At 46.7% G+C, this 57,671-nt stretch carries 53 protein-coding genes and 6 tRNA genes (2 of these 59 running past the window's edge); 42 read left to right on the plus strand and 17 right to left on the minus strand.

All coding sequences use genetic code 11. From position 1 onward, the window contains the following. The 14 genes from rpoE to mazG form a co-directional block, all read left to right on the plus strand. Positions 1–526 carry the 3' portion of an RNA polymerase sigma factor RpoE gene (rpoE, locus tag BGP75_RS07215; RefSeq protein WP_076717094.1) on the plus strand. The gene continues 65 nt to the left of window position 1, outside the view, so the window shows 526 of its 591 coding nt (coding positions 66–591); the start codon falls outside the window, past its left edge; the stop codon is at positions 524–526. A 162-nt stretch (positions 527–688) separates the two neighbouring features. Next, on the plus strand, positions 689–1,555 hold the full coding sequence (locus tag BGP75_RS07220) for a MucB/RseB C-terminal domain-containing protein (RefSeq protein ID WP_076717096.1): 867 nt from the start codon (positions 689–691) through the stop codon (positions 1,553–1,555). Between the two features lie 19 nt (positions 1,556–1,574). Next, on the plus strand, positions 1,575–2,036 hold the full coding sequence (locus BGP75_RS07225) for a SoxR reducing system RseC family protein (RefSeq protein ID WP_076717099.1): 462 nt from the start codon (positions 1,575–1,577) through the stop codon (positions 2,034–2,036). A 63-nt stretch (positions 2,037–2,099) separates the two neighbouring features. Further along, a complete protein-coding gene (locus BGP75_RS07230; RefSeq protein ID WP_076717101.1) occupies positions 2,100–3,527 on the plus strand; it encodes a DegQ family serine endoprotease in 1,428 nt (475 codons plus the stop codon). A 236-nt stretch (positions 3,528–3,763) separates the two neighbouring features. After that, positions 3,764–5,563 (plus strand): translation elongation factor 4, encoded by a 1,800-nt coding sequence (lepA, locus tag BGP75_RS07235; protein ID WP_076717104.1) that lies wholly within the window; start codon positions 3,764–3,766, stop codon positions 5,561–5,563. A gap of 5 nt (positions 5,564–5,568) precedes the next feature. Next, complete coding sequence (gene lepB / locus BGP75_RS07240; RefSeq protein ID WP_076717106.1) at positions 5,569–6,381, plus strand: signal peptidase I; 813 nt, start codon at positions 5,569–5,571, stop codon at positions 6,379–6,381. 10 nt (positions 6,382–6,391) lie between these two features. After that, positions 6,392–6,814 (plus strand): DUF4845 domain-containing protein, encoded by a 423-nt coding sequence (locus BGP75_RS07245; protein ID WP_083704675.1) that lies wholly within the window; start codon positions 6,392–6,394, stop codon positions 6,812–6,814. Next, positions 6,807–7,544: a ribonuclease III gene (gene rnc, locus BGP75_RS07250; protein ID WP_076717109.1), complete on the plus strand. Its 738-nt coding sequence runs from the start codon at positions 6,807–6,809 to the stop codon at positions 7,542–7,544. The genes BGP75_RS07245 and rnc overlap by 8 nt, the downstream gene beginning before the upstream one ends. 6 nt (positions 7,545–7,550) lie before the next feature. Continuing rightward, positions 7,551–8,483, plus strand: coding sequence for a GTPase Era (gene era, locus BGP75_RS07255; RefSeq protein ID WP_076717111.1), 933 nt, complete (start codon positions 7,551–7,553; stop codon positions 8,481–8,483). Positions 8,484–8,485: 2 nt separating this feature from the next. Beyond that, on the plus strand, positions 8,486–9,217 hold the full coding sequence (gene recO / locus BGP75_RS07260) for a DNA repair protein RecO (protein WP_076717113.1): 732 nt from the start codon (positions 8,486–8,488) through the stop codon (positions 9,215–9,217). An 87-nt stretch (positions 9,218–9,304) separates the two neighbouring features. Next, positions 9,305–9,682 (plus strand): holo-ACP synthase, encoded by a 378-nt coding sequence (gene acpS, locus BGP75_RS07265; protein ID WP_076717115.1) that lies wholly within the window; start codon positions 9,305–9,307, stop codon positions 9,680–9,682. A gap of 126 nt (positions 9,683–9,808) precedes the next feature. After that, on the plus strand, positions 9,809–10,744 hold the full coding sequence (gene cysM, locus BGP75_RS07270; protein WP_076717117.1) for a cysteine synthase CysM: 936 nt from the start codon (positions 9,809–9,811) through the stop codon (positions 10,742–10,744). 143 nt (positions 10,745–10,887) lie between these two features. Next, positions 10,888–13,152, plus strand: a complete 2,265-nt coding sequence (gene relA, locus BGP75_RS07275; RefSeq protein WP_076717119.1) for a GTP diphosphokinase — start codon at positions 10,888–10,890, stop codon at positions 13,150–13,152. Next, on the plus strand, positions 13,149–14,039 hold the full coding sequence (gene mazG / locus BGP75_RS07280; protein WP_076717121.1) for a nucleoside triphosphate pyrophosphohydrolase: 891 nt from the start codon (positions 13,149–13,151) through the stop codon (positions 14,037–14,039). Before relA ends, mazG begins: the two co-directional genes overlap by 4 nt. Before the next feature lie 8 nt (positions 14,040–14,047). On the opposite strand, the gene BGP75_RS07285 is transcribed toward mazG, so the two are convergent. After that, positions 14,048–14,749, minus strand: a complete 702-nt coding sequence (locus BGP75_RS07285) for an NUDIX hydrolase (RefSeq protein WP_083704676.1) — start codon at positions 14,747–14,749, stop codon at positions 14,048–14,050. Positions 14,750–14,867: 118 nt separating this feature from the next. Here BGP75_RS07285 and BGP75_RS07290 point away from each other — a divergent pair, with 118 nt between their 5' ends. Beyond that, positions 14,868–15,236 (plus strand): c-type cytochrome domain-containing protein, encoded by a 369-nt coding sequence (locus BGP75_RS07290; protein WP_076717123.1) that lies wholly within the window; start codon positions 14,868–14,870, stop codon positions 15,234–15,236. 42 nt (positions 15,237–15,278) lie between these two features. On the opposite strand, the gene BGP75_RS07295 is transcribed toward BGP75_RS07290, so the two are convergent. Together BGP75_RS07295 and BGP75_RS07300 are read right to left on the minus strand one after the other, a co-directional pair. Next, on the minus strand, positions 15,279–15,665 hold the full coding sequence (locus BGP75_RS07295) for a histidine triad nucleotide-binding protein (protein WP_076717126.1): 387 nt from the start codon (positions 15,663–15,665) through the stop codon (positions 15,279–15,281). Between the two features lie 167 nt (positions 15,666–15,832). Further along, entirely contained in the window at positions 15,833–17,248 is a 1,416-nt protein-coding gene (locus BGP75_RS07300; protein WP_076717128.1) for a malonyl-CoA decarboxylase, read from the minus strand. Positions 17,249–17,435: 187 nt separating this feature from the next. Here BGP75_RS07300 and BGP75_RS07305 point away from each other — a divergent pair, with 187 nt between their 5' ends. The 4 genes from BGP75_RS07305 (at position 17,436) to BGP75_RS07320 (ending at position 23,044) form a co-directional block, all read left to right on the plus strand. Beyond that, entirely contained in the window at positions 17,436–17,690 is a 255-nt protein-coding gene (locus BGP75_RS07305; RefSeq protein ID WP_076717130.1) for a zinc ribbon domain-containing protein, read from the plus strand. Positions 17,691–17,816: 126 nt separating this feature from the next. Beyond that, positions 17,817–20,558, plus strand: coding sequence for a preprotein translocase subunit SecA (gene secA, locus BGP75_RS07310; RefSeq protein ID WP_076717133.1), 2,742 nt, complete (start codon positions 17,817–17,819; stop codon positions 20,556–20,558). Between the two features lie 152 nt (positions 20,559–20,710). Further along, positions 20,711–21,952, plus strand: a complete 1,242-nt coding sequence (gene argJ, locus BGP75_RS07315; RefSeq protein WP_076717135.1) for a bifunctional glutamate N-acetyltransferase/amino-acid acetyltransferase ArgJ — start codon at positions 20,711–20,713, stop codon at positions 21,950–21,952. Between the two features lie 78 nt (positions 21,953–22,030). Then, positions 22,031–23,044: a Nudix family hydrolase gene (locus BGP75_RS07320; protein WP_158070071.1), complete on the plus strand. Its 1,014-nt coding sequence runs from the start codon at positions 22,031–22,033 to the stop codon at positions 23,042–23,044. Here the strand turns inward: BGP75_RS07320 and BGP75_RS07325 are convergent. From BGP75_RS07325 to pilB, 5 genes are all read right to left on the minus strand, one after another. Then, a complete protein-coding gene (locus tag BGP75_RS07325; RefSeq protein WP_369832105.1) occupies positions 23,031–23,270 on the minus strand; it encodes a DNA gyrase inhibitor YacG in 240 nt (79 codons plus the stop codon). The genes BGP75_RS07320 and BGP75_RS07325 overlap by 14 nt on opposite strands. Positions 23,271–23,354: 84 nt before the next feature. Beyond that, positions 23,355–23,957 (minus strand): dephospho-CoA kinase, encoded by a 603-nt coding sequence (gene coaE, locus BGP75_RS07330; RefSeq protein WP_076717142.1) that lies wholly within the window; start codon positions 23,955–23,957, stop codon positions 23,355–23,357. Positions 23,958–23,972: 15 nt separating this feature from the next. Continuing rightward, positions 23,973–24,857, minus strand: a complete 885-nt coding sequence (locus BGP75_RS07335) for an A24 family peptidase (RefSeq protein WP_076717145.1) — start codon at positions 24,855–24,857, stop codon at positions 23,973–23,975. 69 nt (positions 24,858–24,926) lie between these two features. Then, the gene (locus BGP75_RS07340; RefSeq protein ID WP_076717148.1) at positions 24,927–26,147 is read right to left on the minus strand and encodes a type II secretion system F family protein; all 1,221 of its coding nucleotides are present in this window, start codon (positions 26,145–26,147) and stop codon (positions 24,927–24,929) included. A gap of 97 nt (positions 26,148–26,244) precedes the next feature. Then, positions 26,245–27,963, minus strand: coding sequence for a type IV-A pilus assembly ATPase PilB (gene pilB, locus BGP75_RS07345; RefSeq protein WP_076717150.1), 1,719 nt, complete (start codon positions 27,961–27,963; stop codon positions 26,245–26,247). A gap of 280 nt (positions 27,964–28,243) precedes the next feature. Here pilB and BGP75_RS27630 point away from each other — a divergent pair, with 280 nt between their 5' ends. Together BGP75_RS27630 and BGP75_RS07355 are read left to right on the plus strand one after the other, a co-directional pair. After that, on the plus strand, positions 28,244–28,684 hold the full coding sequence (locus BGP75_RS27630) for a prepilin-type N-terminal cleavage/methylation domain-containing protein (protein ID WP_076717651.1): 441 nt from the start codon (positions 28,244–28,246) through the stop codon (positions 28,682–28,684). A 273-nt stretch (positions 28,685–28,957) separates the two neighbouring features. Beyond that, positions 28,958–29,302, plus strand: coding sequence for a hypothetical protein (locus BGP75_RS07355; RefSeq protein ID WP_076717153.1), 345 nt, complete (start codon positions 28,958–28,960; stop codon positions 29,300–29,302). Positions 29,303–29,380: 78 nt separating this feature from the next. On the opposite strand, the gene nadC is transcribed toward BGP75_RS07355, so the two are convergent. After that, positions 29,381–30,256: a carboxylating nicotinate-nucleotide diphosphorylase gene (nadC, locus tag BGP75_RS07360; RefSeq protein WP_076717156.1), complete on the minus strand. Its 876-nt coding sequence runs from the start codon at positions 30,254–30,256 to the stop codon at positions 29,381–29,383. A gap of 197 nt (positions 30,257–30,453) precedes the next feature. Between nadC and ampD the strand changes: the two genes are divergently transcribed. Together ampD and BGP75_RS07370 are read left to right on the plus strand one after the other, a co-directional pair. Continuing rightward, positions 30,454–31,032 (plus strand): 1,6-anhydro-N-acetylmuramyl-L-alanine amidase AmpD, encoded by a 579-nt coding sequence (ampD, locus tag BGP75_RS07365; protein WP_083704678.1) that lies wholly within the window; start codon positions 30,454–30,456, stop codon positions 31,030–31,032. A 221-nt stretch (positions 31,033–31,253) separates the two neighbouring features. After that, positions 31,254–32,297, plus strand: coding sequence for an ABC transporter ATP-binding protein (locus BGP75_RS07370; RefSeq protein ID WP_076717159.1), 1,044 nt, complete (start codon positions 31,254–31,256; stop codon positions 32,295–32,297). Positions 32,298–32,494: 197 nt separating this feature from the next. Here BGP75_RS07370 and BGP75_RS07375 read toward each other — a convergent pair whose 3' ends face one another. The 3 genes from BGP75_RS07375 to BGP75_RS07385 all read right to left on the minus strand — a co-directional run bounded on the left by BGP75_RS07375 (position 32,495) and on the right by BGP75_RS07385 (position 36,265). Then, positions 32,495–34,207: an iron ABC transporter permease gene (locus tag BGP75_RS07375; RefSeq protein ID WP_083704679.1), complete on the minus strand. Its 1,713-nt coding sequence runs from the start codon at positions 34,205–34,207 to the stop codon at positions 32,495–32,497. Positions 34,208–34,310: 103 nt separating this feature from the next. Then, positions 34,311–35,372, minus strand: a complete 1,062-nt coding sequence (locus tag BGP75_RS07380) for a Fe(3+) ABC transporter substrate-binding protein (RefSeq protein WP_076717162.1) — start codon at positions 35,370–35,372, stop codon at positions 34,311–34,313. A gap of 170 nt (positions 35,373–35,542) precedes the next feature. Continuing rightward, the gene (locus BGP75_RS07385; RefSeq protein WP_076717165.1) at positions 35,543–36,265 is read right to left on the minus strand and encodes a 16S rRNA (uracil(1498)-N(3))-methyltransferase; all 723 of its coding nucleotides are present in this window, start codon (positions 36,263–36,265) and stop codon (positions 35,543–35,545) included. 359 nt (positions 36,266–36,624) lie between these two features. On the opposite strand from BGP75_RS07385, the gene BGP75_RS07390 reads away from it, so the two are divergent. From BGP75_RS07390 to BGP75_RS07400, 3 genes are all read left to right on the plus strand, one after another. Then, positions 36,625–37,719 (plus strand): TRAP transporter substrate-binding protein, encoded by a 1,095-nt coding sequence (locus BGP75_RS07390; RefSeq protein ID WP_076717168.1) that lies wholly within the window; start codon positions 36,625–36,627, stop codon positions 37,717–37,719. Positions 37,720–37,888: 169 nt separating this feature from the next. After that, the gene (locus BGP75_RS07395) at positions 37,889–38,977 is read left to right on the plus strand and encodes a TRAP transporter small permease subunit (RefSeq protein WP_076717170.1); all 1,089 of its coding nucleotides are present in this window, start codon (positions 37,889–37,891) and stop codon (positions 38,975–38,977) included. Between the two features lie 29 nt (positions 38,978–39,006). Then, entirely contained in the window at positions 39,007–41,679 is a 2,673-nt protein-coding gene (locus BGP75_RS07400) for a TRAP transporter large permease subunit (RefSeq protein WP_076717172.1), read from the plus strand. Between the two features lie 79 nt (positions 41,680–41,758). Here the strand turns inward: BGP75_RS07400 and BGP75_RS07405 are convergent, their stop codons facing one another. From BGP75_RS07405 to BGP75_RS07420, 4 genes are all read right to left on the minus strand, one after another. After that, a complete protein-coding gene (locus BGP75_RS07405; RefSeq protein WP_076717174.1) occupies positions 41,759–42,910 on the minus strand; it encodes an alpha-hydroxy acid oxidase in 1,152 nt (383 codons plus the stop codon). 63 nt (positions 42,911–42,973) lie between these two features. Beyond that, a complete protein-coding gene (locus BGP75_RS07410) occupies positions 42,974–43,642 on the minus strand; it encodes an LUD domain-containing protein (RefSeq protein ID WP_076717177.1) in 669 nt (222 codons plus the stop codon). A gap of 1 nt (position 43,643) precedes the next feature. After that, positions 43,644–45,089: a LutB/LldF family L-lactate oxidation iron-sulfur protein gene (locus tag BGP75_RS07415; RefSeq protein ID WP_076717179.1), complete on the minus strand. Its 1,446-nt coding sequence runs from the start codon at positions 45,087–45,089 to the stop codon at positions 43,644–43,646. A gap of 15 nt (positions 45,090–45,104) precedes the next feature. Further along, positions 45,105–45,893, minus strand: coding sequence for a (Fe-S)-binding protein (locus tag BGP75_RS07420; RefSeq protein ID WP_076717181.1), 789 nt, complete (start codon positions 45,891–45,893; stop codon positions 45,105–45,107). A gap of 298 nt (positions 45,894–46,191) precedes the next feature. Here BGP75_RS07420 and BGP75_RS07425 point away from each other — a divergent pair, with 298 nt between their 5' ends. From BGP75_RS07425 to BGP75_RS07475, 11 genes are all read left to right on the plus strand, one after another. Continuing rightward, positions 46,192–46,944 (plus strand): FadR/GntR family transcriptional regulator, encoded by a 753-nt coding sequence (locus BGP75_RS07425; protein WP_076717184.1) that lies wholly within the window; start codon positions 46,192–46,194, stop codon positions 46,942–46,944. A 312-nt stretch (positions 46,945–47,256) separates the two neighbouring features. Next, a complete protein-coding gene (gene thrS / locus BGP75_RS07430; protein WP_076717186.1) occupies positions 47,257–49,182 on the plus strand; it encodes a threonine--tRNA ligase in 1,926 nt (641 codons plus the stop codon). A 2-nt stretch (positions 49,183–49,184) separates the two neighbouring features. Then, positions 49,185–49,724 carry a translation initiation factor IF-3 gene (gene infC, locus BGP75_RS07435; protein WP_076717189.1) on the plus strand — a complete coding sequence of 180 codons (540 nt, stop codon included), beginning with the start codon at positions 49,185–49,187 and terminating at the stop codon, positions 49,722–49,724. A 120-nt stretch (positions 49,725–49,844) separates the two neighbouring features. Beyond that, positions 49,845–50,039, plus strand: coding sequence for a 50S ribosomal protein L35 (gene rpmI / locus BGP75_RS07440; RefSeq protein WP_076717192.1), 195 nt, complete (start codon positions 49,845–49,847; stop codon positions 50,037–50,039). 45 nt (positions 50,040–50,084) lie between these two features. Continuing rightward, positions 50,085–50,441, plus strand: coding sequence for a 50S ribosomal protein L20 (gene rplT / locus BGP75_RS07445; protein WP_076717194.1), 357 nt, complete (start codon positions 50,085–50,087; stop codon positions 50,439–50,441). Between the two features lie 232 nt (positions 50,442–50,673). Then, complete coding sequence (pheS, locus tag BGP75_RS07450; protein ID WP_076717197.1) at positions 50,674–51,690, plus strand: phenylalanine--tRNA ligase subunit alpha; 1,017 nt, start codon at positions 50,674–50,676, stop codon at positions 51,688–51,690. 204 nt (positions 51,691–51,894) lie between these two features. Further along, entirely contained in the window at positions 51,895–54,273 is a 2,379-nt protein-coding gene (gene pheT, locus BGP75_RS07455; protein WP_076717200.1) for a phenylalanine--tRNA ligase subunit beta, read from the plus strand. 90 nt (positions 54,274–54,363) lie between these two features. Further along, positions 54,364–54,669 (plus strand): integration host factor subunit alpha, encoded by a 306-nt coding sequence (ihfA, locus tag BGP75_RS07460; protein ID WP_076717201.1) that lies wholly within the window; start codon positions 54,364–54,366, stop codon positions 54,667–54,669. Beyond that, on the plus strand, positions 54,647–55,006 hold the full coding sequence (locus BGP75_RS07465; RefSeq protein WP_076717202.1) for a MerR family transcriptional regulator: 360 nt from the start codon (positions 54,647–54,649) through the stop codon (positions 55,004–55,006). The genes ihfA and BGP75_RS07465 overlap by 23 nt, the downstream gene beginning before the upstream one ends. Before the next feature lie 102 nt (positions 55,007–55,108). Continuing rightward, positions 55,109–55,185 (plus strand) — tRNA-Pro (locus tag BGP75_RS07470). Between the two features lie 46 nt (positions 55,186–55,231). Then, positions 55,232–55,308, plus strand: a tRNA-Pro gene (locus BGP75_RS07475). A gap of 135 nt (positions 55,309–55,443) precedes the next feature. Here BGP75_RS07475 and BGP75_RS07480 read toward each other — a convergent pair. Next, positions 55,444–56,232: a hypothetical protein gene (locus BGP75_RS07480; protein ID WP_076717203.1), complete on the minus strand. Its 789-nt coding sequence runs from the start codon at positions 56,230–56,232 to the stop codon at positions 55,444–55,446. 282 nt (positions 56,233–56,514) lie between these two features. On the opposite strand from BGP75_RS07480, the gene BGP75_RS07485 reads away from it, so the two are divergent. The 5 genes from BGP75_RS07485 to BGP75_RS07505 form a co-directional block, all read left to right on the plus strand. Next, positions 56,515–56,590, plus strand: a tRNA-Glu gene (locus BGP75_RS07485). A 50-nt stretch (positions 56,591–56,640) separates the two neighbouring features. Then, positions 56,641–56,716: transfer RNA gene (locus tag BGP75_RS07490), tRNA-Gly, on the plus strand. A 45-nt stretch (positions 56,717–56,761) separates the two neighbouring features. Then, positions 56,762–56,837 (plus strand) — tRNA-Glu (locus BGP75_RS07495). 44 nt (positions 56,838–56,881) lie between these two features. Beyond that, a tRNA-Gly gene (locus BGP75_RS07500) sits at positions 56,882–56,957 on the plus strand. A gap of 225 nt (positions 56,958–57,182) precedes the next feature. Then, a protein-coding gene (locus BGP75_RS07505; protein ID WP_076717204.1) for a LamG domain-containing protein crosses the window boundary here: on the plus strand, positions 57,183–57,671 show its start. It continues 4,119 nt past the right edge of the window; only the first 489 of its 4,608 coding nucleotides appear in the window; the start codon lies at positions 57,183–57,185; the stop codon falls past the right edge of the window.

Genomic DNA, 57,671 nt, shown 5'->3' on the forward strand with positions numbered 1-57,671 from the left:
GCGTGCTTTTGATTTGTTGGTGAAGAAGTATCAGCACAAAATTATAGGTTTGGTAGGGCGTTATGTATACGACCACCATGAAGCAATGGATGTTTCTCAGGAAGCTTTCATCAAGGCCTATAGGGCACTTCCTAAATTTCGAGGCGATAGTGCGTTTTATACATGGCTATACCGCATTGCGATTAATACTGCCAAAAACCACTTGGTTGCGAAGGGACGAAGGCCACCTGATGTGGATGTGGATGTGGACGATGCCCAGCATCATACCAGTAATCACAGCCTGAAAGAGATAGAGAATCCTGAGAACCAGCTGTACAAAATGGAGTTAGAAAAGGCGGTATATCGAGTGTTGGATCAATTGCCGGAAGATTTAAGAATGGCGCTGACTCTTCGAGAATTTGAAGGGATGAGCTACGAAGATATTTCTATGGTAATGGGGTGTCCCGTCGGGACTGTCCGGTCCAGAATCTTTAGAGCACGTGAGGCGGTAGATAAGGTAATCAAGCCCATGATGAATGATTTCTAAATAAAGTTGGATCTTTCAAACCAGGAAGGGAAGAAGCGTCATTCAAATCCAGCTACTGAATGTTGAGTTTTAGCGGAGAGAGTTCGGTTATTCTGTGCTGACTGTCAGAGTAATAGCCTGGAAGCTGGTACCCATAGATCCACGGTCGTTAAGAGGTGACCAATGAGTGAAAATCTAAGGCAGTCGTTATCTGCACTTATGGACAATGAAGCTGATGAGCTGGAGGCCCGGCGTGCTCTTAAAGAGCTCGGTAGTGAAGAGTCCGCTGTCTGGTCGAGATACCATTTGGTGAGTGCTTTGCTTAATGGAGAAAAACCAAATGCTGACGTTGACCTTAGTTCCAGAGTTATGAGTGCACTGGATGCTGAGCCTGCATATAAGGTTACGGAAGATGAAAGTCCAGCATCGGATAAAAACGGTTTGTTCTGGAAGCCCCTGGCAAGTGTCGCTATCGCAGCATCGGTAACAGCGATGATTATTTTTGGTGCACAGACTTTCCAAGGTGGAGCTGTGAACTCAGGGGGAGAAAGTCTGGCGAATAATAATGCTGAAGGGAATGATGCGTTCAGTCGGGGGAGTGTTGTCCTTCCGGGGCCTTCTCCAGCTACTGATGGCTTGCTTCCTGCGCAGTATGGGCGTGGAGGGAAGTTATCTCTTTCCACAGGTAGTTCCGAACCGGATGTGATTAGACTTTCCTACGGAATGGAGCATTATATTAATCAGCATAACTCACTGCTGCGATCAAAGGAAAAGGTCTGGGCTGCGGAATGGTTGCCGGATGGCTTTTCACCATTACGGCATGAGGTTATGCCCGACTCAGAAGTTATGATTTATTCTGATGGCCGGACTTCTATTTCCGTTTGTGTGGAAGCTTATGGCACTCAGAAATCTGTGCCTGGTGCTGTGCAATCTGGTGATACCGTTGCTCTCGGTAAGCGGGTCGGAGGGCAGTTCGTTACCGTTGTTGGTGACATTCCTCTAATGATTGCGGACCGGATAGCCGGCTCAGTGAACCGCAGCAGCAACTGAAGTTTGGGCGTAAATCTGCATGATTGAAGAACCGGGGTTAGTGCTTTCAGTCGCCGAAGATGGTGTTCTGGTGGAAACTATTCGAAAAAGCTCCTGTGGTCAGTGTTCTGCAGCTAAGGGGTGTGGGCAGAAGATGCTTGCATCAATTGGGCAAGGGCAGCGTTTTGAAGTGATTGCAACAAACCCGCGCCGGTTGATCCTGCAAAAGGGAGACCAGGTAGTACTGGGGCTTGCTGAGTCTGCTCTGCTTAAAGCGTCATTTATGGCCTATCTATTGCCTTTGGTTTTGATGATTGTTACTGCAACCTTTGCTGAGCTGGCAGGTTTTTCGGAAGGAGTGGTAGCCGTTTCCGGGATAGGCGGGTTGTTTATGGGGTTGGGGGTGACGCGCTGGTTGACAGGATCAGACCGTAAAACAAGATGCCAGCAGTATCCTGAAATATTACGAACGTCAGGGTCCTGTACATCCACTGTATCTTAAGCCCTTCCTGTCTGAAATGACTTATAGAGTTACCTATCGTTAAACACTAATGAGGACAAATATATGAACAGAGGCTATCTTTGGAGGTCTTTAGGGGTCTTTGTTGCCCTGCTCTTATTGGCGCGTGCTGTACAGGCGTCACAACTGCCCGATTTTACTGAACTTGTGGAAGAGGCATCGCCCGCTATTGTCAACATCAGTACTGTGCAGAATGGTAGTAAAAAAGGGGGGAGTGGCAGGCTTCCTGAAGGTTATGATCCAGAGCAGCTACCGGAAATTTTCAAGCATTTTTTTGGTGAGCGTTTTGGTGATCAGTACAGAAATCCTGGTCCAAACTCCAAACGAAACGCTCCAAAGTCATTAGGATCCGGTTTTATTATTTCCGATGATGGCTACATATTGACCAATAATCATGTGGTAAAGGATGCCGATGAAATTCTGGTTCGCCTCAGTGATCGCAGTGAAATGGAGGCGGAACTGATTGGCGCAGATCCGCGCTCTGACCTGGCATTGCTGAAGGTAGATGCAGAGGGGTTGCCAACCGTAAAACTGGGGAATTCTGACAAGCTGAAGTCCGGTGAATGGGTGCTTGCCATTGGGTCCCCTTTTGGATTTGACCACACGGTGACGGCCGGGATTGTCAGTGCAACCGGACGAAGTCTGGCTAATGAAAACTATGTGCCGTTTATTCAGACGGATGTAGCTATCAATCCGGGTAATTCCGGTGGACCGCTGTTCAATCTTGATGGAGAAGTGGTTGGTATTAATTCGCAAATCTATACCCGTTCTGGCGGTTTTATGGGGTTGTCTTTTGCTATCCCGATTACGATGGCAATGGAAGTCGTTGACCAGTTGAAGGATAAAGGGCATGTAGCCAGGGGGTGGCTTGGGGTTTACATTCAGGAAGTCAGCAAAAATCTGGCAGAATCTTTTGGATTGGATAAGCCTTCCGGAGCTTTGGTGACTCGGGTGACTGAGAATAGTCCGGCTGAAGATGCCGGTCTTAAGGAGGGGGACATCATTCTTCGTTTTAATGATCAATCGGTCGGCTTCTCGTCTGAATTGCCTCATCTTGTTGGTCGAGTCGCACCGGGTACCGAAGTGAAACTGAACATTCTCCGTGACGGTCACGAAGAATCTGTTGATCTCTTGGTGGGGGAGCTGCCTGCGCAGTCAGAACTCGCTTCTCGAAATAAGCGGCAGGGCAGTCGTGAAAACAGCCTGGCCGTTGAAGTAATGCCGCTTGAGGATGAGCGTAAAGCCAAGTGGAACATAACCGGTGGAGTCGTCGTGAGAAAAGTGTTGCCAGGACCTGGAGCCGATGCTGGCTTGCTTATTGGCGATGTTATCACCAGCCTGAATGGTCAGGATATTGAATCCGTAGATAGCTTTGAGAGAGTGGTCAAGGAATTGCCTAAAGGTAAATTTATTCGTATGCGAATCGTCAGAAGAGGAAGTTCTCAGTATTTACCTATTAAAATTGAGTCGTAGTTGCTAACACCCGCAATAGATTTCAGACTCTTATTGGTAGCTGGGGGAGGACCATGTTTGGTTGCTTCCCCCTGCCTGCATGGACTTTTTGTTAAATAAACATGTCTTTCTTCGATCCCAGAAAGTGCTATCCGGCGTTTTGGGAAAAGGCAAACGTGGTTCTGTCTGGCGAAATAGGCTAAACTTCCGCGTTTGTTCCCGCAGGGGGTTCCCGCATTCCTACTGGTAGTCGTATTTTGAGTGATCTGAATCATATCCGTAATTTTTCCATTATTGCCCATATTGACCATGGCAAGTCGACTCTTGCTGACCGTTTTATTCAGGTCTGTGGTGGCTTAAGCGAACGTGAAATGGCCGAGCAGGTGCTCGATTCCATGGATATAGAGCGCGAGCGTGGTATCACCATTAAGGCACAGAGTGTAACGCTTGATTATAAAGCGAAAGATGGGGTTACCTATCAGCTGAATTTTATTGATACTCCGGGGCATGTGGATTTCTCTTACGAAGTTTCCCGCTCCCTTGCTGCTTGTGAAGGGGCTTTACTTGTTGTTGATGCTGCGCAGGGGGTTGAAGCTCAGTCTGTTGCCAACTGTTATACGGCGATCGAACAGGGTCTTGAAGTTGTTCCAGTCCTTAACAAAATGGATCTTCCTCAGGCAGAACCAGACAAAGTAAAACTGGAAATTGAAGAAGTTATTGGAATTGATGCTCAGGATGCTGTTCCCGCCAGTGCTAAGAGCGGACTTGGCGTTGAGGATGTTCTGGAACAACTGATCGAACTGATTCCTCCCCCCAAAGGCGATGTTAATGCGCCTTTACAAGCACTGATTATTGATTCCTGGTTTGATAATTATCTGGGTGTTGTGTCCCTGGTGCGTGTTATGCAGGGAACACTACGAAAAAAAGATAAAATTTTGGTGAAGTCAACCGGTCGTAACTACTTGGCAGAAGGTGTCGGGGTCTTCACACCAAAGCGTAAAGAAACGGATATTTTGAGAGCCGGTGAAGTGGGTTATGTGGTTGCTGGAATTAAAGATATTCATGGCGCACCGGTGGGGGATACTCTGACGCTGGTGAAAACCGCAACGGTAGATTCTTTGCCTGGTTTTAAGCGGGTAAAGCCTCAGGTCTATGCTGGTATGTTTCCGGTAAGCTCTGATGATTATGAAGATTTTCGCGATGCTCTTTCAAAGCTGACGTTGAATGACGCTTCTTTGTTTTTTGAGCCGGAATCCTCCGATGCGCTTGGTTTTGGCTTTCGCTGTGGGTTCCTGGGCATGCTCCATATGGAGATTATTCAGGAGCGGCTGGAACGTGAATATGATCTGGATCTGATCACCACTGCTCCCACTGTGGTTTACGAGGTTGAACTCAACACGGGGGAAGTAATTTTTGTTGATAGCCCCTCAAAATTGCCCGACTTTGGTTCCATTCGTGAAATGCGTGAGCCTATCGTACAGGCAAATATTCTCGTCCCTCAGGAATACCTGGGCCCGGTCATTACTCTGTGTGTACAGAAGCGTGGGGTCCAGAAAGATATGCAATACCTTGCCAGTCAAGTATCAATCACTTACGAGCTACCCATGAGTGAGGTGGTTATGGACTTCTTTGATCGCCTTAAGTCTGTGAGTCGAGGATATGCTTCGCTGGACTACAGTTTTGTGCGTTTTGAAGCGGCAAACCTGTTACGACTGGATATTCTTATTAATGGCGAACGAGTTGATGCTCTTGCCGTGATTATGCATCGAGACAATGCTCAATACAAAGGGCGTGCTCTTTGTGAAAAAATGAAAGAACTGATTCCCCGACAGATGTTTGACGTGGCGATACAAGCGGCAATAGGTGGGAAGATTATCGCTCGTACTACGGTTAAAGCGTTGCGGAAGAATGTAACGGCTAAATGTTACGGTGGTGATGTGAGCCGTAAAAAGAAACTGCTGCAGAAGCAGAAAGAAGGTAAAAAACGAATGAAGCAGGTGGGGCGTGTTGAAGTGCCTCAGGATGCTTTCCTTGCCGTGTTGAAGATGGACAGCTAGCCGTTATGGATATAGATTTCGCCTTAGTATTGGTTATTCTTGTTGCAGTGACCGGGTTGGTTTGGGTGTTCGACTCATTTTCACTCGCTCCTAAGCGTCGCTTAGCGTTGCAGGCTGCTGAAGCACAAAGCGGTGGTGATCTGAGTGAAAATGTCAAAACTGAATTAACCCGTGAGCCCGTAGTCGTTGAGTATTCAAAGTCTTTTTTTCCAGTACTGTTTTTAGTGCTGGCGTTGCGGTCTTTTTTAGTCGAGCCCTTTCAAATTCCATCAGGGTCCATGTTGCCTACTTTGCAGATAGGCGATTTTATTCTGGTGAATAAGTACCACTATGGCATTCGATTACCAGTGATAGGTACAAAGATTGTTTCCATTAATGATCCTCAACGAGGAGACGTTATGGTATTCAAATACCCAAAGGACCCTAGCGTCAACTATATTAAACGTGTTGTCGGTCTGCCAGGAGATCACATCAGGTATACCGATAAAATGCTCTATATTAATGGTGAGCCTATGGGACAGGAGTTTATGGCGAAACTGCCTGCCAATCGTCCCAGGGTTGAGCTGGCATTCGAACAGCTGGGCAATGCCAAGCACCAGATCTACAAAAACCTTACTCCTGCACGTATCTGGGATGAATGGGTGGTTCCGGAAGGTCATTACTTCATGATGGGAGATAATCGGGATAACAGCAACGATAGTCGTTTCTGGGGCATGGTTCCTGACAGTTTGGTCGTCGGTAAAGCATTTGCTATCTGGATGCACTGGGAGTCTAAGCTGAGTTTGCCGAGCTTTCGAAACAATGGCGTAATTGAATAGGAGAGTGGCTATGGGGTACCCCCAAAAGCAGAGTGTTCCTAAACAACGTTTTCTCAGGAAAGCATTGCCTGTACGGCAGGGTGGTTGGACATTCTTAGGTGTCCTGATGGTGCTGATTGTTGCCGGGATCTTCGTTACTGTTGGGTTTAAATTGGCTCCCGCATATGCTGACCATGAAACCCTGAAATCTATGATGAGTGAGGTTGTGCAGGATCGTGCTCTTTTATCAAAGCGAAACCGAGAGATTGAAATTAATATTGGCAGGCGTATGCGCATTAACAATACTGTTTTGCCTAAAGAGTTTCTAAAGATCGTCAGGGATAAGGGGACTGTTCGCCTTATTATTGACTACGAAGTGCGTATCCCCATCTTTGCCAATGTTGATGCCGTTGTTTACTTCGATGAAACTTACGAAGGTCAGGAGCTTGAATAAGCAATTAAATAAACTCAGTAAATCTTTGGGTTATCAGTTCAAAGACAGTCAGCTTATGGAGTTGGCGCTGACTCATCGAAGCTGTGGTAACAATAACAATGAGCGTTTGGAATTCTTAGGTGATTCGATTCTCAATTTCGTTATCGCTGATGCATTGTTTCAACAGTTTCCCAAGGCGAAAGAGGGTCAGATGAGTCGCCTGCGGGCCCGTTTGGTGAAAGGGGTTACTTTAGCTGAACTGGCTCGAGAAATGGATCTGGGAGAATATCTACGACTCGGTAGTGGTGAGTTAAAGAGTGGTGGATTCAGGCGGGAGTCGATACTGGCTGATGCAGTTGAAGCGCTGATCGGGGCAATATACCTGGACTCCGGCTTGGAACAGTGTAGAAATAGAATCTTAAGCTGGTATCAATCCCGGCTGCAGAGCTTATCCCTGGATGATACCCAGAAAGATCCAAAGACTAGATTGCAGGAATTTCTTCAATCACGCCGTGCTGAGCTGCCCAAGTATCACCTGATTAAGGTAGAGGGTGAGGCTCATGCCCAGACATTTTATATCGAGTGCGAAATTGCTTTTCTGGGACAATCTACTCACGGACAAGGTAGTAGTCGCCGAATAGCGGAACAGGTTTCTGCGGAGGCCGGGCTTGTCGCGTTGGGAGTGGAGGGCGTCAAATTGAAGAAGAAGGGCTCTGGGCAGCCAGGTATTGATCAGTCAGGTGTGGAGTAGTTTCTGATGTCTAAAAAAGATTCTTTGATATCAGGATCTCAATCGGATAACAGCCGGTGTGGTTATGTTGCGATAGTGGGACGGCCTAATGTTGGAAAGTCTACCCTGTTGAATCATATTCTAGGGCAGAAGCTCAGTATCACTTCGCGAAAACCACAGACGACTCGCCACCAGATCCTGGGTATCAAAACAGAAGAGGGTGATCAGGTCATATACGTAGATACACCTGGTTTACATAAGGACAGCGGCAAAGCAATTAATCGATATATGAACCGGGCGGCCAGCTCCGCTTTGCGTGATGTGGATGTGGTGATTTTCATTGTGGATCGAACTCAATGGACAGACGAAGATCAAGTCGTTTTGGAAAAACTTCAACACAGCCGTATTCCTGTCATTCTAGCGGTTAATAAAATTGATCGAATAAATGATAAGTCCACTTTATTGCCTCATTTGAAATCCTTGGGGGAAAAAATGGATTTTGCGGAAATTATCCCTATTTCTGCTGAGAACGGTCAGAATTTGTTATTGCTGGAGGAGCAGGTTCTTTGCAGACTCCCACATGGAATACATTATTTTCCCGAAGATCAGTTAACAGATCGTAGTTCTCGTTTTCTCGCCGCTGAAATGGTCAGGGAAAAAATAATGCGCCAATTGGGAGATGAACTCCCGTACCAGGTCACCGTTGAGATCGAAGAGTTTGGTCATGATGGCAGGATTTTGCATATTAGTGCTCTGATATTGGTAGAACGAGACGGTCAAAAAAACATTGTGATTGGAAACAAGGGCGAACGGATAAAGCTTATTGGCCAGGAAGCCCGCAGGGATATGGAGCGTATGTTTGACAGCAAAGTCATGCTGAACTTATGGGTTAAAGTCAAAAGCGGCTGGTCCGATGATGAACGGGCGTTGCGAACTCTTGGTTATGACGACATCCAGTGACTATGTTGTCCAGTGATTATGTTGAAGGGCAGTCTGCTTTTGTCATCCATAGTCGCCCCTATAAAGAGAGTAGTTTCCTTGTTGATTATCTGACACCCGATTTTGGTCGAATACGAGGGGTTGTAAAGGGGGCTCGTCGATCGTCTTCAAAATTACGTTCTAGTGTTCAACCGTTTGTTCCTCTGGAGCTTAGCTGGCGAGGACGGGGGGATCTAAAAAGTATCAGTCGCGGCGACCCGGCAGAGGCGGGGGTGTTCCTTCAGGGGCAAAGTTTATGGTGTGGGCTCTACCTGAATGAACTTGTAATGCGATTGTTGCCTATGTGGGATGCCTGTCCCCGATTGTTTGCATATTACCGTTTTGCAGTTAGTAGTCTGGATCAGCCGGAAACACTGGAAATGGTCCTGCGGGTATTTGAAAGGCGCTTACTTGAGGAGCTGGGAGTGGCTGTTTCTTTCCAGTACTCGGCGACAGGTAACGAACGTATATGCGCAAATAAACAGTATTGGTTGGATCCTGCCCAAGGGTTTGTTCCTACTTGCGAAAGCGTATTCCCGTCTCCTGATTTGAGGTTGTATTCTGGAGAAGTTCTATTGGCGATAGCTGCTGATGACTACTCAGAACAACAGGTTCAACGAGATGCCAAGTACATTATGCGTGAATCCCTTAAGCCTCTTCTGGGTAATAAGGCACTTCAAAGCCGAGAATTTTTCAAACGGTCAATAATGGGCTGATTTAGAATCAATTTTGAATAAATAAGAGGTACGCTGGACTGTAGCGAGTCCATAACCGCGTTAAAAAGTCTTATTGGAACAAGGAATATGATACTGGGAATAGGAACAGATATCGTTGAAGTGGTGCGTATGGCTGAGGCCTTGGAAGAATTTGGAACCCGCTTTGCGCGTAGGATACTCTCTGCCGATGAGATGCTGGAATTTGAGCAGCATAAAACCCCTGAAGTATTTCTGGCCAAAAGGTTTGCTGTCAAGGAAGCAGCGGCTAAAGCTTTGGGGACTGGCTTTTCTCAGGGGGTTTCCTGGCAGCACATTGAAGTGACACATAATGAGTTGGGAGCACCGGGGCTGAAATTCAGTGGTAGGGCCAGGGAACTTCAGGAACAAAAGGAAGCTGTTAATCTTCATGTCAGTCTAGCGGACGAAAAGGCGTATGTAGTGGCTTATGTTGTACTTGAAAGTTAACACGGGTAAACAGAGTGCTAATTGCGCACTTGAAAACTGAACGAATAGTTGGCTAAAACCCAGCCGGTTATGAGTCAGGTAATTCGGCTTTTGACAGAAAGATTTGCGTTTAATCAGGTTGTGTAGATGAGTAATAAATTTTCAAAACAGAATAGCCCCGCTGATAGTTTTCCAACTATTGAGGCCTATGTGGGGAATACTCCTCTTGTTAGATTGCAGCGTTTAGCAGGTGAAACCAGTAATACTATTTTGCTTAAGTTGGAAGGTAATAATCCTGCCGGATCTGTTAAAGATCGCCCCGCGCTAAGCATGATCAGTTTAGCGGAGGAACGTGGAGATATTGTTTCCGGTGACACCCTTATTGAGGCAACAAGCGGTAATACGGGAATTGCTCTGGCAATGGCAGCGGCAATTAAAGGGTATCGAATGATACTTATTATGCCCGACAATAGTAGCCAGGAACGGAAAGCTGCAATGACGGCTTATGGCGCTGAACTGATTCTGGTCAGTAAGGAAGAAGGTATGGAGGGCGCAAGGGATTTAGCTTTGCAGATGCAATCTGAAGGAAAGGGTAAAGTACTGGATCAGTTCTCTAACCTGGACAATCCCATTGCTCATTATACGGGTACCGGGCCGGAAATATGGCGGCAAACAGCGGGTAAGATTACTCATTTTGTGAGCGCTATGGGAACTACCGGCACAATTATGGGGGTTTCACGTTTTTTAAAAGAACAAAACCCTGATATCGAAATTGTTGGTCTGCAACCCGATGACGATTCAAGTATTCCCGGTATTCGGCGCTGGCCAAAAGAATATTTGCCGTCGATATTTGAAGAGACTCGTGTTGATCGGACAATCGATATGAATCAGCAACTGGCGGAACAAACCATGCGGGATCTTGCCATGGTAGAAGGCATTTTTTGTGGAGTATCTTCTGGTGGAGCTGTTGCTGGTGCCCTTCGGCTCTCTCAACAGCTTGAAAATGCAGTGATCGTCTGCATTATCTGTGACCGAGGCGATCGTTACTTATCAACGGGTGTTTTTGATTCAACGCCTGGTTAGTTTTTATTCGTTGGCAGGGCGGAATTAAGCAAGGCTTTTTCACACTAAAGGTTGTAATCCTCGCTACTACTCTATAATTCAGTAGCGTGCCTCGATGAAGAATGTCTCCATATGAGTGCCAATTAATGGAGTGTTGACTTGGCATGGTTAAAGTAAGAGAAGATCATCCGATTTTAGAGGATGGTACAGTGAACCTGGATCTTTGGTTAGAACGGATTCAGGAAGACGTCAATATTCAGAACACTGATCAGGTTATTCAGGCCTGTGAGTGGGCCCGGCAAGCTCAGGATAAAGTCGAAGCTCATGAAGATATGTGGGCAGACAACCACCCCGGTAGTTATCGTACAGGGTTGGAAATGGCTGAAATACTTGCCGAACTGTCCTTGGATCAGGAAGTCCTTGTGGCGGCTATTCTCTATCGAAGTGTGCGTGAAGATAAGCTTTCACTGGATTTTATTCGAACGGAATTTGGTGTCGGCGTAGCCAAGCTCATAGAAGGGGTTCTGCAAATGGCTGCGATTGGCACTATCTTGCACCCGACCCCCAATACTGTGCTGGGTCAGACTGAAGGGCAGCTCGACAACGTCCGCAAAATGTTAGTCACTATGATTGACGATGTACGAGTAGCCTTAATCAAGCTGGCAGAACGCACCTGTGCCATTCGGGCAGTTAAAAATGGTAACCGCAAGAAGCGCTACCGAGTTGCTCGAGAAGTTTTTGATATTTATGCCCCCTTAGCCCATCGTCTCGGTATCGGCCATATTAAATGGGAACTGGAAGATCTTAGCTTTCGCTATCTTCAGCCCAATGCCTACAAGCAGATAGCATCTTTATTGGATGAAAAGCGCCTTGACCGACAGACATTTATCGATGATGTGCTTTATACCCTGAGAAATGCGCTGGATCGTGTAGGTATTGAAGGTGAGTTGATGGGGCGCGCTAAGCACATCTACAGTATCTGGCGGAAGATGCAGCGCAAGAATATCGACTTTCATCAAGTATATGATGTTCGTGCTGTACGTATGCTGGTTCCTGAAGTTCGTGATTGCTATGCGGCTTTAGGGATTGTTCACGGACTCTGGAAGAATATTCCACATGAATTTGATGATTACATCGCTTCTCCAAAAGAGAATGGTTACGCCTCGCTGCATACCGCTGTTATTGGTCCAGAAGGGAAGGTATTGGAAATTCAGATTCGCACTCATCAAATGCATGAGGAGGCGGAATTGGGTGTTTGCGCTCACTGGCTCTACAAAGGAACAGATACAGCCGGTAAGAGTGATAGTTATGAAGACAAAATCAATTGGTTACGCCAGGTCTTGGAATGGCATGAGGATGTCGGTAATGCCAATGAGCTTCTTGACCAGATTCGCACGGGGATAGAGGAAGATCGCATTTACGCGTTTACCCCTGATGGACACGTAGTGGATCTTGCAGCAGGAGCAACGCCACTGGACTTTGCTTATCGGGTACACACTGAGGTTGGCCATCGTTGCCGTGGAGTTAAAATCAATGGGAAAATAGTGCCGCTCAATACGCGACTGGCTACCGGTGATCAGGTAGAAGTATTGACTGCGAAAGAAGGAGGCCCCAGCCGGGATTGGCTTAATCATAATCTTGGGTATGTTAATTCCACCCGAGCAAGGGCGAAAATTCGTCACTGGTTTAAAGAGCAGGCTCGGGACCAAAATCTGGCCGGCGGGCGTCAGATGGCTGAGCGAGAGATGAAGCGCTTGGCTTTAAGTAATGTTGATTATCGAAATCTGGCTACCAAACTTAACTATCAACATGAAGATGATATGTTTGCTTCTCTTGGGGCTGGAGACCTGAGAATAAGTCAGGTTATTGGTGCAGCCCAGCGACAACTGGAAAGTGAGCATCATGATGAACAACTGGATCTGGCTTTAGCGCCTGTACGCGAGCGTAGCAAAGCCAGCAGTCGTGGTGGTGATGTGATGATTGGCGGGGTTGGCAATTTGCTGAGTAATATTGCGAGTTGCTGCAAACCTGTGCCGGGAGACGCTATTGTAGGTTTTATTACACAAGGACGCGGGGTGTCTATTCATCGAAGTGACTGTTCTAATGCGCTGCAATTGGAAGAGACTGATCATGAGCGCATGATTGAGGTTAGTTGGGAAGAAGAAGCAACAGATACTTATACCGTGGATATTCTAATAGAGGCCTATGATCGATCGGGATTATTACGGGATATTATGAATGTCATGGCTAATGAGAATGTTAGCGTTGCAGCAGTAAATACCCGGTCAGATAAAAAGCAGAATATTGCGCGAATAGTGCTGACTATGGAAATCAGAAAGCTGGAAGAACTGGGGCGCATCATGGATAAGATAGGGCAGCTCCCTAATATTACTGATGTTCACCGACAGCTTGCGGGGGGAGTTGCATGAGTCCCAGGTCTGAAGCCTGTATAAAGCAGTCGACCTCTGCAAAGCAGTATGATCTTAGTGATTTACTGCACCTCATGAGGTGTCTAAGGGATATACAGCACGGTTGTCCATGGGACCAGAAACAGACGCTGGCGTCGATTGTTCCTCATACACTTGATGAAGTCTATGAGGTTATTGATACGATTGAGCGATTGGATTATGAGCATTTACAGGATGAGTTGGGCGACCTGTTGTTTCAGGTTGTTTTTTATTCTCAAATCTGCAGTGAAGAGTCTCGTTTTGAGTTCTCTGATATTATTCAGGGACTTGTGGAGAAGCTGTTACGACGTCACCCTCATGTATTTCCTTCCGGTGATTTGGATAGTTTTGGTCGAGGGTCGAACCTGAGCGAGACGGAAATCAAGAAAAACTGGGAGCATATAAAGTCCCTGGAGCGTTCTGAGAAAAAGATCGACTCTCAAGGTCAGGAGAAATCGAGTCAGAGTTCTGCGCTCGATGATATTTCTTTCGGATTGCCTGCACTGATGAGAGCCCATAAAATCCAGAAGAGAGCTGCTTCGGTAGGATTCGATTGGCACGCATTGGCGCCGGTGCTGGATAATATTGATGGTGAATTGCAAGAGCTTCGGGAAGCTATTAATTCAGGGAGTGACATTGAAATTAAAGATGAATTGGGAGATTTACTTTTCTCCTGTGTGAATTTGGCCAGGCATCTCAAGCAGGATTCTGAGCAGGTATTGCGACAGGCTAATAGCAAGTTTGAGCGTCGTTTTCGACGGGTAGAGGTGTTAGCTACAGATACTGGTATAGATATGGAGCTTGCAAGTGAAGCTGATTTGGATCGGCTATGGCAGCGTGCGAAACAGGATTTAAAGTCGACTAAGTAAAATCCGATTCAGTCTGAATTAATATCGTATTTAGCTCGGAGGATTGCTAATTTCAGCAATCCGGCGACACTGAGTCCGTCTGTGATGTTTCCATTCATAGCCCAGCTTATCGCCTGGTCTACGGGAACACGACGGATGGCAAGATCTTCGGTCTCGTCAAAATCCGTTTTACCGCGAGTTAACTGGGTTGCAACGTAGACAATACCTTTCTCGTCGGTGACTGAATTGGATATGTCGACCTGAATAATTTCCTCTAGCTGTTTTGCTCTCAGGCCGGTTTCTTCCGCCAGCTCTCGTATCGCACCTGCTTGAGGATCCGCCCCAATGGGATGTCCTCCCATCGGTATTTCCCAGCTGTAACGGTTTAAAGGGTAGCGATACTGCCCCACTAGCCAGGTATGGTCTTCCTCATCAATGGGAATAATGCCGATTGCTTGATTGGAAAACTTAATCACACCGTATATTCCTTCCCCGCCGTTAGGGTTGATTACCCTGTCCTCTCGTACACGCAGCCAGGGGTTTTCATAGATCAGCTTTGACGCCAGCGTGGTCCAAGGGTTGTCAGCAGCATTAGTGTTGATTGTGCTAGTGCCGGTTGTATTAGTTGATGACAGGTTATTAGCCGAAGACCCGTTGGAAACAGCTTGGGGTGAACTCTGATAATATTGGCTGGAAGCTACGTTTTTATCCCCGTTGTCCTGATTTCCCATAAGTATGTAGGTCCCTGTTGCGAAAAGAAGGTAACTCCCCGATTATAGATGAGCTGATGCTGTTTAGGTATTTGCTTTATTCGCTATCAGAATTATGTTTCATTTTACGGGGGCTTTAATGCGACTCTGGTTATCCAAATTATATTGTTTGTTAATCGGCTCAACGCTGCAATTTTTCTTCAGTCAATTTTCAGTGGCAGAGGTGAGCTATGATAAGCAAATCAAGCCGATTCTGGATGAATACTGTGTGGAGTGTCATTCAGGGTGGTTTCCTGATGGTGGTTTACGATTGGATACTCGTGAAAATATCCTTGAAGGAGGAAAGCAGGGGGCTGCGGTAATTCCCGGGAAGCCAGGCAAAGGCTGGTTGATTAATTTGATTAAAACCGAGCCTGGTCGCTACAGTAAGATGCCCCCCGGCAAAGAACAGTTGGATACTGAACAGATCAATATGATAAAGAACTGGATTGCCGAAGGAGCGCGCTGAGTCAATTGCGTTATTAGACCTCTGGGGGTAATTTAGTCAAACTCACTCGCTGACCGGTGTTTTTAAAGTTTCCTGGTAGGGAGGCCATCCCATCGCTTTACCGCCGAGCACATGAAGATGAATGTGGTAAACGGTTTGTCCGCCATGCTGGTTACAATTCATTACTGTGCGAAACCCCGATTGTGAAAAACTCATCTGGTCGGCTAATCTGGCGGCAACTAACTGTAGATAACCAACTGTCTGACAATCTTCTGCCTCTATATCGTTTATGGTAGCGATATGTTGTTTGGGAATGACCAGAAAGTGAGTTGGTGCTTGAGGGTTTATGTCCTTAAATGCAAGCGCCTGCTCATCCTCAAAAATAATTTCAGCGGGAATTTCTTTGGCGATGATTTTGCAAAAAAGACAGTCACAGTGTTCTTCGCTCATAATGTGGTACCTTCACTCTGTATGGTTGTAAGGGCTTAAATAGTTGATTCTAATTGTTCAAATATAAGCACAGTTAGAATCGATATTGAAGTTTGAAACCTGTTGATTAAGAACTATTTATCTTAACGCTGAGATGAGTTCAGCAAGTAATAATAAAACTAATGTATTCAGTGTCTGGCTATTATGGTAGTGACGCTGTCTGCTGTGGAAATGGACCCTTCTGCACTATAGCCTTCGCTGTTGCTTTCAATCTGATCGAGGTCATAGAGGTAGTTCACCATCAGCCCCGCTGAACGTTTTAGTCCTTTTTCTGAACGATCAGCAAGCCAGTTGAGCTGCTCAATTCTGGCTCCGTTACTGAGATGAAAATGAGCGACAGGGTCCAAAGCCTGGTGCCCTCTGCGTTTTTCCCTGAGCAGGTAATGAGTACATAGCCGCTCAAGTAATGGCTGAAGGATGTGACAGTACGAATGATTCAGATGCCAGCCTTTTTGAGCTAAAAGGTAAACAAGGGGGGCTTCTTTATCTGAGGGTGCTAGATCAGAAATCACTCCCCATTCATCGCGGCTGATTAAACCAAAACTGTTACTTTTTATTGTGCTGGCGAGCCAGCGTTGAAAACCTGGAATTGGGGATAGCGTAGAAAATTGTTTCAGGTTGGGGTGCTCCCGTTTCAGTTTTGATACCACTCTTTTGATTAAAAAGTTGCCAAAGCTGATCCCTTGCAAGCCCCTTTGGGCATTACTGATGGAATAGAAAATAGCCGTATCCGCCTGTTCGGAATCCAGCGGAGTCTGTGTTTCATCCAATACAGTCTGGATATCTGTGGCCAGTCCTTTAACCAACGCTACCTGGATAAAAATTAAGGGTTCATCCGCCATGTTGGGATGAAAGAAAGCAAACAGTTTTCGATCTAATGTTAATCGGTGTTTTAGATCCTCCCAGTTTCGTATTTCATGAACCGCTTCATACTCGATTAATTTTTCCAGTAAACTGGCAGGGCTATCCCAGGTAATTTGTTGTAACTTTAAGAAACCGACATCAAACCAGGCGGTTAAAAGCTCTTTAAGGTCGTGTTTCAGATCACTTAGAAGCGGTGTCTCAGGACTGCCCAGGCGATGCATATCGGCACGCATATCTACTAGGAATTTAACTCCTTGAGGCAGGGCATTGAATTGTGTCAAAAGGCGGCACCTTGGAGGCTCTAAGGCTTCACGTAGCTGCTGGCGTATTTTATGGCGTTGCGATGGATCTGCTTGCTGATAACGGCTTAATATTGCATCAATAGTTTCAGTGCTGACATCGAAATTGGCAGCCAGAAGTAGCAGAAACTGACGCTTACCCGTATCGTTTAGTCCCATGTAAGCATTCCCTAACCTGGCTGCACCCGCGCGAGCGGCTACTTCTCCCCCGCGAGCTTCAAGGCATGCGTTCATTTGTTCCAACAGGCAAAGATGATCTGTTTCAGGTAAGTCTTCATGGAGTCGAAGGTTTGTGGGGCAAGCTGAACTTTGCCCTAAATCCCTCCAGGCTGAACGTAAGTGAGCTAAAGTCCGGTCGAGAAAACCGGGTTTGGAAACCATAATAAATCCTCCCGTTCAAAAGTATAGCCAAGCGACCGGTTAATAATGATCTCATTTTAAACCGTACTGTGGCGACTTGCTGTTTGCTGAAGGGGGCTCAATCCGGTGAATATGTCGCTTTGCCCTTCACCCTTGTTTTAATTTCCGTACAATATGGGCGATTAATATTACGGAGAGCTGAGGATCGATGCCGACCTATGACTATCGCTGTACAGCGACCGGTGAATGCTATGAAGTTCATCATTCTATAAAAGAAAAATTATCAACTTGGGGGGAGCTTTGCCAAATCACTGGCCGTGATGCCGGTGATATCGCTTTAGATTCCCCCGTAGAGCGTTTGGCAACTGGAGGCCAGGTGGTAAGCCGCAGTGCGCTTAATAATCCGGACCTACCGCCTTGTACCTCTGGTAATGGCTGTCCAAGGGGTGGATGTGGGGTTTGAACACACCTTTATTGCTTAGCTTGGCAATTTATCTTCATTCCACCATTGAATTGAGGGTAGAATGCCTCCATTTGAATATAACACTCTGGCCCAACCCGGACCGGCATTGACCAGTAAACCAAAATTATGATTGCGCCCCTGATAAGAAAGATCTTTGGAAGTAAGAACGACCGTGAGCTTAAGCGGATGGGTAAGCTTGTCAAAGCAGTTAACGCCCTTGAAGACGAGATTAGCCAATTAAGCTTAGAGCAGTTGAAAGCTAAAACAGTAGAGTTTCGGGAGCGCTTTCAAGCGGGAGAAACGCTTGATCAGTTACTGCCAGAGGCATTTGCTGTATGTCGAGAAACTTCGAAGCGTATACTGGGTATGCGTCATTTCGATGTACAACTTATCGGTGGTATTACCCTCCATGAGGGGCGAGTTGCAGAAATGCGTACCGGTGAAGGTAAGACTCTGGTAGCAACCCTTGCTGCTTATCTGAACGCCATCCCTGGTGAGGGCATGCATGTAATCACTGTCAACGACTATCTGGCTAAACGAGATTCCGGTTGGATGGGGCGTCTTTATGAGGCACTTGGTCTGAGCTATGGCGTCATCTACTCCGGCCAGGACCATGAGGAAAAGAAGGCTGCTTATTCTGCTGATATCACTTACGGAACCAACAATGAGTTCGGTTTTGATTATCTGCGTGACAATATGGCCTTTGCTGTGGAAGACAAAGTTCAGCGGCCTCTAAGTTTTGCCATTGTCGATGAAGTCGATTCCATTCTGATTGACGAAGCGCGAACACCACTGATTATTTCAGGGCCGGCGGAGGATAGTTCAGAGTTGTATCAGCGAATTAACCAGCTGATTCCGAAACTAGAACGACAACCGGATCTTAAAGAAGGTGAAGAAGAGCCCAGTGAAGTTGGTCACTTCATAGTTGATGAGAAACAAAAGTCGGTAGAGTTGACTGAGTTCGGACACGAATATGTTGAACAGTTGTTAATGGAAATGGGGCTTCTTGAAGAAAATGAAAGCCTGTACGCCCCCAAGAATCTTAATATGCTTCATCACGTTCACGCTGGTTTGAGAGCGCATGTCCTCTACACTCGCGATGTGGACTATATCGTTCAGGATGATCAAATTATTATTGTCGATGAACATACCGGGCGCACCATGGCTGGTCGTCGTTGGTCCGAGGGGCTTCATCAGTCAGTGGAAGCTAAGGAAGGTGTTAGCATCCAGAACGAGAGTCAGACTCTGGCGTCAACTACGTTCCAGAATTACTTTCGTATCTATAACAAGCTCTCCGGAATGACCGGTACGGCAGATACAGAGGCGTTCGAGCTGCGACAAATCTACGGTTTGGACGTTGTCGTTATTCCTACCAATAAACCAGTCCAGAGACAGGATTACAACGATCTTGTTTATCTGACGATGGAAGAGAAGTTTAATGCCATTGTTGAGGAAGTTAAGGGCTGCATTGAGCGTCAACAGCCTGTGTTGGTGGGTACTGCATCCATTGAAATGTCAGAGGTGGTTTCCAATTTATTGAACCAGGCAAAAATAAAGCACAATGTTCTGAATGCCAAACACCATGAAAGTGAGGCACAGGTTATCGCCGATGCGGGTTGCCCGGGTGCGGTTACGATAGCAACCAACATGGCAGGTCGAGGTACCGATATTGTTTTGGGTGGAAACTGGGAGGCGGAGCTTGCCAAGCTCGATAACCCTAGCGATGAGCAGGTCGAAGAGATAAAGAGCCGCTGGAAGACGCGTCATCAACAGGTACTTGATGCAGGGGGGTTACACATAGTAGCCACTGAGCGGCATGAATCCCGTCGTATAGATAATCAGCTTCGCGGTCGTGCCGGTCGACAGGGGGATCCTGGTTCTTCAAGATTCTTCCTATCGCTCGATGACAGTCTGATGCGTATATTTGCTTCTGATCGGGTAAAGAACTTCATGCAGGCGCTGGGAATGGAAAATGGAGAGGCTATCGAACATAAGATGGTTTCCAATGCGATAGAAAAAGCCCAGCGAAAAGTTGAAGGTCGTAACTTTGATATTCGTAAGCAGCTGCTTGAATATGATGATGTTGCTAACGATCAGCGAAAAGCGATTTATGATCAACGAAATGAGCTGATGGCTTCAGATGATATATCAGAAACGATTAACGCTATTCGCGAAGAAGTTATTGACGCGGTGATTAATGACTTCATTCCTCCGCAGAGCCTGGAAGAACAGTGGGATATTGCAGGACTTGAGAAGCAACTGGTTACTGATCTCAATCTGCAACTGCCACTGCAGGAGTGGTTGGATACCGATGATAACCTTCACGAAGAGACGCTTAGAAGCAGGATTTTGCAGTCAGCGCTGGATGCCTATAAACAAAAGGAAGAAATTGTTGGCGCCGAATCCATCCGGCTTTTTGAAAAACAAGTGATGTTGCAAGTGCTGGATACGATGTGGAAGGAGCATCTGGCTACCATGGATCACCTTCGTCAGGGTATCCATCTGCGTGGATATGCACAGAAAAATCCTAAGCAAGAATACAAGCGTGAGTCTTTTGAGCTGTTCCAGGACTTATTGACGAATATTAAGCAAGATGTCGTGCGCATAATTTGTCATGTTCAAGTTCGCCAACCTGAAGAAATTGAAGAGTTGGAACGGCAACGCAGGGAGGCCCTGGAGCAACAGCAAATGCAATATCAGCATGAGCAAGCTAATGCGATGACTGCAGAGTCTGCTGGAGAGGAGGTGGCTATTGGTCAGGAAGAACATACTCCTTATGTCAGGGATGAGAGAAAAGTTGGCCGAAATGAGCCCTGTCCCTGTGGCTCTGGTAAAAAATTCAAACAGTGCCACGGCCGCATAAATTGATTTTGTTGCCCTGGTACCAGTGTTGAATACCGTAGAGTGTTGAATAACTTAGGTAGAACAATGACTTAGTTAGAACTACCTAGAGTGTGTTGTTTCACCAAAACCGCTTTATCCAAAGACAGTTTATTCGTTGAAACCAGGAGTTTTATAGCGTGGCAGTAGGACCTGATAGATTACCGAATTTTCAAACCATTAATGGTGTTCGTTTGGGTACTGCATGCGCCGGTATTAAAAAACCGGATCATCGGGATTTGGTCGTGATGGAGCTTGCTGCAGGCTCTTCAATTGCAGGAGTGTTTACCCAAAATGCTTTTTGCGCCGCACCGGTTCTGGTTGCTAAAGAGCACCTGGCTAAGCAGCGTCTCGAAAAACAACAGTCTAGCGGATCCTCTCCAAGTTATTTACTGGTGAATACTGGTAATGCTAATGCGGGTACGGGGGCGCAGGGCATGTCTGACGCTTTTGTCAGCTGTCAGTCGCTGGCGGAGCATGTCAGTGTCAAACCAGAAGCCGTCTTGCCATTTTCAACCGGGGTTATTGGCGAAAAGCTTCCGATAGAAAAAATTCAGCAGAGTATTCCTGAAGCGGTTTCAGCGCTGGATGAGCAAGGCTGGGAAGATGCCGCCTGGGGGATCATGACAACTGATACCCGACCGAAGGGGAGTAGTCGATTAATCGAATATCAGGACCAGACCATTAGAATCAGTGGTATATCCAAGGGTTCTGGAATGATCTGTCCCAATATGGCTACCATGCTGGCTTATGTCGCAACCGATGCAAAAGTTGAAGAAGAAGCTCTCCAGAGATTATTGTCCGAGACGGCAGAACGAACGTTCAATCGAGTGACTGTCGACGGAGATACTTCCACAAACGATTCTTGTATTTTGATAGCCACGGGGACTGGAGTAGATATTGCGCCTGGCACAGAGCTGTGGCAATTATTCGCGGAAGCGATCGAATCAGTGTTACTTGAACTGGCCCAGGCAATTGTCCGAGATGGGGAAGGGGCGACTAAGTTCGTAACAGTCGCAGTTGAAGGGGCAAATAGTCAATCAGAAGCGCTTCAAACTGCTTACACAGTTGCGCATTCGCCTTTGGTGAAAACGGCTTTGTTTGCCTGTGATCCCAACTGGGGACGTATCCTGGCAGCAGTAGGCAGGGCGGGAATCGTTGATTTGGACGTTGCTGATCTGAAAATTTATCTAAACGACGTTTGTATCGTTGAAAGTGGCGGTCGAGCCAATAGCTATACAGAGGAGCTGGGGCAGGCGGTTATGGATGGCGAAGAAATTTTGATTCGCATTCTGTTAAATCGTGGTGCTGTTTCAGATCAGGTCTGGACTAATGACCTTTCTCATGATTACGTCAGTATTAATGCCGATTATCGATCCTGATTATTATTTGAACATAGATACTGACAAATTTACTAAGGCAATTTCTCCAAAGACGGATCAGGATTAATAGGCTCTATTTTGAATAAAGTTGTTCATGTGGCAGCCGCTGCAATCTTTGGTGCGGATGGCCGGCTGTTAATTTCCAAGCGTCCTGCACATGTGCATCAGGGAGGGCTTTGGGAGTTTCCCGGTGGTAAGGTAGAGCCGGGTGAGACGGTTAGCGAAGCTCTTTGCCGAGAGTTACAGGAGGAGCTGGGTATTGTTACTGAGCAGTATTCTCCTTTGATACGGATTCCTTACAGTTATCCCGATAAAACAGTTCTGTTGGATGTGTGGCGAGTTATTCGATTCAGTGGAAAGCCCGTTGGCTGTGAGGGGCAAGCTCTGAAGTGGCTGGATACGCAGGAGCTGGATGCAGCCGCTTTTCCCGCTGCAAATCGACCGATCATCGATGCCCTGTTGTTGCCGGATCGTTATATGATCACGGGACCTTCTATTGATGACGCTGATTACTTGAACCGATTTGAGAGGGCATTAAAAGCCGGGATTCAAATGGTGCAATTTCGGGCCAATCATTCCTTTCAGTCAGCACTGTTGGAAAAATCCATAGAGCTGTGTCGTCGTTATCGGGCCTTGCTTATCCTCAATGATTCCCTGGAGCTTGCCAGCGAATTTGATGTTGACGGTATTCATTTGACTTCCAAACAGCTTGTGTCCATAGAGGCTGATACACTGAGGGCTTGGCGTGAAACTAAAGAAAAGAAGCGGAATAAGGTATGGATCGGCGCTTCTTGCCATAATGAAGCAGAGCTTAAGCGTGCCACTGAGCTGGGTGCAAACTATGCCTCATTGTCACCAATACAAAAAACAGGCTCTCATCCTGATACAGCTGCCCTAGGTATGGATAGGTTTAGATATCTGGTGGATAAAGCCTCAATACCTGTTTTTGCTCTGGGAGGGATGAGTATGAATTCCACTGAACAGGTTATACAGTACGGGGGGCAGGGGATTGCTGCCATCAGTGCATTTTGGGAGCCGCATGAGTTGGAGAAACTATCTGATGCGGCTTGCGAAGACTCTAGTGTAGGTTAGGTAAATCCCAGTCTGATTTTTCATCACTGCCCACATCAAGATCCCCAAGTTGCTCTGATTGAGATTGGCCGTCTACCTGATATTCTTCACTGGCCCATGCTCCAAGGTCAATAAGGCGACAGCGTTCGGAGCAGAATGGTCTGAACGCTGTTTTTTCAGATAAATTGACGGGCTTACGGCATTGCGGACAAGGTATCGTTGTTTTCATTGATGTATTTGAGGCCATTGTTAATCTATTTAAACGTTATTAGGCTAAGTGCAATGAAGTTAAGCTTAGTTGCTATTTATTAGCTACTATCTATTAGTTTGCTCATTCATTGTTGTGGGCCATATTCCGAAATTTGTTATCCAGGCTAAGTACCGTCTTTGAGAGTTGCTCAGCCGGGCCTGTGTTATTGATGATGCTATCAGCTTTCGATAATCGATCATCCCTGCTGCATTGGGCGTTAAGTATTGCTCTGACCTGATCTTCGCTATTATTATCCCGTGCCAGAGTACGTTCTATCTGAATCGCTTCCGGGACGTCAACTACCAGAATATGATCTGTGAGTTGGTGCTGGTCAGTTTCCAATAACAAGGGCGAAACGAGTATGACGTAGTCCGATTCAGCAGACTCTAGCTGTTGAATCGTAAGCTGTCTAATAAGCGGGTGTAACAGCTTTTCCAGCCAGACTCGTTGTTCAGGTTGCTGGAAAACACGATGTCTCAATTTAGCCCGATTCAGCGCGCCATTCGTTAATAGAATCTCAGTCCCAAAGTGTTCAGCAATGATTTGTAATGCGGGTGTTCCAATCTCGACAACTTCCCGGGCAACGATGTCTGTATCAACAACTTTAATATCCCGAGCAGCAAATAGCTCTGCAACCGTTGATTTACCACTGCCGATACCACCCGTCAGGCCTACTGTAAACATTCTATATGCCTTTGTTCAGGTTAAAAACTGCCAGTAATAGTCGGTAATCGCTTGACCCCAGATCAGCGCGATCCAGCCAGCGATCGCCAGAAAAGGGCCGAAGGGCATAGGCTGGCTGTGATCTCGTCCCTTCAGGGCTATCAGGGCAATGCCAATTATTGCGCCGACTAAAGAAGATAGCAGGATGATCAACGGCAACATCTGCCACCCTACCCAGGCGCCGAGAGCCGCCAGAAGTTTAAAATCACCGTAACCCATCCCCTCTTTGCCGGTAGCTAACTTGAATGCCCAGTAAACAGACCAGAGAGCAAGGTAACCCAGTACGGCGCCCCAGAAAGCGCTGCTTAGATCGGTGATTAAGTTTTGGCTGTTTATCATCAGTCCCAGCCACAGCAGGGGAAGCGTCATATTGTCGGGAAGGAGCTGATGATCGAAGTCGATCATAGTTAATGCAATTAAAACCCATGTCAGGATGAGGAGAGCCAATGTCAGCGCAGAGAAGCCATAAACATAGGCAATATAGCCGGACAGAAGTCCGGTAATCATTTCCAGTAATGGATAACGAGCAGATATGCCATTTTTACAGGAAGAGCAACGACCTCTCAGTAGTAGATAGCTTATTACAGGTATGTTTTCATAGGCACGAATTTCATGACCACAATCAGGGCACCTTGATCGGGGGACCGCTAAATTAAAGGGGGTGGAAAGGGGAGCGCCAAGATATTCTTCAGCCTGGTTTGTCTCCAGTAACTCCTTGCATTGTGAATTCCATTCCCGCTTCATCATTTCAGGAAGCCGATAGATAACGACGTTTAGAAAGCTACCGACCAACAGTCCCAGAGTCAGACAAAGTAAAGTTGTTAGACTGGGGGTGCTGTTTAGTAAATCGTACAAGGACAAAGATGGATCCTTAAGGAAGCTGTTCTTGAAAAGCTAAAACCAGCGCTGCCTGTTTATATTTGGGGCACATTAAACAACTTCGCCCAGTTTGAATATAGGCAGATACATTGCGATAACCAATCCGCCTACCAGCACGCCTAGTATAGCCATAATAAAGGGCTCCATTAGTGCAGTCAGGTTATCTACAGCATTATCCACTTCTGCTTCATAAAAAGTGGCAACCTTGTCCAGCATCTCATCAAGAGATCCCGATTCCTCACCGATTGCTATCATTTGCACCGCCATATTGGGAAATACTCCGGTGAATCGCGTAGAGTTTTGCAGCGACTGGCCAGTAGATACGCCATTGCGGATCTGGTTAATGGCGTTTCGATAGATGACATTGCCTGACGCTCCTGCAGCAGAGTTAAGGGCTTCAACCAAGGGCACGCCGGCAGCAAATGTGGTCGATAGAGTACGGGCAAAACGGGCGATAGCAGCCTTGTTTAATATATCTCCGATAACCGGAATTTTTAGTGACAATTTGTCTATTGCATCGGAGAATTTTTCAGACCGGTGTAATGCTTCCTTAAATGCGAAGGCCGCACCGATTACGGCAGCCAGTGCTATATACCAATAGTTCTGTGCTATTTCCGAAAGGCCTATTACAAACTTGGTAAAAGCAGGCAGATCTGCGCCAAAACCCTGAAAAATAGATTCAAACTGAGGAACAACTTTTATCAGCAAAATAGCAGAAACCACAATACCCACAATAATAACGGCGATCGGGTAGGTCATCGCTTTTTTGATTTTAGCTTTCAGGGCTTCGGTTTTTTCTTTATAGGTCGCAATTCGATCCAGCATGGTTTCCAATGCACCGGACTGTTCACCAGCTTGCACTAGGTTGCAGAACAGATCGTCAAATTGCCTGGGATGTTTGGCAAGAGCCGAGGCAAGATTTCCACCGCTGGCAACATCATTTTTGATATCACCAATCATCTTTTTAAGCTGGATTTTTTCTACACCGCCCGCCACGATGTCGAAAGCCTGTATTAGTGGCACACCGGCTTTTAACATCGTTGCTAACTGCCGGGTAAAGAGTGCGATATCCAGTGGAGTGGTTTTTTTGCCGGCAGCACCAAACATTGAGGTGCGTTCTTTGGCGACCTTGCCTGGAATAATGCCTTGTTTTCTGAGTAGGGCTTTAGCAAAGGCAGGGTTCTCCGCATCAATCTTACCTTTGCTTTTGTTCCCGTTTTTATCCTTGCCTTCCCAGACGAAAGAAAATACTTTTGCTTCTTTTGCCGCCATTTTTGGGTTCCGATCAACGTCTCTTTAAGAATATCTGTCGAAAATATATCACGTAAAAGCTGCCCGTTAGCAGTAATTTCTGAGTATAAACCCTGGCTTAAGCTTTGACGACCCGATTTACTTCTTCAAGGCTGGTTAACCCGTTGGCTGCTTTGATCAGCCCTGATTTTCTAAGATTGTTGACTCCTTGCTTGCTTGCCATGCTTGCAATTTCCAGAGAGTTTCCATTGCTCATAATTAACTCAGCAATCTCTGGGGTCATTGGCAGAAGTTCATAGATACCGACACGGCCTTTATAGCCACCGATACAACTATTGCAACCAACCGGGCCGTAGATATCCAAGCCTGAATCGACCTGTGCCTGAGTATAACCTTCTTCGAGTAAGGTTGCCTTGGGAATATCAACCGGTTGTTTACACTTGCTACATAAGCGTCGGGCTAGCCGTTGAGCGATGATCAAGCTGACTGAGGTTGCTATATTGAAGGCTGGCACGCCCATATTTCGAAGGCGGGTCAGGGTCTCGGGGGCACTGTTGGTATGCAGTGTGGAAAGTACCATATGGCCCGTTTGGGCTGCTTTGATGGCAATCTCTGCCGTTTCAAGGTCACGGATCTCACCTACCATAACAATGTCCGGGTCTTGGCGAAGGAAAGACCGAAGCGCAGTGGCAAAGGTTAGGCCAACTTTGGTATTTACATGGACCTGGTTGATGCCTTCCAGGTTTATTTCTACAGGATCTTCTGCGGTGGATATATTCCGCTCTGGTGTATTGAGTATATTCAGGCCAGTGTACAGTGATACGGTCTTACCACTACCCGTAGGCCCGGTAACCAGTATCATTCCCTGAGGCTCTTCCAGAATTTTCAGGTAAAGTGCTTTTTGTTCGGGGTCATAACCCAGGGCATCTATGCCCATTTGAGCACTGGCAGAATCAAGAATACGCAATACAATTTTTTCGCCCCAGAGTGTTGGTAGAGTATTTACCCGGAAATCGATAGATTTTGTTTTTGAAATTCGCATCTTTATCCGGCCATCCTGGGGTATGCGACGTTCGGAAATATCCATCTGTGACATGACTTTTAAGCGGGCGCTTAAGCGGGGAGTTAGGTTTACTGGAGGTCTCGCAACCTCATGTAGAATTCCATCTGTTCTAAAGCGAATGCGGTAAGCTTTTTCGTAGGGTTCAAAGTGAATGTCGGATGAACCACCCTTTATGGCATCTAATAGAATTTTATTGACAAAGCGAACGATGGGGGCCTCGTTTGCTCCTTCGTCTTCAGCTTCGGTGTTTGCATTAGGATCCTGTATATCTTCAAGCTCAAGGTTTTCAAGGTCCTCGTCTTCCAGGCCATCCAATGCAGACCCTTGCTGCTGATCAAGGAACTTATCAATTGCTCTGGCTAGCTTATCTTCTTCGACAACGACTGCTTCTGTCTTTATTCCAGTGTGGAATTTGATTTCATCCAAGGCGATGACATTGGTTGGATCAGAAACCGCTATATAGATACGGTTATCTCTCTTGATTAATGGAACTGCATGGTGTTTTCGGACTAATTGTTCCGAGACCAGATCCTGGGGGGACTGGCTGAAATCAAATTCATCCAGATCCAGCAATGGAATACCAAACTCATCGGCAGCTGCTGTTGCAGCCTTATAGGCACTGACCAACTTCTCTTGTACTGCGTAACTGATAAAGGATGTGTTCTGTTTGTTGGCTTCCAGAAGGGCATGAGTAGCATTCTCTGAAGAAAGAATGCTGTCATTGACCAATCTTTTGGCTAATCCGGTTAGCGGCTGTATAGGTTGTACGCTCATAGTCTTGGCAGCTCTCGGTGTGGAATTATCACGATAGCAAATATTGAGTTAAATCAAAGAGTGGTTAACTAGACCATAGCACTTATGTACTTGTTATGAAACGCTGACTATACTCGGATGCATAGAGTTGGATGATGTATTGTTTTAGGTATACAAGTGTTTAACTCTTGTCACTCTGGGGCCGTGGTAAGCAAAACTACCGGTGCTTAAGAAAGAAAACTGTTTTTACAACAATTAGGCCAGGACTCGACTGGTGTTCAAAACTCTTGGGAGAGATCAAATGAAAAAGCAAACGGGTTTTACCCTGATCGAATTGATGATCGTAGTGGCGATTATCGGTATCCTGGCTGCCATTGCGTTGCCGGCTTATCAAACCTATACCAATAAGGCGAAATTCTCAGAGGTTATTTTGGCAACCTCTGCGATTAAGACGCAAGTAGATATTTGTGGTCAAACCAAAGCTACAGATGATACTACTTTTGCTGCTATGTGTATATCCTCAGTTGCTTCTGGTGGTGTTTCCAGTGTGGGTACAGCTTCAGGTTATGTGAATCAGATAGAGGCTGTAGCCAATGGGACAAACGTAGAGGTGCAAGCGGAGTCTACGGGTATTGGAACCGGGAACGTAAGTTATATTCTTTCTGGAGATAGACAAAGTACTGGTCAGGTTCTTTGGTCAGAAAGTGCTTCAAGTGGATGCTTGAGCGAAGGCTGGTGCTAAAAATCCGGCTTAATATGGCCAAGTTTAATTGAATTTAACTTTTGACCGCTTTACAGAAAAAACCTCGGTTATGCCGGGGTTTTTTTCCTGTTCGAATCCTTAGTTGAATGTATTTATGGCTTGAGTCTATGATTACAGGTAGCTACTAGTTGTTTCCGTTTTGAATAGTTCTTCTGGTAGTGTTTTATCCTTCTTATATCGTCTAATGGTCATAGTTTCTCTGTCTGTTATGCTGCAATCTAAAGTAAATTCGCCTAGGAATGCTGTAGCAACATGAACAAAAAAAGCGCAATTATATTCTTCCTGATACTCGCCTCAGTTATCGCCACTTGGCTTATTGAACAAAATAAACCAACCAATTCATCAGAGGTTATTGCGCAAATGAATCAGCTTATTGCTGCTGATCCGCGTATCAAATCTCACGTCTGGAATTACAGTAATGTGGCGGTGGGTGTTATCAAGACCGAAGTTGACGAGAAAGACTATGCCCGGTCGCTTTGTGCTAAATTTATACAGTTAGGTGCAAAGGGAGTCGCAGTTCAAGTAGTGGATGTATTGAAGTTGCAAAACAGTGGAGGAGAAGATTGGGAAGAAATTGCCTATGCCAGGTGCGACTGATCGGGTGCATCTAAGCCAAAGCATCGTAGCAATGGCTTAGAGACAGCTATCCCGTTAGGTTTTTGATTCCGTTTCCTGTTATTCCTCAATAAACCGCATTGATAAATCAATGGATTTACAATCCTTTGTCAGTGCGCCAATCGATATAAAGTCCACCCCGGTTTCAGCGTAGCTTCTTAAAGATTCATCGGTAATACCACCGGACGCTTCTAACTTTGTGTTTCCTCGACTGGTTTCTACTGCGGTGCGCATATCAGTCAGGCTGAAATTATCCAGCATAATGGTATCGGCTTGTGCTTTTAGTGCCTGCTGGAACTCATCCAGATTTTCCACTTCCACTTCTACAGGTTTGTCGGGTTCATTACTACGGGCCTGAGCGACGGCCTGGGCGATTGACCCACAAGCGGCTATATGGTTTTCTTTTATTAAAAAGGCATCATAAAGACCAATGCGATGGTTGTAGCAGCCACCACAGCTGACTGCATATTTCTGCGCGTTTCTTAAGCCAGGAAGGGTCTTGCGGGTGTCCAGTAGCTTAACCGAGGTCCCTTTCACCAGATCGGCGTAGTAATGGCTGCGGGTGGCTGTGCCGGATAAGGTTTGCAGAAAGTTTAATGCGCAGCGCTCTCCTGTCAGCAGAGAACGGGCCTTGCCTTCCAGCGTGAACAGCTGTTGATTGGCATTAACCTGGTCGCCGTCTTCTACTTTCCAGCTGACAATCACATCAGGATCTACTTGTCTGAATACTTCCGTCACCCAGTTTTGACCGCAGATGACGGCATCTTCACGGACAATAACCTGTGCTTTTGCCAGCTGTGTCTCGGGAATCAGGGCTGCAGTGATGTCGCCGCTGCCTATATCTTCCTCAAGGGCTCTGCGTACGCTGATTTCCAGATCTTGTTTCAGAAAATGCTGTTTTGACAAGTGAGATTTTGAACGATCTGCGTGAGTCATCTGTAGTTCCGACGTCTATGATAGTGGCTCGATTATGATAGTAGCTCGATTCGCTTGGCTGACTGTAGGCGAATGGAAATGAAAAAAGGTCGTTGTTGGCGGCGTGCATTGTACCAGATTTGCGGAAATGCTCCAGAATTGAGCAAGAGTTGAAGTGACAGCCTTAATCTCAAGTATACTTTCGAAATATTTTATTAATGAGTGAATATAAAACGTTGAACAAACTTCAGTTTAGGGTTATCAGCGACCGGCTGCTAGAGGCCGGTTTTTGTGAGTCCCCAAATCAAAACCCAAGACCAGAGAGGCAAGTTGTTGATTTGCTGGTCATTCACAATATAAGTTTGCCGCCTAAAGTGTTTGGCACTCCTTATGTTAAGCAGTTTTTTCTAAATCAGCTGGAAGTCGATGCAGACCCTTATTTTTCTGAAATTGAGTCGCTAAAGGTTTCTGCACATCTTTTTATTGACCGTAAAGGAGAGGTTACCCAGTTCGTTTCTTTTGATTGCCGTGCCTGGCATGCGGGGGTGTCCAGTTTTGATGGTCGGGAAAATTGTAATGATTTTTCCATCGGTATAGAGCTTGAGGGCAGCGACGATATTCCCTTTACCGAGGAGCAATATCAAGTGCTCGTGGCTACCTGTAATGCTCTAATGGATCGGTATCCAGGCTTAGTTCCTGAACGGATTGTGGGTCATAGTGAAGTGGCTCCCGGTAGAAAAACAGATCCGGGACCTGCTTTTGACTGGGAGTACTTTCGTCGAATACTGCAAGCTTAGCGACAAAATGCTGTAAGCCATAGAGGGATAAAGGGCTGTCCTGATTTTAGTAATCTTGACTTGAGGCAAACGCCAGCAATTTCTGGGAATCTAGTTATCAAATTTATTGGTAACAATAATGATTTCTATTTATCATGCCCTTAGCTATGTGGTTTATAGGGTTATTCCCGATTTTTTACGGGGTTTCCAAAACAAGTGTAAAAGTCTAAGGCGTTTGTTGTATGGAAAGGCTGCTCAAAATTGACGATATAGAATGTCGTTATCAGACACAAAAAATTGTTGAGGGGCTGTCGTTCGAAGTTAAGCAGGGTGAGATAACCTGCCTGTTAGGCCCCAGTGGCTGTGGAAAAACAACGGTTCTGCGTGCGATCGCTGGTTTTAACCCGATATATAGTGGAAGCATATCTCTCAATGATCGGGTTATTGCACAACCTGGAAAAAGTGTCCCTCCTGAGCAACGTAGTATTGGCATGGTATTTCAGGATTATGCTCTATTCCCGCATCTAAGCGTTCGTAATAATGTTACTTTTGGCTTGACGAAACTCTCGCGCAAGGAAAAGAACCGGGTTGTCGATCACCTTTTGCAGTTGGTCGAACTGGAAGGTATGGCGGATCGATATCCTCATGAATTGTCGGGGGGGCAGCAGCAGCGTGTGGCATTGGCTCGTGCTCTGGCGCCTAAGCCACAATTGCTGTTGATGGATGAACCTTTTTCCAATCTGGATACAGAATTGCGTCGTCAATTGTCAGTGGAAGTGCGGGATATTCTAAAGGAAGAGAAAATTTCGGCGATTGTGGTTACCCATGATCAGGATGAGGCCTTTACCGTTAGTGATAAGCTGGGGGTCATTGCCCGTGGTCGGTTGCAACAATGGGATACACCTTTTGAAATTTACCACCATCCTGAAAATCCTGTAGTTGCAAGCTTTGTTGGAGAGGGTAAGTTTCTGCGTGGCAAAGCAGTCTCAGGAGATCTTGTTGACACAGATATTGGTCTGGTAAAAGCCTCAAAGGTTAGTTGGAGTGCCGGAGATCAGGTGGATGTTTTTGTCAGGCCGCATGAAATTGTGCCAGGATGCAATGGCTGTTCAGTGAATGGGGAAGTAATTAAGAAAGAATTTCTAGGGACATCCACACTTTATACTCTGAAACTACCCACGGGTCGATTAGTGGAGTCGTCCTTTATGGCTGATCATGATTATCAGGTGGGTGATTCAATAGGTTTGCGGGTGGAGACAGAGAAGCTGGTCGCATTTCGTGTTTAAGGGGTTGGAAGCATAGAGATGCTGGGTTGATAAAAAGCCCATAGCTCTTTGTTCAGTTGCTACTTGTTTCGTGATTCTTTGTTTTTTAGTTTCTACTCAGGAACTTTCGAATAAATCCATTATGTTCTTAATGAGTCCTCTGCTGCCCAGGGGGCAGGCTTCCCAAATAATCCTTATGTTGTCGTAATCCTGTAGCTCTAATTGGTTCGTTGTGATTCAGCAATGGAACGGCTGAGCAGTATGACCGGGATCAATCCCACCAGAACGATTAGTAATGCCCCTAAGGCTGACTCTTCCAGCATTTCATCAGACGCGTACTGATAGACATAAGTTGCCAGGGTATCAAAGTTAAAGGGCCGTAAAATCAGTGTGGCCGGCAGTTCTTTCATACAATCAACAAACACCACCAGCGCTCCCGTCATAATACCGCCCCTGATCAAAGGCAAGTGAACTTTGACCAGTGTTTGGAAGGTATTGAGGCCTAAGGAGCGAGAGGCCATGTCCATCGTCGGGGTTATCTTGGCGAGACTTGATTCAACTGAACCATGAGCTACGGCTAAAAACCGTACTACATAGGCAAACAGTACAGCAAAGATGGTTCCGCTGAGCAGCAAACCCGTAGATACCCCAAAATACTCACGCATTAAACTATCTACACCGTTATCAAAAGCAGCAAAGGGAATGATTACACCAATAGCCAGCACTGCGCCCGGCAACGCGTATCCCAGATTGGCAAAACGAACCACCCCAACCAAGCCCCTGCCGGGACTTAATCGTTTACTGTAAGCCAGTATCAGGCCCACCAGGCACGCGGCTACAGCCGCGGTTGCTGATAGTAAGAAACTGTTTCCTGCAATGATCAGAAACTCTTCGCTCCAGGTTTCATTGAAATTTTCGTATGCATATTTGCCGAGTAGTAGAAAAGGAATCACAAACCCCGCAATAAACGGTAGCAGGCAGGTTAAACTGGAAAAATACGCTGCCCAGCCTCTTAGCTCAAACCGTTCCAGGGTCTTGAAGCGATCAGAACTGTTAAATTGCTTTTGTCGTGCTCTCCCTATTCGTTCAAGGGTGATTAGAATTACCACAAATACCAGCATAAAACTGGCAATTTGTGCTGCTCCACCAAGGTTGCTCATATTAAGCCAGGTATCATAGATTCCTGCGCTGAGGCTTTTCACAGCAAAGTAGTCGACAGTGCCGAAATCATTAATAGTTTCCATGGACACCAGCGAAAGGCCGACAGCGATACCAGGGCGAGCCATGGGGAGTGATACCCGTAAGAAACTCTGGAATGCCGTGCAACCCAGGGTACGGCTGGCGGCTTGGATGTTGGCGGAATGTTCAAGAAAAGAGGCTCTGGCCAGCATATAAATATAGGGGTAGAGCACGAGTGCCAGCATAAGGATAGCACCACCCAGAGTCCGTATATCGGGAAACCAGTAGTCCTGATAACTGCTCCAGCCAAAGAATCTACGAAGCGCACCCTGTACTGGGCCTGCGTACTCAAGTAGGTCTGTATAAACGTATGCAATAACATAGGCAGGAACTGCAAAGGGTAGCAGCAGCGCCCATTCAAACATTTTTCTGCCCGGAAAGTTGCACATGGTAACCAGCCAGGCAGTGCTGACACCGATGAGAATAGATAATCCTCCAACCCCGATCATAAGAATAAGCGTAGTGGAGATATAGGTCGGGAGTACGGTTGCTGCCAGGTGTGACCAAATGTTCTCGCTTGGAAAGAGAGACAAGTAGAAGACTGATACTACGGGTAAGGCAACGAGTACGGCTACGACTAGAGCGCTGAAAAACCAGCGACGATGGGAGTCTGTTGATACTAGATTGGACGTGTCGGCCGCTAAAGGAGGCTTATGTGCCATTGGCGTGGGTTGAGTTGAACTGCTGCTCATGGGCGCGGGGGTTACCTATCGTCACCAAAAAAAGCAAACGGTAGTCAACTATGACTACCGTTTGTTGAGAACTCAGAGAATTCTCAATACATGAGCGCTATTATCAGTTATCGAAGCCGACTTTATCAACCAGTTTAGAAGCTTTGGAGCGATTGGCTGCAATTGTTGCCAAGCTCATGTCGTCTGCTTTGAAGTCACCCATGTACTGATCAAGCAGTGAAGACTTAGGGGTGCCAGGACGAACAGGGAATTCAAAATTCTCTTGCGCGTACATGTACTGGGCCATTGGGCCGCTTAGGAACTCCATAAGCTTGATGGCATTGTCCTTGTTTTTAGAGTGTTTAGTTAAAACAACACCGCTGATACCCATGTGTGCTCCACGGTCAGCCTGATTAGGGAATAACAGGTTTACAGACTGAGCCCAGCCGATTTGCTCCGGTTTCTTGGCGTTAGTAATCATTTTTCCGAAGTAGTAGCTGTTGCCAAGAGCGACATCACAAACCCCTTCTTTTACGGCCTTGACCTGAGCCCGGTCATTACCCTGTGGTTTGCGAGCCAAATTGGCTTTTACGCCCTCCAACCACTTCTCAGCCTCTGCTTCTCCGTGGGTTGCGATCATGCTTCCGACCAGAGACAGGTTATAGGTGTGTTTGCCGCTGCGGGTACAAACCTTGCCTTTCCATTTGGGGTCAGCCAGATCTTCGTAAGTCTTTATTTCACCTTCTTTAACACGCTCTTTGGATGTGTAAATGATACGAGAGCGAGTTGTTAGTCCAAACCACTGATCATCAGGATCTCTGTATTGGCTGGGAATATTCTTTTCCAGTACAGGGCTGTCGACAGCCTGAGTTAGCCCTTTGTTGACAATGTCGTAAATCGGTCCGATATCTGGAGTTAAGAAAAGGTCCGCATTGGTGTTCTGACCCTCATTCTCGATACGTTCAATAAGTCCTTTTTTGGCAAAAATAACGTTTACTTTTATGCCGGTCTCGTCGGTAAATGCTTTCAGCATCGGTTTGATCAAGAATGCCTGCCTGGCAGAGTAGATGTTAACTTCTTCGGCCGCGTTGGCAGAGGCCGCGCTGACTGCTGCAACCATAGGTAGTGCAGAAACAGAAAGTAGGGTAAGCGCGGAGAAACGTTTGATTTTTCCAAAAGACAGCATTCTTTTCGAACCTCGCATAATGATATAAACAATAATGAGAAGGATTCTTATTAATATTCAGGGTAAAGTCAATAGTTGTAACCCCTCTATTCTTGATATGTATTAATTCAGACTGTCTTGCTGATCGGATTTAGAGGTAGTGATGTAGCGCTTTGGTCATGAGAAGTTACTCAGAACAGCTTTGCCAGTAGTACGGACAACGCTGTTTCAACTCGGAGTATCCTTGGACCCAAGTGAATAGGCTTGAACCCGGCATTAGATAATTTTTCAATTTCATACGGGATAAATCCACCTTCCGGTCCTATGGCAAGTACGGTTGTGTTGGAAACAAGTCCATTTGAATCTGGATGAGGGCAGGGGACTGCATTGTAGGGATGTGCAACCAATAACCGCTTGTTCTGGCTGATATTTGGTAATTCGTCTTCAACGAATGGTTTAAATCGCTTTTTGAGGCTGACCTTGGGCAACCCTGTGTCTATCCCCTGCTCCAGCCCAAGGCAAAGATGCTCATTAATTTTTTCCGGTTGCAGAAAAGGGGACTGCCAATAGCTTTTTTCAACGCGATAGGCGTTTATCAGTATGAGATCAGCCACCCCCATCGTGGCGCAGGTTTGAAAAATACGCTTGAGCATTTTGGGTCGGGGAAGAGCCATAATCAGCGTGAGTGGTAGTTTTTCTGGAGGCTGGGCAGATAACTCCACCTCCAGCTGCATTTTTTTCTGGTCGATAAATATAACCCGACCGCTGCCTATTTTGTCATTTAGCAGGCCCACTTTGAGTATGTCTCCCAAGCGTGCCTGATGCACTTTCAGGCAGTGCTGGAAGCGTCGATCATCAATAATGACGCGGCCTGGAGCAGAGAAATCTTTAGCTGTGAGCAGAAGTAAGTTCATGACTGTTATGTGATTTCCGTAGTACTACGTATAGATTCCAGGTGACACAAGCTGTTAAAAATAGTCTGCGAGCAGAGTCTGGTCACTTGACTTGAATTAGGAATGGTTTTGTCGTCTAGCATAAACCACTTTGCGAACCGGGCAATAGCATTTGCGATCTTGGTAATAATAAACGTGCTGCTTATGTCTGATTGTGGGTAGAGTGTCGTATGTCAGGCTAAATATTTGAAACTGATTGCATTTGTGGTGGAACTTAGTTAAAAAATTGCAATGGACTCGATGTGCTTTCCTGAGCTTGAACTGAGAAAGCGGGTCTTTGGCACCAGATAATTAAAAAAATAGTGCAGGAGAATGATTTCATGAAAAGACGTGAGCTTTTAAAAACCGGTCTGGCAGGTATGGGTGGCGTTGCTGCTGCAACTACACTTTCTGCTCCGGCAATTGCTAAAGAGCGTATGGAAATAAACATGGTTTCCACCTGGCCAAGGGACTTTCCCGGGTTAGGTACCGGTGCACAGCGTTTTGCCAAGCGTTTATCCGATATGAGTGATGGACGTATCCAGGTTAATTACTACGCCGGCGGTGAGCGTGTTAAGCCCTTCGACTCCTTTGATGAAGTAGCCTCTGGTAATGCTCAGATTTATCATGGCGCAGAGTATTACTGGAAAGGTAAACACCCTGGCTTTGCGTATTTCACAGCTGTGCCTTTTGGCCTGACTTATACAGAAATGAATGCCTGGATTCGCTTTGGTGGGGGTCAGGAGCTCTGGGATGAGTTGGGAGCCGAGTTTGGTGTGAAGGGGTTAATGTGCGGTAATACAGGCGTTCAGATGGGAGGTTGGTTCCGCAAGGAGATCAATTCTGTTGATGATCTGAAAGGCCTGAAAATGCGTATACCGGGTCTTGGTGGTGATGTTATGGCCAAATTGGGTGCATCCCCTGTTTCCCTTCCAGGAAGTCAGATCTATGAAAACCTGGTTTCCGGTGCTATTGATGCGACCGAATGGGTAGGCCCTTGGAATGATAGTTTTATGAAATTCTATGAGGCTGCCAAGTACTACTACTATCCAGGCATGCATGAGCCGGGCGCGATGCTTGCTATCGGCATGAACAAAGAATGGTGGGACGGGTTGTCAAAGTCCGATCAACTGATGGTTAACGCTGCCGCCTCGATGGAAAATGATGTCATGATGGCGGAATACAACGCCAAAAATGGTGAAGCACTGGCTAAGTTGATCAACGAGCAGGGTGTGAAGCTGCGTCAGTTCAACGATGATGTCTATGATGCCTTTGGTGAGGCTGCTGACGAAGTGTTTGAAACCGTTCGTCAACACAGCGACCTCGCGGCACGTATTCATGACAGCTTTGTCGCTTCTCGTAGTACTGTTGGTGCCTGGGCTAAGATCTCTGATCAGGCCTATGTCGAACAACGTAACCGCGTTCTCGACCTGTAATCAAAGTGCGCTGTGGTTGCACGGAGCCTGCTAGCTCCGTGCAGTTGGTACCGTACTTTCAATATTTTTTTATCGTCAGTCTTTCAACTATTGTTGAGGTTGACGGCTGCGGGCCTGCCTCAGCGCCACTATACTTTCAGTAATCCTTTGATTGTGCAGGCGCTAGCATATGAATGACACTGGTACCCCTACGTCAGTGGAGTCGGCTGTCGGTGATCCCGATAATAGCCGAGAAACTGGCGATTCAAGCAATTCGTTAATAGACAAGATGGCCCGTATTCTGGCGACATCAATAGTCATAACCGCATTACTATTCTTATTTAATAATTATCTTATTTTCTGGTTAGAGTGGCCGGGGCTGTTGGAGTTTATCTCCCATCAGCAATGGTTCGGCTTCTCTGCACCGAAAAATCCCTTAACTGCTGAGGAGGTTCCCTTGGGTTGGCTACAACTTGCCAGCTATCTGGGGGGAATCGTTTTGGTTGCTGTTTTTGTGATGATTACACCCAGGAGGGGGCTCCGGGTTGACGCCAAAGTGCTGTCAGGTTTTGCTGCCTATATAGTCAGGGCTGCATTCTGGGCTGTCTTTATTGTGGGTCTGGTGGATATGACTATCTCTTTGCTTAGGGTTGAAGAGCTGTTATCCCTTTTTGTTGGTGAGCAAATGACTCAGGATTTGGGGCGTCCACAGTATCGTGCTATCAATGTCCATTATCCGCTTATTGTCCTATCGTTTATTGTTGCTCTCTTTACTCGTTCTTTAGGTTTTACCTGGCTGGCATTATTAGTCGTTTTAGCGGAATTTCAGATAGTCCTGCTGCGCTTTGTTTTCTCTTATGAGCAAGTGTTTATGGGAGATTTGGTGCGTTTCTGGTATGCCGCGCTATTTTTATTTGCCAGTGCCCATACTCTCGTTTGTGAAGGGCATGTTCGTGTGGATGTGCTTTACGCACACTTTGGTCATCGGGCCAAGGCATGGTCCAATACCTTTGGGTTGCTGGCACTTGGATTGCCTCTTTGCTGGATTATTCTGACAATGGGCATGTGGGTTAAAGGAAGTAGTATCAATAGCCCTCTTTTAAGCTTTGAGGTGTCTCAGGCCGGCTACGGGATGTATGTCAAATATATGATGGTCGCCTACCTTGTTATTTTTGCACTATCTATGATCGTCCAGTTTTGCAGTTATCTGTTAAGCAATATCGCCGATCTGCGTAGCGAACCTGGCGCAGAAAAACCTGCCGTCACTTTCAGCCACTAAGCCTGAACTAAAATAATAAGGTAAAGATCATGGAGTTGTTTTTTCTCGTTGTCCTCATCCTGCTGATGGTGATAGCCCTGACCTCCGGCTTCCCTGTCGCGTTTTCTCTTCCGGGCTCTGCTATTTTAGCGATTGGGTTAGCTGCGTTGTGTGGATGGCTATTTGCCGATGATGCCAGTGCTTATTTTGCCGAAGGGGGACCCATACAATGGCTTAGTGCCGGGGTAACAAACTTCCGAAGTTTATATTGGGATGTGGAGCGTGACACGCTTATTGCTATTCCTTTGTTCATATTCATGGGGATCATGCTTCAGCGCTCAAAGATCGCTGAAGATCTGTTAGTCGCTATGGCGCAGCTGTTTGGGCCCGTTCCTGGTGGTTTAGGTATTTCTGTTGTTATTGTCGGAGCTTTATTGGCAGCAACTACCGGTATCGTTGGAGCAACGGTTATCGCAATGGGATTGATTTCTCTGCCTGCCATGCTACGTAACAATTATTCAAAATCTCTTGCCTGTGGAACCATATGTGCGTCGGGAACGCTGGGGCAGATTATTCCTCCCTCTATCGTGTTAATCATACTTGCAGATCAGCTGTCCAGCGCGGCGGATCAGGCAAGTACTATGCGCAAGGCAGAATATAAAGAAGCCACTGGCGAATTTGCAATGCCGTCTGCATTTGATATCACTTCAGCCAGTGCGGGTGATATGTTCATGGGGGCGTTGATCCCTGGGTTGATGTTGGTAGGGCTGTATATTTTGTACATTCTTATCACGGCGCTGATCAGACCCAAGTCCGCACCGCCAGTACCCTATGATGGTAAGTATGATCGTCAGTTTATTATCAATGTACTCTTAGCTCTGGTGCCGCCGCTTGGGCTTATTCTGGTAGTGCTGGGCTCTATTATTCTCGGGATAGCAACTGTTAATCAGGCTGGTGCCATTGGTGCAGTAGGTGCGATGATTATGGGGGGCTACCGATTGACCGGTGGCCAAAGAAACAGTTATTACCCCGCTGTATTGGCTATTGGATCTACAATAGCGATTGGAGTTGTACTTTCTTTCTACGATATCAATATTAAGAACATCAAGAACCAAAGTGACATCACGGGTATTGCTCTGGCGGTTGTTGCTGTTACCGGCTTATTGGTTGCGGTGATCTGGAGTGCTTGGCGAGCATATAAAATTGAGAATACGCTCAATGAGGTGATGGTCGAAACTGCAAAAACGACTTCCATGGTCTTTATCATACTGATCGGTGCAGCCATGCTGACCTCTGCTTTTCGGGGGTTTGGCGGTGAGCATCTGGTTAAGGAGTTTCTGACCGGGCTCCCTGGTGGTTTTTGGACCCAGTTTGTTGTTGTAATGGTGGTCATATTTTTGTTGGGTTTCTTCCTTGATTTCATTGAAATCGCGGTAGTTGTAGTCCCCATCGTGGCGCCTATTCTTTTGGCTGATCCAGGAGCAAATATTACTGCGGTCTGGTTGGGCGTTATGATCGGGCTTAACATTCAAACCTCCTTTCTGACTCCTCCTTTTGGTTTTGCACTGTTTTATCTGCGTGGTGTTGCGCCAAAAATTGTTAAAACACTGCATATATACAAGGGGGCTGTGGTCTTTATCGGCTTGCAGTTGCTGGCGTTGGTGATCGCTGGAATGTTCCCGATAATGGTGAATTATCTGCCCAACAGGACTCACCTGACGTCCGAGACGGCACCGCCGCCGATGAATCCCCGATTACAGTCTTGTATGGAAGATTATGTATTCAATATTTATGACACCGAGGGAGACCGGCTGCGGGCTAGTATTGATCGAGTTAAGGCGGCGGATATCAGCTATTTGCCGAAGAAGCAGCGGGAATCTCTTGCGGCCGGCTTTGATAAGGCATCAGCAACCTTTGGTTTGGTAGAAAACATTAGGCTAGCCGAGCAAAAACTGGCTGATTACAGCCCTGACTACCGCCCACTACACTACCAGGTGCGAGATTTGCAGGAGGAAATTCGAGATCGTAATCAATTAATTACCGATTACGAACGGGATTTTGTACGAATCTCCCGAGAAGATAAGGTCGACCAGGTGCGTCTTGATAATCTGCAGCAAAAAATATCAGAGATTAAGTCTGAGCAAGCGCAGTTAGAAGCACAAGTACCTGCTGAGTGGGTGTCTGCCCGTAAGGGCTATACGGATCTGTCTTCCGCTGTTAAGAAGGCTAAAAGCAGCTATCGTAACAACGTCGACGGTGCTTATGAAGCAGTCACAGAGCTACGGCAGGTAATTGATGATGCGGAGGCTCTTGCTGCATTAGAGCCTGATCTTTTAGGCCTGGAAGAGGTGATTACAGAAGTAACATCTAAGCCAATGGCAAAAGAGGCAATGGACAAAATCAAGGCTGTAGAAAGCTCCTTGGGTTCTGTCGCATCTGCGAGCGCGATTAAGAGTAAGCTTTCTAAAGCACGCCGCGCATTAAAGAAAAAGCCAAATACTGAAAAGGCCCTTAAACAGCTGAAGCAAGGGTTAAAAGTATTTGCTAACGAGGTGGAGTGGCGCCGAAGGGCTGCGACTGAGTTGGCTCCGGCGCTGGCGGAATATGATGATGCGATTAAGCACAGTATTGGTTTGCGCTTGCAGAAACGCTTGACCATCGACCAGGCTGAATTCGTAGCAAGCTGCCAATCTGTTCACAGGGATATTTCACTTAACTTTTAATTTCGATAATCCTGTCACGGCACTGATTCAGTACCGTGACAGGTGATCGGAGTGATTGTACTGAAGGGATATATCCTGGTTAAATTTGAATGCAATGAGATTGCTTGAGTTGGCTTACTGAATTGCAACCCAGTAGTGCCATGGATCTTTCAATCTCAGTTTTAAGGAGTATTAAAGCTTGTTCCACTCCCGCTTGGCCTCCAGCGGCTAAGCCGTAGAGGTACGGGCGTCCAATTGAGCAAGCGTTGGCCCCTAACGCTAATGCCTTAATGACGTCGGTTCCGCGGCGAATTCCACCATCAACAATCAGTTCCAGTTGATCACCGATTGCCTCTCTAATGGGAGCAATGCAATCGATGGGAGCGGGTGTGCAGTCTAGTTGTCTTCCTCCATGGTTTGAAATCATCAGGGCACTTGCGCCGATATCCAGTGATTTTTTTGCATCATCAGGGCTTTGTACGCCCTTGATTACAAAAGGACCGTCCCATTGTTCTGCCAGCCAGGCGGCGTCATCCCAATTGATCGAGCGATCAAATTGGCTGTTAACATACTCGACTAGCCCAACGGTACCTTTGCCGATTGCATCAACCCGGTGGGCTACATTGGCCAGCTGGAAATCAGGATTACGCCAAAGGTTAAGAGCCCACTGAGGATGGCTGGCAAAGCTTAACAGGCTTTTCAGGGTGAATTTGGGTGGCATGCTCATACCATTAATCAGATCCCGCTCTCTGTTTCCAGCCAGTGGAGTATCGACTGTCAGACACAGTGCTTTATATCCAGCCGCTTTGCAGCGTTGTACAAATTCTCGAGTAAGCTCTCGATCTTTTAAAATATAAATTTGGAACATCTTAGGGCTTGTTGTTTCGCGGGCAATATCTTCAAGGCTGGTAGTGGCCATTGTGGATAGACTATAAAGTGTACCAAGCTTGTCTGCTGCTCTGGCGACGGCATATTCTTTGTCGTGATGAAATAGCCTGGACATTCCCGTTGGGGCCAGAAGCAAGGGCATAGCCAGCTCGCAACCCAGTACCTGGGTTGCGAGATCAATACTCTCAATATTGTTAAGATAGTTGGGTAACAACTGATAGTCATTGAAGGCATTGGAGTTGCGCTTCATCGACCATTCATCGTCTGCTCCTCCATCAATATAGTGAAACATCGGGGCAGGTAGGCGGCGCTTGGCTAGTGCTCGCAAGTGTTCGATATTAAAGCAATGGTCAAGCGCTGACATGCTATGTCCTTCCTTATTCTATTGTTAAAGCCGATGCCTGTTGGTAACTTTATGATGTAAAAATTACTCAGCAACAAGGAAGATAACAAGACGCTTAGGACCATGGGCTCCCATTTGTAATTTTTGCTCGATATCCGCGCTTCTGGAAGGGCCTGTTATCATATTTACGGTGCGGGGCATTTCTGCTCTTTGGCTGCGTAGTTTATCCCAGGCTTCTTCATAGGCTCCGACGATATTACTTTGGCGAAGCATGACCAAATGGATGTCCGGTAGGAAGTTTAACGTGGTTGGAGAATCTGCGCCGGAAAGCAGCATTAGTGTTCCTGTTTCAGCAATGCCTGCAAATGAGCTGGTCAGGCTTACTAAATCACCTGCTTGGGCTGGGCGACGTTCAATGGTTATATCTCTAAGCACACTCCAGTCGAGCTGGCTGAGTTCCGCAGAGTTGGCACTGACCAGGTGCGTGAGTTTATTTTCACCAAGGAATTTATTAACAGCGAATGGGAATTCTGAGCTGTTATCCAGTTTTATTAATTCAGCAGAGGCTTCAGCAACCATTTCGATAAAAAGCTGGATCTGTTCGTTGTGGGGCAGTTTGCTGCGAGCAGGTATGGTGTTGCTGGGGTGTTCCTTAAGTCTGCCCTGCACAGCTTTTAAGGCATCTCCCTGCAGAGCATCACGTTTTAGACCACGGCGTATATTGGCAAATATCTGTTCACGAGAAGAGCTCATGCTAACTCCGGCACTTATTGTCTGGGTGTGAAGGACTTGTTTCTGTTGATTGGTTCTTTTTCCACTGGTCCATAAACGTACCGCCTTCGGGTGCGGGTAGATCTCTCCAGGCTGTCCAGCCATTTTTTAGGGGCAGTGAGCGGATACGTCGACTCTTTCCACCCATCAGCTTGAGCGAGAAGGCACTGGCACGAGCCAGCCAGCGATAAAGGGCTGGTCGTTTTGCAAAGTAGGCCCAAGTGCCTATTCCAAATCGAAAACCTTTGGGGGAAAGGTGTTTTTCAAATTCCTTTTCTCGCCAGTGCCGCATCATTTTGGGTAATGGGATGTGCACAGGACACACTGATTCGCATTTACCGCAGAAAGTTGAAGCATTGGGGAGGTGGCCTGATTTCTCGATACCAATCAGTTTTGGCGTCAGAACCGAACCCATAGGACCGGGGTAGACCCAGCCGTAAGCGTGTCCGCCAACGGCACCATAAACCGGGCAATGATTCATACAGGCCGAACAGCGAATACATCGGAGCATGTCTTGAAACTGGGTGCCAATCATTTCACTTCGGCCATTATCCAGTAATACTACGTGGTATTCCTCGGGGCCATCAGCATCGTTTTCGCGGCGAGGGCCGGTGGATAGAGTGTTGTATACGGTGAACTCCTGGCCGGTAGCGGATCGAGCTAACAGGCGCAGAAACAGAGACATATCTTCCAGCGTCGGGACAACCTTGTCTATGGTGGTAATAACGATGTGCACGCGCGGCAGAGTTTGTGTTAAATCACCATTGCCTTCGTTGGTCACGATTATAGTGCTGCCGGTTTCCGCCACACAGAAGTTGGCGCCGGTAATGCCTACGTCTGCTGCGACAAACTTGTCGCGTAAAACTTCACGGGCCTCCTGCATTAGAGCAGCAGGATCGCTGGTATGGGGAGTGCCGTGTTTTTCTGAAAAAATGCTACTGACATCATCAAGGTTAAGATGTATCGCCGGTGCAATGATGTGGCTGGGATGGTCCTCACGCAGCTGTAGTATGTATTCACCGAGGTCTGTTTCTACCGGTTGAACACCATTGCTCTCCAGATACTCATTTAGATTGATCTCTTCAGAAACCATGGACTTGCCTTTGGTGACCGTTTTGGCGTTCGCTTTTTGGCAAATATCCAGGATCGCTTTTCTGGCATCTTCTGCATCACAGGCCCAATGGACGTTACCTCCATTTTTTGTCACATTGGTTTCGAATTCTTCGAGGTAGAAATCCAGGTTTGCGATAACATGGTTTTTAATATCACGACCTTCGTTACGCAGTAGTTCAAATTCCGGCATTCGTTGTACAGCGTTGGCACGTTTTACCGGGAAGCCGTTCCTGAGGTTACCGAGTGCTTTCTGAAGTCCGGGATTATCCAGAGCTTTCTTGGAACTGTTTTTAAAGTCCGGGCTGTTGATCTGCATATTCAGTTCCCTAATTTAAAGTTCGTTAGCCAGGTCGTATTGGGCTTCGCCAATAGCGGGGGCCTGGGTCATATTGGCCAAAACCTCCACTACGTGTCTAACCTCTATTGTTGATCCTTCCCGTTTGAGCTTGCCCGCCATATTGAGTAGGCAGCCTAAATCTCCACCCAGCAGCGTCTTGGCGCCAGTATCTTCGGCATTGCTTGACTTGTTTGATACCATGCGATTAGAAATATCCGGATACTTAATGCAAAACGTGCCACCAAAACCACAGCAGGTTTCGGCCTCATTCATTTCTTTGATATCCAGGTTGTCTATTTTTCCAAGCAACTGACGAGGCTGGTTTTTGACTCCCAGTTCCCGCAGACCTGCACAGGAGTCGTGATAGGTAATTGAGCCCTGATAATCCGCAATAATTTGATCAAAACTAAGTATGTCAGTGAGAAAAGATGTTATTTCATAGGCTCGTGTAGCAAGGGTTTCAGCTCTGGCTTTATAAGGATCATTGTCAGAGAACAATTCCGGATACTGTCTTAGCATGCCTATGCATGAACCCGAAGGGCCTACGATATATTCAAACCCATCGAACGCGTCTATAACATTTTTAGCTATCTCTGCAGTGCTGCTTCTGTCGCCTGAATTGAAACTTGGCTGGCCACAACAGGTCTGGGTGTCCGGTACTTCGACGATACAGCCTGCTTGCTCAAGTAATTTAACCGTCGCAAAACCAATACTGGGGCGAAACATGTCAACCAGACAGGTGACAAATAGTCCGACACGATGGGGTGGATTAGTTAGGGTCATGTTATCTACCTGAAATTTTTGGCTGGGTTAGCGGTGAGCTTATTCGTTCGAAGTAGTCAGCGCATCTGTAAAACCTGTAATAACCTTAGCTTATCGTGGAAAAAGAAATAAAATTTAACTATAAAGTGGTCTGACCATGGTTCTGCTGGTGTTTATGTCTGCTTATTTACTCTGATTAGCGTATTTGAGTAACTCTTGGAAGAATTGTAACGATCAGAGTAGTGTGGTTCAGAAAGGTTAATGCGAAAAGAAATGAAGCAACGTTGGAGTTGTTGATAGTGGCTTGGAGTCATTGATAGTGGCAAGTACAACAGAAGGCAACCAGGACGGTGTTGTCCATCGTGTTGCTCTGGAGTTGGAGCGCAGGATCGTTTGTGGCGATATATGCCCGGGACAAAAGTTACCCTCGCAACGAAAGCTGGCAGAGGACTTAGGTGTCTCCCGCTCGTCGGTGCGGGAGGCTGTGCAGGAGTTACAGAGCAAGGGTTTGATTGAGACTTATCATGGTGGAGGGAGTTTTAGTAAAAACTTACTCGAAGGTTTCTATCAGTTGCCAATAACCACTTCTCATACTGACCAGCAATTACTAAAGGATCAGCAGTTCAGTAGTCATGATATCCAGCATCAAGTGATGGAAATGCGTGAAATTCTGGAAGGTGAAGCGGCTTATTTTGCGGCCCTTCGTGCTTCAGACAGACAGCTTGAGGCGTTGAGTGAAGAGTATCAGCGCATGCTGCGGCGCAGTAGTGGTGAGACCACGCTTAAAAAGGCTAAGGCGGACCTCAGGTTTCATATGATGATTGCGGAATCAAGCCATCACCTGCTGGTAATCTCTATAAGTCAGGTAATGTACAGCAAGTATTTTAACGCTATCTATGGAGTTTTATCCCGAACTTTAAAGAAAACGGGAAAGTATCCGCCGAAAATTAGTATGCAGCATGCCGATATCTATCAGGCCGTAATAGGTCGAGATGCGCGAGCAGCGCGTCAGGCTGCCTCAGAACATATACGCTATACTCGCCAGCAATTAACCGGCCCTTTTCGGAGCTAAGAATGCACAGGTTTGAGTATTCTGGCCATTGAAACAACGAAGGTTCAGCTGATCTGCTGAAAATTCAGCTCCTTATCTCTTGTCGTGAGACTCCAGAGGCTGATAAAATCCCGCCTTGGCTTTTCGGGCCTCAATAGCTTTTTCATATTTGATTTCCAAGCCAGACTTGGATTCAGTCTCACGGGAGACGGGGCTATTGATTAAAATGTGGTGCGATGCTGTACCTGGTTAGTACAGTACGCTTTTTTGCTTTGTATCTTGTTTATCCTAATGTGGCCTTTGGTAGGGGTCACCACTGGGAAAGGAATTATCATGCCTGTTATTACTCTTCCTGATTCTAGTACTCGTCAATTTGACCAAGCGGTTACCGTCCATGATGTTGCCGCCTCTATTGGTCCTGGATTGGCAAAAGCGGCACTTGCCGGCAAGGTTAATGGAGAGCTGGTCGATACCAGTTACCTTATTGAAGCTGATACTGATCTTGCTATTGTTACGGCAAGGGATGAGGAAGGGTTGGAAGTTATTCGGCACTCATGCGCTCACCTGATGGCTATGGCCGTCCAGGAGTTGTTCCCCGGAGCGCAGGTTACTATAGGGCCGGTTATTGAAGATGGTTTTTATTACGATTTTGCCTACGAGCGTGCTTTTACCCCGGAAGATCTTCAGAAAATCGAAGCGAAGATGAAAGAATTGGTTAAGGCTGACTTGCCCGTTTCCCGCTCAATGATGTCACGAGAGGATGCGATAAAATTCTTCAAAGAACTGGGGGAGGACTACAAAGTCCAGATTATTGAGGATATTCCTGCTGAGCAGGAACTTTCCTTTTATAAGCAAGGAGACTTTATTGACCTGTGTCGCGGTCCTCACGTTCCGAGCACCAGCCATATTAAAGCGTTCAAATTGATGAAGGTTGCAGGGGCATATTGGCGTGGAAACTCCAAGAATGAAATGCTTCAGCGCATCTACGGCACCGCCTGGTCAGATAAAAAGGCACTAAAGGCCTATCTGCATCGTTTGGAGGAAGCTGAAAAGCGAGATCATCGTAAGTTAGGCAAGCGAATGGATCTCTTTCACACTCAGGAAGAGGCTCCAGGCATGGTGTTCTGGCACCCGAACGGCTGGACTATCTATCAAGTGATTGAGCAATACATGCGCAGCGTGCTCGATCGTCACGATTACCGGGAGATAAAAACCCCTCAGGTCGTTGATCGTGCCTTGTGGGAGCGCTCTGGTCATTGGGACAAATTTAGCGAAATGATGTTTACCACTCATTCTGAAAGTCGCGATTATGCGGTCAAACCGATGAACTGTCCCTGCCATGTGCAGGTATTTAACCAGGGTTTGAAGAGCTACCGTGATTTACCCTTGCGCTTGGCCGAGTTTGGTTCCTGTCATCGTAATGAGCCTTCAGGTACTCTGCACGGGTTGATGCGGGTGCGTGGTTTTACTCAGGACGATGCGCATATCTTCTGTAGCGAAAGCCAGATACAGGATGAAGTTGCGGAATTTATCGATCTTCTTTATGCGGTTTACCGGGATTTCGGTTTCAGTGACATTATTCTGAAGCTGTCTACTCGCCCTGAGCAGCGTGTGGGGAGTGACGAAGTCTGGGATAGGGCAGAGCAGGCATTGGCTGCCGCACTTGATGGTAAAGAGCTACCCTGGGAAGAGCTGCCGGGTGAGGGTGCGTTCTATGGGCCCAAGATAGAATTTTCATTAAAGGATTGTTTGGGCCGGGTTTGGCAGTGTGGAACTATCCAGGTGGACTTTTCTATGCCGGGCCGTCTTGATGCTCAGTTTGTCAATGAGGCTGGAGATCGGGAAACTCCGGTTATGTTGCATCGGGCTATTTTGGGTTCCTTTGAGCGCTTTATTGGTATTTTGATTGAGGAGTACGCTGGAGCAATGCCTGCCTGGTTGTCTCCCAAGCAAGCCGTTATTTTAAATATTACCGATAATCAGGCCGATTTTTGCCGTGAAATTGAAAAAACTTTGAAAGATCGTGGATTTAGAGTGCATGCGGACTTGAGAAACGAGAAGATCGGCTTTAAAATTCGCGAGCACACAATTCAGAAGGTCCCTTATCAGCTGGTAGTCGGCGATAAGGAAGTTGATTCTAAAACCGTAACCGTACGCCTGAGAACCGGAGAAGATTTAGGTTCCATGTCCATCGATCAGTTCAGCCAATTGCTGACTGAAGATATAGCGCGTAAAGGGCGGGATGTAGCGGAGAGCTGAACATCAAAAGAGGAAATAGCAAAGGCGCGAGCAAGAAAGCGACGATCAATGAACAGATCGAAGCCAACGAGGTCCGTCTTGTAGGCGCCGAGAGTGAACAACTTGGTATTGTTTCTATTGAGGAGGCACTCAAGGCAGCGCAAGAAGCGTCCTTGGACTTAGTGCTTATCGCGCCAGATGCGGAGCCAGTAGTCTGTAAACTTATGGACTACGGTAAACATGTTTTTGAACTGAAGAAGCAGAAAGCTGAGCAACGCAAAAAGCAGAAGCAGACACAGGTCAAAGAAATGAAGTTCCGTCCAGGAACTGAAGAAGGGGATTATCAGGTAAAACTGCGCAACCTGATACGTTTCCTAGAAGGTGGAGACAAGGCGAAAGTGTCCTTGAGGTTCCGTGGTCGTGAGATGGCCCATCAGGATCTGGGTATGAAGCTGCTGAAACGAATCGAAGTCGATTTGGAAGAGCTGAGTACCGTTGAACAGTTTCCTAAGATGGAAGGCCGTCAGATGATCATGGTTCTGGCTCCCAAAAAGAAGAAGTAACACGCCTCAGCGAAAGCCTGTGTTCCTCGCTAATGCTCTTTTTTGAGCAGTGAGGGGGATGGGCCTTTGTTGTTTGAGCAGGTTATACAGAAACTAACGAATGCGTGGAGTAGTTTTAACATGTCTAAAATGAAAACTTGTAGCGGTGCTGCAAAGCGTTTCAAAAAAACCGCTAACGGCTTCAAGCGTAAGTCGTCCCATACTAGCCACATTCTGACCAAGAAAAGCACTAAGCGTAAGCGTCAGTTGCGAGGCACCAGTGAGGTGCATGCATCTGATATTGCTTTGGTTAAGCGCATGTTGCGCCAGGCCTAATTCTTTCGAATTAGTGTTTAGAATAGTTAGTAGAAGGATACAAATATGCCTCGCGTAAAACGTGGTGTTGTCGCTCGTCGTCGTCACAAGAAAATTCTCAAGCAAGCTAAAGGTTATTACGGAGCCCGTAGTCGGGTCTTTCGCGTAGCTAAACAAGCTGTCATCAAAGCTGGTCAGTATGCATACCGCGACCGTCGTCAGCGTAAGCGTCAATTCCGTGCTTTGTGGATTGCTCGTATTAATGCTGCCGCGCGTATCAATGGTTTGTCTTACAGCCGATTTATTGCGGGCCTGAAAAAAGCCTCTATTGAAATCGACCGTAAAGTACTGGCTGATCTGGCTGTGCATGAGAAGGCCGTATTTGCAGCAATTGTAGAAAAAGCCAAGGCTAGCCTGGCTTAAGACACCCGCCTATTGGGTAGATCTACTGCTGCTCGCGGGACCATATTCAAGAGCCAGCTATTGCTTTGTTCTTGATAGGTGACCGTAATTTGAATAGGGGAAGGGTGTATGCTCTTCCCCTATTTTGTTTTGAAAAACAGAATTTTGTAAGGCTGTGATTCTCGCAGCCATATAGGACCTAATCCCGCCTAGATGGTGAGAACGCCGGTATGCGGCGAATTTCGGAGTCCCGATGGAAAACCTAGAACTCCTGTTGGCCCAGGGCAAAGAGGCCGTAGAACAAGCAACAGATGAAAATGCTCTGGATCAGGTGCGTGTTCAGTACCTGGGTAAAAAGGGCGAGTTAACTCAGTTGCTGAAAAGCTTGGGTAAGCTTTCGGCAGAAGAGCGGCCTCAAGCGGGTGCTAAGATCAATGAAGCCAAGCAACAGCTGCAGGTCGTCATTAACGAACGTAAGGACATGCTTTCTACAGCAGCCTTGAATGCAAAGCTCGCTGCCGAGTCCATTGATGTGACCCTTCCAGGTCGTGGGCAGGTCTCTGGCGGTTTGCATCCAGTGACTCGTACCATGGAGCGTATTGAAGGTTTTTTTGCTAACGTCGGTTATTCTGTGGATGAGGGGCCTGAGATAGAAGACGATTATCATAACTTCGAAGCACTCAATATTCCTGCTCACCATCCAGCTCGTGCGATGCACGACACTTTCTATTTTGATAGCCATACCTTGTTGCGGACTCATACCTCGCCGGTTCAGATCCGTACAATGGAAAATCAACAACCACCTGTTCGTGTAATTTGTCCGGGGCGGGTTTATCGTTGTGATTCTGACCTGACTCATACTCCTATGTTTCATCAGGTTGAAGGCTTGCTGGTTGACACTGATGTTAGTTTTGCTGACTTGAAGGGGACTGTTGAGGAGTTTCTTCGGGCGTTCTTTGAGCAGGAATTGCCTGTGCGTTTTCGTCCTTCTTACTTTCCATTTACGGAACCTTCCGCGGAAGTCGATATCGCTTGTGTTATGTGCGAAGGCAAGGGCTGTCGTGTTTGCAGTCATACTGGTTGGCTGGAGGTAATGGGCTGCGGCATGGTTCATCCGAAAGTATTTGAATCCTGTGGTGTCGATACTGAGAAGTACAGTGGTTTTGCTTTCGGTATGGGCGTTGAGCGATTGGCCATGCTGCGCTATGGGGTCAATGATTTGAGATTGTTTTTTGAGAATGATCTTCGGTTCTTGGGGCAGTTTAGTTGACGCAACCCTATTTTCAAATCTGATAAATGGACTGAGATAGTGGTCGAACCGGCACGGGGATTGGTTGGCAAATGTGGTTGTCTCCCCAAGCTGCTGATGAAGTCAGAACTCTCCCTCCCCACAAATAATTGGGACAAATACGGAAGTCGGAAAACAGGTGTTAGAGAGTTTTCTGATGACGGCAAGAGATAACAGGAACTTGCAATGAAATTTAGCGAACAGTGGTTGCGAGAATGGGTTAATCCCGCAATTAGTACTGAGGATCTGGTAGCACAGGTTACCATGGCTGGCTTGGAAGTGGATGGTGTTGAAGCTGCTGCTGGTGTATTTAGTGGTGTGGTTATTTGCGAAATTCTGGAAGCAGAGCCGCATCCAAATGCTGATAAGCTTCGAGTCTGTAAAGTAACGGCTGGTGGTGAGCAGGTGCAGGTCGTTTGTGGTGCTCCGAACGCCCGTCCTGGTATTAAAGTGCCTTTTGCTCAGGTAGGGGCCGTGCTGCCGGGCGATTTTAAAATCAAGAAAGCAAAGTTACGTCAGGTTGAGTCCTTTGGCATGCTTTGCTCCGCTTCAGAGCTGGGTATTTCCGAAGAGAACGAAGGGATTTTTGAACTGGCTGCTGATGCACCTGTTGGTCAGGATATTCGTGAGTATTATGGTTTGGATGACCAGATTATCGAAGTCGACTTAACGCCAAACCGGGGTGATTGCCTGAGCCTGTCGGGGCTGGCCCGAGAAGTGGGTGTTCTGAATAAAGAGCCGGTTAGCAGCGTTGAGATTAAACCGATAGCACCGCAAGTTGAAGATACGTTTGCCGTAGAGATTGAAGCTGGTGAAGGCTGTTCCCGTTATGTTGGCCGTGTGATCAAGGGGATTAACCCAAAAGCTAAAACTCCGCTGTGGATGTTAGAGCGTCTTCGTCGAAGCGGTATTCGTGGCATTGATCCGGTAGTGGATGTCACCAATTATGTGATGCTTGAATTGGGGCAGCCTATGCACGCCTTTGATCTGGCCAAGCTGAAAGGTGGTATTAGGGTTCGAATGGCTGATGCTGGTGAAAAGCTGGTTTTGCTGGATGGTCAGGAAGTAACGCTGAATTCCGATACACTTTTGATTTCGGATCATCAAGCGCCTCTGGCCATGGCCGGAATCATGGGCGGGGAAGGGTCCGGGGTTAACGCTGAAACTGTGGATATATTCCTCGAAAGTGCTTATTTCAACCCGATTCAGATTGCTGGACGCGCCCGTTCCTACGGTCTGCATACGGATTCATCCCATCGTTTTGAGCGTGGCGTTGATTACCGGCTTCAGGTGAAAGCGGCCGAACGTGCTACCAGCTTGTTACTTGATATTGTCGGTGGAAAGCCTGGGCCGATAATAGAGGCTACGGATGAAGCCTTTTTGCCAAAATCAGTGAGCGTTATTCTTCGTGCAGAGCGTATAAAGAAGCTTCTGGCACTGGATATTCCTGCTAATGAGGTGGAAGAAATCCTGACCCGTTTGGGGATGGAGGTGAGTGTTGCTGGTGAGGGCGCCTGGAGTGTCGAAGTCCCCTCGTACCGCTTTGATATCAGCCTTGAGGAGGATTTGCTGGAGGAGTTGGCGAGAATTTACGGCTACAATAATCTGCCTGTCTGCTCCAGTACTGCGACTATTGAGTTGAAGCCTAAGACTGAAATCAAAAAAACATTGCATGATTTACGTCGGGTGTTGATTAACCGGGGTTATCAAGAGGCAATAACTTACAGTTTCGTTGAGCCTTCGTTGCAGGAAGTTTTTGATAAAAAACATAAAGCTGTGGAACTGGCCAACCCTATTTCTGCTGATATGGCCGTTATGCGTACAACGCTCTGGCCTGGTCTGGTAAAAGCTCTGCTGCACAATCAGAACCGTCAGCAAGATCGTATTCGGATGTTCGAGACCGGACAGCGTTTTCTTCCAGAAGAGGGGGGGCTGATTCAGGATCGTGTCTTGGCAGGAGTTGTTTTCGGTAGCCGCTATCCTGAAGGCTGGTCTGGTAAGCCTCAGCCTGTGGACTTCTTTGATGTTAAGGGTGATGTCGAACAGATTTTAGCGCTTGGAGGAGGGTTGAAAGGCTATAGTTTTGAAGCAGCCGAGCATGAGGTTCTGCATCCGGGCCAGTCAGCAAGAATTATGCGAAATGGTCGTTTGGCGGGCTATTTGGGGGCTTTACACCCAAGTATATGCAAGCAACTTGGGGTTTCCGGGCCGGTTTTCTTATTTGAGTTGGCTCTGGCTGAAATCGAACAAGGGGTGCTTCCTGAATTTAAGGAGCTTTCCAAGTTCCCGGAAACCCGTCGTGATCTGGCCGTTCTGGTGGATGAGTCGGTGCCAGTGTCGAAACTCTTCGAAACAGCGGAAAAAGAGGGTGGAGAATGGTTGAAAAATGTTACTCTTTTTGACGTCTACCAGGGCGAAGGTATTGAAAATGGTAAAAAAAGTCTGGCATTGGGCTTGACCTGGCAGCATCCATCGCGCACCCTTAATGATGAAGAGGTAAACGATGTCTTCGCAGCGATCGTTTCGGCAATGCAATCTGACTTTGCTGCATCGCTGAGAGGTTGATTTCATAAGGTGCGAGTGTCTGCCGGTAGTGTGGGCACTGTGCTGTCGATATGGGGCTGCAAAAATTGGGCTGCTAAAAAGGGGCGTACGATGGGGTCTTTGACAAAAGCCGATATGGCCGAGCGTCTATTTGACGTTTTGGGGCTCAACAAGCGTGAAGCAAAGGATATGGTTGAAACCTTCTTTGATGAAGTTCGATCATGCTTAGCTGAGAATGAGCAGGTGAAGTTATCAGGTTTTGGTAATTTTGACCTCAGGGATAAACGTCAACGGCCTGGCCGAAACCCTAAAACCGGTGAAGAAGTGCCGATTTCCGCCCGTCGGGTTGTCACTTTCAGACCTGGTCAAAAGCTCAAGGATAAAGTCGAGACCTATGCAGGCCCCGCTAAAGAGTGAAACCCTAGCAGCAATCCCTGAGAAGCGTTATTTTTCAATTGGTGAGGTGGCAGACCTTTGTGGTTTGAAACCTCACGTGCTGCGCTACTGGGAGCAGGAATTTGAGCAGTTAAAGCCTGTCAAGCGTAGAGGTAATCGCCGTTATTACCAGCGTCAGGATGTGGTTTTGATCAGGCAGTTATGCAGCTTGCTGTATGATCAGGGTTTTACTATTGCAGGTGCCCGTCAATGGCTGGTAGGTGACAATGCTAAGCAGGATGACGTGAAGTACCGGCAATTGCTCCGTCAGACTATCGGTGAACTTGAAGAAATTTTATCAGAATTAAAAGCACGTTGATTCGGATATTTTTTGATTTGCCTCTAAAACCCATTTGCCCTGAATAACGAGTTAGAGTAATATTCACGCCGCTGTAACGTATCGGCGTAAGCCGATAGAAGTCGGTGTGTGGCGCAGCTTGGTAGCGCACTTGCATGGGGTGCAAGGGGTCGTAGGTTCAAATCCTATCACACCGACCAGTTTTCAAATTCCTCGCAGTATACATTATCCAGTCTTTGTTGATTTCGGTGTGTGGCGCAGCTTGGTAGCGCACTTGCATGGGGTGCAAGGGGTCGTAGGTTCAAATCCTATCACACCGACCAGTTTTCAAATTCCTCGCAGTATACATTGTCCAGTCTTTATTGATTTCGGTGCGTGGCGCAGCTTGGTAGCGGCTTTGGTCATCAATATACATTATCCAGTCTTTGTTGATTTCGGTGTGTGGCGCAGCTTGACCTCTATTCGTAGTCTTGTTTTCTTTTCCAATTGCCGTCTTCGTCAAATTCATTCCATTCTTCATCTTGTTTCTGTTGTGTTGCGTCTTCTTGCTGTTGTAGCTGTAATTTTTGTTCTTCAGCGGCTACTTTGCTACGTAGTACGTTTATTCGTTTATCGATGAAGTTGATTCGTTCTGGCATTTGTCCTTTCTTGGCGAAAGACTCAAGCTGTTTTCGGCAGTTGTTGTAATGGGAAAGGGCTAAGCGAGGGTTTTCTCCCTGTTCGACCAGTCGAGCGTTCAGTTGACTGATGTCAGTATTAATAATGCTGAACAATGCTTTGCCTTGGTTGATGAATTTGAGTGCGGATGACTTCTCTAGTGATCCGTCTTTGTGGATACCGACAAAGAAGTTCACCATGTTTTTTACCATTGCTGCTGTATTTTTTGCAGTGACCAAGTCGTTGAATATGGGCTCTGGCGTATCCAGGGTGCTTTTGTAAGGCTGTTCTTTGAGTTTTGAGATTGATGTCAGTTGATTTTTTGCGTTGTTGTCTTGGGGGTCGATAGAGAGGATTTCGTTATAGCGGCTTGAGAGATAATTTAACAAAAAAAGCCTTATATTTTCCGGAAGGTAAGTGGGTGGTATCTCTGTTACCAGATTCCAGCAGTGGCGAGTTCGATCTTGTAATGCCAGTATTCGACGACGGCGTTCTTGCCTCGCATTTTCCATGGACTGGGCAATATATGCGAAGAATGCAAGGCAGCCTACACCACAGAGGATTAGTATGCCGATAATGCTTGTGCTCATAGAGAGTTCTCACAAATAAACTGTGCCTTTATTATCGGTTATAAAGTCAAATACTTAAATAGCGCCAGCGAGAGTATATTGCTTATCCGTGCAGACCTCGGCGAGGGGACGGAGCTTGTATCAGTGGTAGTTCTCTCAAACAGAGCCATAAAAATTAAATTGTACTGTTACCAATAAAATTGCTCGTCGATGCTTGACGGAAAATCCATAAATCCCTATTATACGCGCCTCCTTTGTTGAGGAATGCTTCTTAGGCAAAGCAGTCAGCAAAGGTTTTGAAACGTCCCATTCGTCTAGTGGCCTAGGACACCGCCCTTTCACGGCGGTAACAGGGGTTCGAACCCCCTATGGGACGCCACTTTCTTAAGTTGCTTCAGCTAGCGCTTGAGAGATGTGAAGCAAGTCAGTGCGGGAATAGCTCAGTTGGTAGAGCACGACCTTGCCAAGGTCGGGGTCGCGAGTTCGAGTCTCGTTTCCCGCTCCAAACTTGCAGTTGTATATTATTGCAGTGATGCAATATTTCGGTCACGTCCCATTCGTCTAGTGGCCTAGGACACCGCCCTTTCACGGCGGTAACAGGGGTTCGAACCCCCTATGGGACGCCATCCGGTGAAAGACTCTTTCAGTAGCATGCTGAAAGTACCAGATTGCGGGAATAGCTCAGTTGGTAGAGCACGACCTTGCCAAGGTCGGGGTCGCGAGTTCGAGTCTCGTTTCCCGCTCCAGATTTTCAGTTACATGCAGAAACCCAGAAAATTATCTGTTTCCACCTCATAAACACGACGCTGATCAACAAGCTGTTGTTCAACGCTTTGATTTTCTGGCTAATGTAGTATTCTTCCTTTCATGCAATGTTCGTTCGAACGACATAAATATGGAATTGCAAACGTCGACGGTATTAGCTGTTTGGCTACTGGAGCCGAGGCTCCTTTTGAAGGAACCTATAGGGTATGTCTGATTGTCTTTGGGTTGTTAAGGTATTCCTCATACATAGATCTTTCCTGAAGATAGCAATTCTTCTTGTATCATTTTTTGTCATCGGTACTGCATCAGCAAGTCGAATAATCAACTCAGTAACCCTGAACGGCGCTAATAACGTTTCAGTCTCCGCCGGTGATACGATATCAGCCTCTTTGAGTGTGACTACAAGCGGTGGTGCTAATAGTAACGCTTGGAAGTCAAGCGCTTGGCTTATTTCGACGTCTTCGGGTTCTGGTTTTACATGCGTTAATCACGGAAATCATAATCAAAGTGGTACCTATTCAGAAACCTTTGATATTACTGCGCCGGTTTCCGCCGGTAGTTACAATGCTTACTTTTTGGTCTATAACGACAATTCTTGCAACGGCAGCAGTAGCAACCTGTATTTTTTATCCAACAGTGTTGTTGTGGCAGGAGCGGGTGCGACCCCCTTTGCTGAATGGCGCCTGGATGAAGAT

This window comes from Motiliproteus sp. MSK22-1, from assembly GCF_001968815.1.
Classification (GTDB): domain Bacteria; phylum Pseudomonadota; class Gammaproteobacteria; order Pseudomonadales; family Balneatricaceae; genus Motiliproteus.

What these genes read in the sequence shown, in the direction of transcription:
- BGP75_RS07220 (WP_076717096.1), top strand. Translation starts at nt 689, where the DNA reads ATGAGTGAAAATCTAAGGCAGTCGTTATCTGCACTTATGGACAATGAA.
- BGP75_RS07225 (WP_076717099.1), top strand. Translation starts at nt 1,575, where the DNA reads ATGATTGAAGAACCGGGGTTAGTGCTTTCAGTCGCCGAAGATGGTGTT.
- BGP75_RS07230 (WP_076717101.1), top strand. Translation starts at nt 2,100, where the DNA reads ATGAACAGAGGCTATCTTTGGAGGTCTTTAGGGGTCTTTGTTGCCCTG.
- lepB (WP_076717106.1), top strand. Translation starts at nt 5,569, where the DNA reads ATGGATATAGATTTCGCCTTAGTATTGGTTATTCTTGTTGCAGTGACC.
- BGP75_RS07245 (WP_083704675.1), top strand. Translation starts at nt 6,392, where the DNA reads ATGGGGTACCCCCAAAAGCAGAGTGTTCCTAAACAACGTTTTCTCAGG.
- era (WP_076717111.1), top strand. Translation starts at nt 7,551, where the DNA reads ATGTCTAAAAAAGATTCTTTGATATCAGGATCTCAATCGGATAACAGC.
- recO (WP_076717113.1), top strand. Translation starts at nt 8,486, where the DNA reads ATGTTGTCCAGTGATTATGTTGAAGGGCAGTCTGCTTTTGTCATCCAT.
- acpS (WP_076717115.1), top strand. Translation starts at nt 9,305, where the DNA reads ATGATACTGGGAATAGGAACAGATATCGTTGAAGTGGTGCGTATGGCT.
- cysM (WP_076717117.1), top strand. Translation starts at nt 9,809, where the DNA reads ATGAGTAATAAATTTTCAAAACAGAATAGCCCCGCTGATAGTTTTCCA.
- relA (WP_076717119.1), top strand. Translation starts at nt 10,888, where the DNA reads ATGGTTAAAGTAAGAGAAGATCATCCGATTTTAGAGGATGGTACAGTG.
- mazG (WP_076717121.1), top strand. Translation starts at nt 13,149, where the DNA reads ATGAGTCCCAGGTCTGAAGCCTGTATAAAGCAGTCGACCTCTGCAAAG.
- BGP75_RS07285 (WP_083704676.1), bottom strand. Translation starts at nt 14,749, where the DNA reads ATGGGAAATCAGGACAACGGGGATAAAAACGTAGCTTCCAGCCAATAT.
- BGP75_RS07290 (WP_076717123.1), top strand. Translation starts at nt 14,868, where the DNA reads ATGCGACTCTGGTTATCCAAATTATATTGTTTGTTAATCGGCTCAACG.
- BGP75_RS07295 (WP_076717126.1), bottom strand. Translation starts at nt 15,665, where the DNA reads ATGAGCGAAGAACACTGTGACTGTCTTTTTTGCAAAATCATCGCCAAA.
- BGP75_RS07300 (WP_076717128.1), bottom strand. Translation starts at nt 17,248, where the DNA reads ATGGTTTCCAAACCCGGTTTTCTCGACCGGACTTTAGCTCACTTACGT.
- BGP75_RS07305 (WP_076717130.1), top strand. Translation starts at nt 17,436, where the DNA reads ATGCCGACCTATGACTATCGCTGTACAGCGACCGGTGAATGCTATGAA.
- secA (WP_076717133.1), top strand. Translation starts at nt 17,817, where the DNA reads ATGATTGCGCCCCTGATAAGAAAGATCTTTGGAAGTAAGAACGACCGT.
- BGP75_RS07325 (WP_369832105.1), bottom strand. Translation starts at nt 23,270, where the DNA reads ATGGCCTCAAATACATCAATGAAAACAACGATACCTTGTCCGCAATGC.
- coaE (WP_076717142.1), bottom strand. Translation starts at nt 23,957, where the DNA reads ATGTTTACAGTAGGCCTGACGGGTGGTATCGGCAGTGGTAAATCAACG.
- BGP75_RS07340 (WP_076717148.1), bottom strand. Translation starts at nt 26,147, where the DNA reads ATGGCGGCAAAAGAAGCAAAAGTATTTTCTTTCGTCTGGGAAGGCAAG.
- pilB (WP_076717150.1), bottom strand. Translation starts at nt 27,963, where the DNA reads ATGAGCGTACAACCTATACAGCCGCTAACCGGATTAGCCAAAAGATTG.
- BGP75_RS27630 (WP_076717651.1), top strand. Translation starts at nt 28,244, where the DNA reads ATGAAAAAGCAAACGGGTTTTACCCTGATCGAATTGATGATCGTAGTG.
- BGP75_RS07355 (WP_076717153.1), top strand. Translation starts at nt 28,958, where the DNA reads ATGAACAAAAAAAGCGCAATTATATTCTTCCTGATACTCGCCTCAGTT.
- nadC (WP_076717156.1), bottom strand. Translation starts at nt 30,256, where the DNA reads ATGACTCACGCAGATCGTTCAAAATCTCACTTGTCAAAACAGCATTTT.
- ampD (WP_083704678.1), top strand. Translation starts at nt 30,454, where the DNA reads ATGAGTGAATATAAAACGTTGAACAAACTTCAGTTTAGGGTTATCAGC.
- BGP75_RS07370 (WP_076717159.1), top strand. Translation starts at nt 31,254, where the DNA reads ATGGAAAGGCTGCTCAAAATTGACGATATAGAATGTCGTTATCAGACA.
- BGP75_RS07375 (WP_083704679.1), bottom strand. Translation starts at nt 34,207, where the DNA reads ATGAGCAGCAGTTCAACTCAACCCACGCCAATGGCACATAAGCCTCCT.
- BGP75_RS07380 (WP_076717162.1), bottom strand. Translation starts at nt 35,372, where the DNA reads ATGCTGTCTTTTGGAAAAATCAAACGTTTCTCCGCGCTTACCCTACTT.
- BGP75_RS07385 (WP_076717165.1), bottom strand. Translation starts at nt 36,265, where the DNA reads ATGAACTTACTTCTGCTCACAGCTAAAGATTTCTCTGCTCCAGGCCGC.
- BGP75_RS07390 (WP_076717168.1), top strand. Translation starts at nt 36,625, where the DNA reads ATGAAAAGACGTGAGCTTTTAAAAACCGGTCTGGCAGGTATGGGTGGC.
- BGP75_RS07395 (WP_076717170.1), top strand. Translation starts at nt 37,889, where the DNA reads ATGAATGACACTGGTACCCCTACGTCAGTGGAGTCGGCTGTCGGTGAT.
- BGP75_RS07400 (WP_076717172.1), top strand. Translation starts at nt 39,007, where the DNA reads ATGGAGTTGTTTTTTCTCGTTGTCCTCATCCTGCTGATGGTGATAGCC.
- BGP75_RS07405 (WP_076717174.1), bottom strand. Translation starts at nt 42,910, where the DNA reads ATGTCAGCGCTTGACCATTGCTTTAATATCGAACACTTGCGAGCACTA.
- BGP75_RS07410 (WP_076717177.1), bottom strand. Translation starts at nt 43,642, where the DNA reads ATGAGCTCTTCTCGTGAACAGATATTTGCCAATATACGCCGTGGTCTA.
- BGP75_RS07415 (WP_076717179.1), bottom strand. Translation starts at nt 45,089, where the DNA reads ATGCAGATCAACAGCCCGGACTTTAAAAACAGTTCCAAGAAAGCTCTG.
- BGP75_RS07420 (WP_076717181.1), bottom strand. Translation starts at nt 45,893, where the DNA reads ATGACCCTAACTAATCCACCCCATCGTGTCGGACTATTTGTCACCTGT.
- thrS (WP_076717186.1), top strand. Translation starts at nt 47,257, where the DNA reads ATGCCTGTTATTACTCTTCCTGATTCTAGTACTCGTCAATTTGACCAA.
- rpmI (WP_076717192.1), top strand. Translation starts at nt 49,845, where the DNA reads ATGTCTAAAATGAAAACTTGTAGCGGTGCTGCAAAGCGTTTCAAAAAA.
- rplT (WP_076717194.1), top strand. Translation starts at nt 50,085, where the DNA reads ATGCCTCGCGTAAAACGTGGTGTTGTCGCTCGTCGTCGTCACAAGAAA.
- pheS (WP_076717197.1), top strand. Translation starts at nt 50,674, where the DNA reads ATGGAAAACCTAGAACTCCTGTTGGCCCAGGGCAAAGAGGCCGTAGAA.
- pheT (WP_076717200.1), top strand. Translation starts at nt 51,895, where the DNA reads ATGAAATTTAGCGAACAGTGGTTGCGAGAATGGGTTAATCCCGCAATT.
- ihfA (WP_076717201.1), top strand. Translation starts at nt 54,364, where the DNA reads ATGGGGTCTTTGACAAAAGCCGATATGGCCGAGCGTCTATTTGACGTT.
- BGP75_RS07465 (WP_076717202.1), top strand. Translation starts at nt 54,647, where the DNA reads ATGCAGGCCCCGCTAAAGAGTGAAACCCTAGCAGCAATCCCTGAGAAG.
- BGP75_RS07480 (WP_076717203.1), bottom strand. Translation starts at nt 56,232, where the DNA reads ATGAGCACAAGCATTATCGGCATACTAATCCTCTGTGGTGTAGGCTGC.